The organism is Micromonospora salmantinae (assembly GCF_022230905.1).
GTDB classification, from domain to species: domain Bacteria; phylum Actinomycetota; class Actinomycetes; order Mycobacteriales; family Micromonosporaceae; genus Micromonospora; species Micromonospora salmantinae.
This window is the reverse complement of the sequence record NZ_JAKKFG010000014.1, coordinates 57672-115342: the sequence shown is the minus strand read 5'-3', so window position 1 is coordinate 115342 and position 57671 is coordinate 57672. Positions and strand designations below refer to the sequence as shown.

At 69.7% G+C, this 57671-nt stretch carries 44 protein-coding genes; 17 read left to right on the top strand and 27 right to left on the bottom strand.

What is annotated here, in order from left to right; genetic code table 11:
- Positions 1 to 10 precede the first annotated feature (10 nt).
- The 4 genes from PSH03_RS13650 to PSH03_RS13635 are packed head-to-tail and all read right to left on the bottom strand — an operon-like array spanning position 11 to position 5539.
- Positions 11 to 2335, bottom strand: coding sequence for a beta-xylosidase/alpha-l-arabinosidase (locus tag PSH03_RS13650; RefSeq protein WP_238689334.1), 2325 nt, complete (start codon positions 2333 to 2335; stop codon positions 11 to 13).
- 38 nt (positions 2336 to 2373) lie between these two features.
- Positions 2374 to 3234 carry a carbohydrate ABC transporter permease gene (locus PSH03_RS13645; protein WP_181518555.1) on the bottom strand — a complete coding sequence of 287 codons (861 nt, stop codon included), beginning with the start codon at positions 3232 to 3234 and terminating at the stop codon, positions 2374 to 2376.
- A gap of 2 nt (positions 3235 to 3236) precedes the next feature.
- A complete protein-coding gene (locus PSH03_RS13640; protein WP_238689333.1) occupies positions 3237 to 4235 on the bottom strand; it encodes a carbohydrate ABC transporter permease in 999 nt (332 codons plus the stop codon).
- Entirely contained in the window at positions 4232 to 5539 is a 1308-nt protein-coding gene (locus PSH03_RS13635; protein ID WP_210781225.1) for an ABC transporter substrate-binding protein, read from the bottom strand. The genes PSH03_RS13640 and PSH03_RS13635 overlap by 4 nt, the downstream gene beginning before the upstream one ends.
- Positions 5540 to 5678: 139 nt before the next feature.
- Between PSH03_RS13635 and PSH03_RS13630 the strand changes: the two genes are divergently transcribed.
- The 4 genes from PSH03_RS13630 to PSH03_RS13615 all read left to right on the top strand — a co-directional run bounded on the left by PSH03_RS13630 (position 5679) and on the right by PSH03_RS13615 (position 11865).
- The gene (locus tag PSH03_RS13630) at positions 5679 to 6683 is read left to right on the top strand and encodes a LacI family DNA-binding transcriptional regulator (protein ID WP_112584529.1); all 1005 of its coding nucleotides are present in this window, start codon (positions 5679 to 5681) and stop codon (positions 6681 to 6683) included.
- A gap of 143 nt (positions 6684 to 6826) precedes the next feature.
- Complete coding sequence (locus PSH03_RS13625) at positions 6827 to 8674, top strand: glycoside hydrolase family 15 protein (RefSeq protein WP_238689332.1); 1848 nt, start codon at positions 6827 to 6829, stop codon at positions 8672 to 8674.
- 128 nt (positions 8675 to 8802) lie between these two features.
- Entirely contained in the window at positions 8803 to 9357 is a 555-nt protein-coding gene (locus PSH03_RS13620) for a hypothetical protein (protein ID WP_238689331.1), read from the top strand.
- A gap of 318 nt (positions 9358 to 9675) precedes the next feature.
- A complete protein-coding gene (locus PSH03_RS13615) occupies positions 9676 to 11865 on the top strand; it encodes a HelD family protein (protein WP_238689330.1) in 2190 nt (729 codons plus the stop codon).
- Between the two features lie 734 nt (positions 11866 to 12599).
- Here PSH03_RS13615 and PSH03_RS13610 read toward each other — a convergent pair.
- On the bottom strand, positions 12600 to 13373 hold the full coding sequence (locus tag PSH03_RS13610) for an alpha/beta hydrolase (protein WP_238689329.1): 774 nt from the start codon (positions 13371 to 13373) through the stop codon (positions 12600 to 12602).
- Between the two features lie 323 nt (positions 13374 to 13696).
- Between PSH03_RS13610 and PSH03_RS13605 the strand changes: the two genes are divergently transcribed.
- Positions 13697 to 14305 (top strand): TetR/AcrR family transcriptional regulator, encoded by a 609-nt coding sequence (locus PSH03_RS13605; protein WP_238689328.1) that lies wholly within the window; start codon positions 13697 to 13699, stop codon positions 14303 to 14305.
- A 97-nt stretch (positions 14306 to 14402) separates the two neighbouring features.
- Here the strand turns inward: PSH03_RS13605 and PSH03_RS13600 are convergent, their stop codons facing one another.
- The 4 genes from PSH03_RS13600 to PSH03_RS13585 form a co-directional block, all read right to left on the bottom strand.
- Positions 14403 to 15842: a dihydrolipoyl dehydrogenase family protein gene (locus PSH03_RS13600; RefSeq protein ID WP_238689327.1), complete on the bottom strand. Its 1440-nt coding sequence runs from the start codon at positions 15840 to 15842 to the stop codon at positions 14403 to 14405.
- Position 15843: 1 nt separating this feature from the next.
- Complete coding sequence (locus tag PSH03_RS13595; RefSeq protein WP_210781241.1) at positions 15844 to 16401, bottom strand: hypothetical protein; 558 nt, start codon at positions 16399 to 16401, stop codon at positions 15844 to 15846.
- Between the two features lie 77 nt (positions 16402 to 16478).
- A complete protein-coding gene (locus PSH03_RS13590; RefSeq protein ID WP_238689326.1) occupies positions 16479 to 16778 on the bottom strand; it encodes an EthD domain-containing protein in 300 nt (99 codons plus the stop codon).
- A 245-nt stretch (positions 16779 to 17023) separates the two neighbouring features.
- On the bottom strand, positions 17024 to 18259 hold the full coding sequence (locus PSH03_RS13585) for a low temperature requirement protein A (RefSeq protein WP_238689325.1): 1236 nt from the start codon (positions 18257 to 18259) through the stop codon (positions 17024 to 17026).
- Between the two features lie 232 nt (positions 18260 to 18491).
- Between PSH03_RS13585 and PSH03_RS13580 the strand changes: the two genes are divergently transcribed.
- Positions 18492 to 18917, top strand: coding sequence for a hypothetical protein (locus PSH03_RS13580; RefSeq protein WP_238689324.1), 426 nt, complete (start codon positions 18492 to 18494; stop codon positions 18915 to 18917).
- A 44-nt stretch (positions 18918 to 18961) separates the two neighbouring features.
- Here PSH03_RS13580 and PSH03_RS13575 read toward each other — a convergent pair whose 3' ends face one another.
- Positions 18962 to 19489, bottom strand: a complete 528-nt coding sequence (locus PSH03_RS13575) for a hypothetical protein (protein ID WP_238689323.1) — start codon at positions 19487 to 19489, stop codon at positions 18962 to 18964.
- A gap of 211 nt (positions 19490 to 19700) precedes the next feature.
- Here PSH03_RS13575 and PSH03_RS13570 point away from each other — a divergent pair, with 211 nt between their 5' ends.
- Positions 19701 to 20945, top strand: a complete 1245-nt coding sequence (locus PSH03_RS13570) for a PQQ-dependent sugar dehydrogenase (protein ID WP_238689322.1) — start codon at positions 19701 to 19703, stop codon at positions 20943 to 20945.
- Between the two features lie 193 nt (positions 20946 to 21138).
- Here PSH03_RS13570 and PSH03_RS13565 read toward each other — a convergent pair whose 3' ends face one another.
- Positions 21139 to 21687 (bottom strand): GNAT family N-acetyltransferase, encoded by a 549-nt coding sequence (locus PSH03_RS13565; RefSeq protein WP_238689321.1) that lies wholly within the window; start codon positions 21685 to 21687, stop codon positions 21139 to 21141.
- 203 nt (positions 21688 to 21890) lie between these two features.
- Between PSH03_RS13565 and PSH03_RS13560 the strand changes: the two genes are divergently transcribed.
- On the top strand, positions 21891 to 22454 hold the full coding sequence (locus PSH03_RS13560; protein ID WP_210781250.1) for a DinB family protein: 564 nt from the start codon (positions 21891 to 21893) through the stop codon (positions 22452 to 22454).
- Positions 22455 to 22550: 96 nt separating this feature from the next.
- Here the strand turns inward: PSH03_RS13560 and PSH03_RS13555 are convergent, their stop codons facing one another.
- The gene (locus PSH03_RS13555; RefSeq protein ID WP_238689320.1) at positions 22551 to 22892 is read right to left on the bottom strand and encodes a VOC family protein; all 342 of its coding nucleotides are present in this window, start codon (positions 22890 to 22892) and stop codon (positions 22551 to 22553) included.
- Between the two features lie 194 nt (positions 22893 to 23086).
- Here PSH03_RS13555 and PSH03_RS13550 point away from each other — a divergent pair, with 194 nt between their 5' ends.
- Positions 23087 to 24658 carry an LPXTG cell wall anchor domain-containing protein gene (locus PSH03_RS13550; protein ID WP_238689319.1) on the top strand — a complete coding sequence of 524 codons (1572 nt, stop codon included), beginning with the start codon at positions 23087 to 23089 and terminating at the stop codon, positions 24656 to 24658.
- A gap of 145 nt (positions 24659 to 24803) precedes the next feature.
- On the opposite strand, the gene PSH03_RS13545 is transcribed toward PSH03_RS13550, so the two are convergent.
- The 3 genes from PSH03_RS13545 to PSH03_RS13535 form a co-directional block, all read right to left on the bottom strand.
- Entirely contained in the window at positions 24804 to 25547 is a 744-nt protein-coding gene (locus PSH03_RS13545; RefSeq protein ID WP_238689409.1) for an alpha/beta fold hydrolase, read from the bottom strand.
- A 97-nt stretch (positions 25548 to 25644) separates the two neighbouring features.
- Positions 25645 to 26214: a DJ-1/PfpI family protein gene (locus tag PSH03_RS13540; RefSeq protein WP_210781253.1), complete on the bottom strand. Its 570-nt coding sequence runs from the start codon at positions 26212 to 26214 to the stop codon at positions 25645 to 25647.
- Positions 26215 to 26303: 89 nt separating this feature from the next.
- The gene (locus PSH03_RS13535) at positions 26304 to 27047 is read right to left on the bottom strand and encodes a GntR family transcriptional regulator (protein WP_238689318.1); all 744 of its coding nucleotides are present in this window, start codon (positions 27045 to 27047) and stop codon (positions 26304 to 26306) included.
- A gap of 370 nt (positions 27048 to 27417) precedes the next feature.
- Between PSH03_RS13535 and PSH03_RS13530 the strand changes: the two genes are divergently transcribed.
- From PSH03_RS13530 to PSH03_RS13500, 7 genes are all read left to right on the top strand, one after another.
- Positions 27418 to 28782, top strand: coding sequence for an extracellular solute-binding protein (locus PSH03_RS13530; RefSeq protein WP_238689317.1), 1365 nt, complete (start codon positions 27418 to 27420; stop codon positions 28780 to 28782).
- Positions 28779 to 29729 carry a carbohydrate ABC transporter permease gene (locus tag PSH03_RS13525; RefSeq protein WP_238689316.1) on the top strand — a complete coding sequence of 317 codons (951 nt, stop codon included), beginning with the start codon at positions 28779 to 28781 and terminating at the stop codon, positions 29727 to 29729. The genes PSH03_RS13530 and PSH03_RS13525 overlap by 4 nt, the downstream gene beginning before the upstream one ends.
- On the top strand, positions 29729 to 30640 hold the full coding sequence (locus PSH03_RS13520; protein WP_210781256.1) for a carbohydrate ABC transporter permease: 912 nt from the start codon (positions 29729 to 29731) through the stop codon (positions 30638 to 30640). Before PSH03_RS13525 ends, PSH03_RS13520 begins: the two co-directional genes overlap by 1 nt.
- Entirely contained in the window at positions 30640 to 31707 is a 1068-nt protein-coding gene (locus PSH03_RS13515; RefSeq protein WP_238689315.1) for an ABC transporter ATP-binding protein, read from the top strand. Before PSH03_RS13520 ends, PSH03_RS13515 begins: the two co-directional genes overlap by 1 nt.
- Positions 31707 to 32783, top strand: a complete 1077-nt coding sequence (locus PSH03_RS13510; protein ID WP_238689314.1) for an ABC transporter ATP-binding protein — start codon at positions 31707 to 31709, stop codon at positions 32781 to 32783. The genes PSH03_RS13515 and PSH03_RS13510 overlap by 1 nt, the downstream gene beginning before the upstream one ends.
- Positions 32784 to 33059: 276 nt before the next feature.
- Complete coding sequence (locus PSH03_RS13505) at positions 33060 to 34520, top strand: NAD-dependent succinate-semialdehyde dehydrogenase (RefSeq protein ID WP_238689313.1); 1461 nt, start codon at positions 33060 to 33062, stop codon at positions 34518 to 34520.
- 135 nt (positions 34521 to 34655) lie between these two features.
- Positions 34656 to 35909 (top strand): iron-containing alcohol dehydrogenase, encoded by a 1254-nt coding sequence (locus PSH03_RS13500; RefSeq protein WP_238689312.1) that lies wholly within the window; start codon positions 34656 to 34658, stop codon positions 35907 to 35909.
- A 57-nt stretch (positions 35910 to 35966) separates the two neighbouring features.
- On the opposite strand, the gene PSH03_RS13495 is transcribed toward PSH03_RS13500, so the two are convergent.
- The 5 genes from PSH03_RS13495 to PSH03_RS13475 all read right to left on the bottom strand — a co-directional run bounded on the left by PSH03_RS13495 (position 35967) and on the right by PSH03_RS13475 (position 41568).
- On the bottom strand, positions 35967 to 38093 hold the full coding sequence (locus PSH03_RS13495; RefSeq protein ID WP_238689311.1) for a B12-binding domain-containing radical SAM protein: 2127 nt from the start codon (positions 38091 to 38093) through the stop codon (positions 35967 to 35969).
- Between the two features lie 10 nt (positions 38094 to 38103).
- Positions 38104 to 39498, bottom strand: coding sequence for a TfuA-like protein (locus tag PSH03_RS13490; protein ID WP_238689310.1), 1395 nt, complete (start codon positions 39496 to 39498; stop codon positions 38104 to 38106).
- Complete coding sequence (locus PSH03_RS13485) at positions 39491 to 40657, bottom strand: YcaO-like family protein (protein WP_210781263.1); 1167 nt, start codon at positions 40655 to 40657, stop codon at positions 39491 to 39493. Before PSH03_RS13485 ends, PSH03_RS13490 begins: the two co-directional genes overlap by 8 nt.
- A gap of 27 nt (positions 40658 to 40684) precedes the next feature.
- A complete protein-coding gene (locus PSH03_RS13480; protein WP_210781264.1) occupies positions 40685 to 41059 on the bottom strand; it encodes a class IIb bacteriocin, lactobin A/cerein 7B family in 375 nt (124 codons plus the stop codon).
- Between the two features lie 146 nt (positions 41060 to 41205).
- Entirely contained in the window at positions 41206 to 41568 is a 363-nt protein-coding gene (locus tag PSH03_RS13475; RefSeq protein ID WP_210781265.1) for a hypothetical protein, read from the bottom strand.
- 357 nt (positions 41569 to 41925) lie between these two features.
- Here PSH03_RS13475 and PSH03_RS13470 point away from each other — a divergent pair, with 357 nt between their 5' ends.
- Positions 41926 to 42672, top strand: coding sequence for a MerR family transcriptional regulator (locus tag PSH03_RS13470; RefSeq protein WP_238689309.1), 747 nt, complete (start codon positions 41926 to 41928; stop codon positions 42670 to 42672).
- 8 nt (positions 42673 to 42680) lie between these two features.
- On the opposite strand, the gene PSH03_RS13465 is transcribed toward PSH03_RS13470, so the two are convergent.
- The 7 genes from PSH03_RS13465 to PSH03_RS13435 all read right to left on the bottom strand — a co-directional run bounded on the left by PSH03_RS13465 (position 42681) and on the right by PSH03_RS13435 (position 56749).
- Positions 42681 to 45713: an ATP-binding cassette domain-containing protein gene (locus PSH03_RS13465; protein ID WP_238689308.1), complete on the bottom strand. Its 3033-nt coding sequence runs from the start codon at positions 45711 to 45713 to the stop codon at positions 42681 to 42683.
- A gap of 24 nt (positions 45714 to 45737) precedes the next feature.
- Complete coding sequence (locus tag PSH03_RS13460) at positions 45738 to 47918, bottom strand: NHLP family bacteriocin export ABC transporter peptidase/permease/ATPase subunit (RefSeq protein WP_238689307.1); 2181 nt, start codon at positions 47916 to 47918, stop codon at positions 45738 to 45740.
- The gene (locus PSH03_RS13455; protein WP_210781269.1) at positions 47915 to 48724 is read right to left on the bottom strand and encodes an HlyD family efflux transporter periplasmic adaptor subunit; all 810 of its coding nucleotides are present in this window, start codon (positions 48722 to 48724) and stop codon (positions 47915 to 47917) included. Before PSH03_RS13455 ends, PSH03_RS13460 begins: the two co-directional genes overlap by 4 nt.
- On the bottom strand, positions 48721 to 50184 hold the full coding sequence (locus tag PSH03_RS32850; protein ID WP_238689306.1) for a SagB/ThcOx family dehydrogenase: 1464 nt from the start codon (positions 50182 to 50184) through the stop codon (positions 48721 to 48723). Before PSH03_RS32850 ends, PSH03_RS13455 begins: the two co-directional genes overlap by 4 nt.
- A gap of 80 nt (positions 50185 to 50264) precedes the next feature.
- The gene (locus tag PSH03_RS13445; RefSeq protein ID WP_210781271.1) at positions 50265 to 52541 is read right to left on the bottom strand and encodes a TOMM precursor leader peptide-binding protein; all 2277 of its coding nucleotides are present in this window, start codon (positions 52539 to 52541) and stop codon (positions 50265 to 50267) included.
- A gap of 151 nt (positions 52542 to 52692) precedes the next feature.
- Positions 52693 to 53718 (bottom strand): hypothetical protein, encoded by a 1026-nt coding sequence (locus PSH03_RS13440; RefSeq protein ID WP_238689305.1) that lies wholly within the window; start codon positions 53716 to 53718, stop codon positions 52693 to 52695.
- 151 nt (positions 53719 to 53869) lie between these two features.
- Positions 53870 to 56749 (bottom strand): ATP-binding protein, encoded by a 2880-nt coding sequence (locus PSH03_RS13435; RefSeq protein ID WP_238689304.1) that lies wholly within the window; start codon positions 56747 to 56749, stop codon positions 53870 to 53872.
- Positions 56750 to 57671 lie beyond the last annotated feature (922 nt).

Sequence of the window (57671 nt, the reverse complement as noted above, 5' to 3'; positions counted from 1 at the left end):
GGACCGGCTCTCAGCGCACGTCGGTGGTGGTCCAGCGTGGGGAGGTGTTGGTCACCCGGACGGTGTCACCGACCAGCGTGGTCACCGCCTGGGCATCCCGCCGCGCGCTGGTGCCGACCCACAGCTCGACGTCGCCGGGCTCCACCACGCGGGTGAACGTACGGTCGGAGAAGGCCAGACGGGTGGTGGGCACCGTCAGCTCGACCGTGACGGACTGGCCCGGTTCCAGACGGACTCGCCGGTAGCCGAGCAGCTGCGCCACCGGTCGGGTCACCGAGGCGACCACGTCACGACCGTAGAGCTGGACCACGTCGTCGCCGACGACCGCGCCGGTGTTCGTCACCCGCACGGTCACCCCTACCGCCCCATCGGTGGGCGTCGTGCCGGGCACGGTGAGCTCGCTGTACGCGAACGTCGTGTAGGACAGGCCGTGGCCGAACGACGCCACGGGCGTCGCCGGCAGGTTGGTCCCCGCGTTGCCCGCACCGAGAGTGGGGTGCAGGTAGGAGTACGGCTGCGCGCCGGCCGACCCGGGCAGGGTGACCGGCAGCCGGCCCGACGGGTTGACCCGCCCGGAGAGCACCCCCGCGATCGCCCCGGCGCCCTCCTCGCCCGGGAAGAACGCCTGCACCACCGCCGCGCAGCGCGGGAGCGCCCAGCCGACCGCGTACGGCCGACCGGTGACCAGCACGAGGACGACCGGTGTGCCGGTTGCCAACACCGACTCGACCAGTTCGCGCTGGACGCCGGGCAACTCCAGGTCGTCCCGGTCGCAGCCTTCGCCGACCGTGCCGCGTCCGAAGAGGCCGGCGTGGTCGCCGACGACCAGGACGGCCACGTCCGCGGCGGAGGCCGTGGCGACGGCCTCGTCGAAGCCGGAACGGTCGTCGGTGTCCACGTCGCAGCCGCGTGCCCAGGTGACGAGATCGCCGCCGAACTCGGCCCGCACGGCGTCGAGCACGGTGGGGACCTCGATGCCGGTCTCCGCGCCGGGGTGCTGGACGAGGACGTGGTTGAGGAATGAGTAGCACCCGAAGAGCGCGCTCTGCCGGTCGGCGTTCGGGCCGATGAGGGCCACCCGTTGCCCGGCGGGCAGCGGCAGCACGTCCCGGTTGGCGACCAGTACGACCGATTCTTCGGCAAGCCGGCGGGCGATCGACCGGTGCTCGGGCGAGTCGAGGTCGATCGCCTGGGGCGGCTCGTCGTCGAAGGTCGCGTCGAGCAGACCCAGGTCCAGCTTCTGGCGCAGTACCCGCAGCACCGCGCGGTCGATGAGCGCCTCGTCGAGCTTGCCCTCCAGCACCGACTCCCGCAGGGTCAGATAGGCGTCGCCGGTCGGCAGTTCGACGTCGAGGCCGGCGCTCAACGCCTGCCCGGCGGCGTCCGCGTGATCGCTCGCCACGTGGTGCAGCAGGTTCAGGAACGCGACCCCGTAGTAGTCGGCCACCACCGTGCCGTCGAAGCCCCACTGGTCCCGCAGGATACCGGTCAGCATGGTCGGGTCGGCGGCGACCGGCACCCCGTCGATCTCGGTGTACGAGTGCATGACGCTGCGCGCGTCGCCGTCGATGATCGCCATCTCGAACGGGGGAAGCAGTACGTCGGCCAGTTCCCGGCGGCCGATGTGCACCGGCCCGAAGTTGCGCCCGGCGCGCGAGGCGGAGTAGCCGGCGAAGTGCTTGAGGGTGGCGTGCACCCCCTGCGACTGCAGACCACGCACGTACGACGTGCCGATGGTGCCGACCAGGTACGGGTCTTCGGCGATGCATTCGTCGACCCGACCCCAGCGGGGGTCGCGGATCACGTCGAGCACCGGAGAGAGCCCCTGGTGCACGCCCAGGGTCCGCATCGAGGCGCCGATCGCCGCGGCCATCTCGGTGACCAGTTCGGGGTCGAATGCGGCACCCCAGGCCAGCGGGGTGGGGAAGGTGGCCGCCTTCCACGCGGACAGCCCGGTGAGGCACTCCTCGTGAACGATCGCCGGGATGCCGAGCCGGGTCCCGGTGACCAGGTCGCGCTGGAACTTCCACAACCAGGCCGCGTGTTCGGCCGCGTCCACGGGGCGGGTGCCGTAGGTGCGGGTGAGGTGACCGAGCCCGTGCCGGGAGAAGTCGTCGAGCGTGACGGCCACGCCGAACTCTCCCTGCATCGGTGCGACCGCCTCGCCGTCCTCCTTTTCCCAGAAGCCGACGAGCTGGGCGATCTTCTCCTCGATCGTCATCCGGCCGAGGAGATCGCGTACGCGGGCCTCGCCGTCTTGCCCGTCCGGTCGTCCGTGCTCCGGCCCTGCCTGAGCCGGCGCCGGGCTGCCCACCACCGCGTGGACCTCAGTCATGCTGTGCCTTCCTGTGGTTGTGCTCGTACCGCTGCCGCTCAGCCCTTGACCGCACCCTGCAGACCACCGACGATCTGCTTCTCCGCGAGCGTGAAGAAGAGCAGTGCCGGCAGCATCGCCAGCGAGGTGAAGGCGAGGACGCCTGCCGTGTCGGTGGTGTACTGGCTGGAGAAGTTCTGCACGCCCAGCGGCAGGGTGTGCAGGTTGACGTCGCTGAGCACGAGCAGCGGCAGCAGGAACGAGTTCCAGCTCGCCACGAACGCCAGGACGCCAACTGTGACGAGCGCGGGCCGCGACAGCGGCATCGCGACGCGCCAGAGGAAGCCGAGCCGACTCGCACCATCGATGGCGGCGGCGTCCTCCAACTCTCTCGGGATGGCCGAGAGGAAGGGACGCAGGATCACGATCGTCAGTGGCAGTGAGAAGGCGACCTGCGGCAGAATCACCGCGTAGTAGGAGTTGATCAGGTTCAGGTCACGCAGCATGAGGTAGAGCGGCAGGATCGCCGCCCCGGCCGGAAACAGCAGGCCGAGGGTGAAGAAGGTGTAGAGCCCTTCCCGCCCGCGGAACCTGTAGCGGGCGAGCACGAACGCGGCGGCCAGTCCGAGCACCACCACGGCCAGCGTGGTGCCCAGGGCGATGACCGCGCTGTTGAACGCCTGTTGCCAGAAGTTGCTCTGGGTCAGCACCCTGGCGTAGTTGTCCCACACGAACGGGTCGGGCAGGCCGGCCGGGTCCGCGACGATCTGCGGGGTGGTGCGGAACCCGCCGATGACCACGTAGATGACCGGGGCGATCGACACCGCCGCGATCGCGAGGGCGAGCGCGTAGGTGAGCGGCGTGCCCCAGGAAACCTGACGGCGTCCGGTGGACGGGGGGAGAACCGAGTTCACGGCCATCGTCACTTCGCCCTTCCGGTGATGGCGCCCTCGATGTCGCGGCGGAGCAGGAACCGCTGGAACAGCAGCGCCGCCACGAAGGAGATGACGAACAGGATTACCGCCACGGCGTTGCCATAGCCCCACAGCCGGGCGAAGAACCCGTTGTCCACCATGTACGTCGCCATGGTGGCCGATGCGCCGAGGGACCGCACCGCGGGCACCGAGGTCACCCAGATCATGTCGAAGATCTGCAGCGAGCCGATCATGGACAGGAACATCCAGATCCGGATCGTCGGGCCGAGCAGCGGGATCGTGACGTGCCGTTGGATCTGCCACCAGCTCGCGCCGTCGATGGCCGCCGCCTCGGTCAGCTCGTCCGGCACATTGGACAGTCCGGCGAGGAGCAAAATGATGGCGAAGCCGACGTATTTCCAGGTGAGGATGGCCAGCAGGGTCCAGATGACCACATCCAGGTCCGCCAGCCAGGCTTGCACCAGGCCGCCCATTCCGAGGGACCGCAGCAGCGCGTCGACGGTGCCTTCGTCGGTCAGCAACAGCTTCCACATGATGCCGACGGTGACCTCGGCCAGCACGTACGGCACGAACACCAGCAGGCGGAACACGGCCCGCCCACGGAAGCGACGGTTGAGCAGCAGGGCGACGCCCAGGGCGATCGGGCCCTGGATCAGCAGCGACCCGAACACGATGATCGCGTTGTTGCGCAACGCGTCGAGGAAGATCGGGTCCTGGAAGGCGAGGGTGTAGTTCCGCAGACCGACGAACTCGGTGGGAGGGCCGACCCCGCGCCACCGGAACAGGCTGTAGTAGACCGCGAAGCCCATCGGCACCAGCACGAACATCACGTAGATCAGAACGGCCGGCGTGGTGAGCCCGATGATCTCGTACCACTTACGGCGGTTGTCGGCGCGGCGGGCGGACTCGCGCCCGGCCTTGTGGGGGCCCGCCGGCGACGCGGAAGCGTCGCCGGCGGGCATACGGATCTGGTTGGCGGAGGTCACTTGCTTGCGGCCGCCTTCATTGCCGAGACGACCTTCTCAGGCGTCCCGTTGCCGGCGAAGATGGCGACGATCGCGTCGTTCATCGCGTTGCCGACCGTGCTGCCGTACGCCGTGTCCAGCCAGAGCTGGACGTAGCTCGCCCCGGAGGTGGCCTCCAGGATGGACTTCAGCGCGGGGTCCTTCACGGCGTCCGCCGCGCCCTTGGCGACAGGCAGGCCGGTGCCGGTCTCGGCGTAGCCCTTCTGCACCTCGGGGCTCACGATGTACTTGAGGAACTCGACGCACTCCGCCGGGGCGTTCTTGGCGCAGGAGAACCCGTCGCCACCGCCGAGAGCCGCCTTCGGGTCGCCCGGGGAACCGGAGATCGCCGGCACCGGGAACCAGCCGAGGAACGACGCGAGCTTCGCCTTGTCCGTGGTGACGGTGTCCAGCGTGCCGCGGTTCCAGTCACCCATGAGCTCCATCGCGGCCTTGCCGTTGGCGAGCATGCCGTTGGCGCTGGTCGGGTCGTTCTGGCCCGGCGTGGCGATGAAGTTGGGCTGGAACGGCTTGGTGTCGATGAACGCCTTCAGATCCTGGCCGGCCTTCACGAAGCACGGATCGTCGAAGTTCTTCTCCGCGGAGGCCTTCTTGAGGGCGTCGACCGAGCAGGCGCGCAGCGCCATGTTGTACCACCAGTGCGCGGCCGGCCACTTGTCACCGGCACCCACGGCGATCGGAATGACGTTGATCGCCTTGAGCTTGGTGACCGCGGTGTTGAGCTCCTCGAAGGTGGTCGGCGGAGCCGCGATGCCCGCCCTGGCGAACATTTCCTTGTTGTACCAGATGCCCTCGATGCCCATCCGGAACGGCAGGCCGTACTGCTTGCCCTTGACCTGCCAGATCTCCGCGGCGCTGCCGATGTCGCCGACCTCGGTCTTGGTCTGGTCGGTGATCTCCTTGAGGTAGTCGGCCTCCACCTGCTCGCTCATCTCGCCGCCGCCCCAGGCCTGGAAGATGTCCGGCGGGTCGCTGCTCAGCAGCGCGGCAGGGAGCCGGGTGCGCTGGAGCTGGTTCGTCTCGATCGCCTCGATCTCGATCTTGACGGTGGGGTGAAGTGCGGAGAAGTCCTTGGCGACCTTCTCCCAGTAGGTCTTGCCGGGCCCATCCTGTGAGGCGTTGTGCCACCAGCTCAGGGTCACCGGGTCCTTGTACAGCTCGCTCTGAGGGGCCGCCTCTTCGCCGCCGCCGGAACACCCGGCGAGGACGACAACACTTGTCATTAACAGTGCCAGGACGGCACTCGCACGCCGCTTCGTTGCCATCGATGTCTCCTCGACTAGTCAGTCGCGGTACTCGGCCTGCGGCGAAGTTTTACAGTCATGTAACTTGATGTCAATCGGTATCGATAACGTTTTCGAGTCGCTGACGACGGGCCCCCGGCGGGGCCCTATCATCATCGACGTGGTGTTTCAGCAGCGCGTCAAGATGTCGGATGTGGCACGTACTGCCGGCGTCTCGGTCGCGACCGTGTCGAAGGTCGTCAACGGCCGCTACGGCGTGGCCCAGGCAACCGTGGAACGCGTCCAGCAGGTCATCCACGAGCTCGGCTACGAGGCGAGCCTGGGGGCGCAGAGCCTGCGCAGCCACCGCACCAACGTGCTCGGCATCCTGGTCGCCGAGTTCGAGCCGTTCTCGACCGAACTGCTCAAGGGGGCGTCGCAGGAGGTCGCCGGGAGCGGATACCAACTGCTTGCCTACTCCAGCGGGGACGGCGAGGGCGCCGCCGTGGGGTGGGAGCGGCGCTCGCTCGCCCGGCTCTCCGGCACACTCATCGACGGCGCCGTGATCGTCACGCCGACAGTGGTCGAGACCGAACACAGCTTCCACGTCGTGGCCGTCGACCCACACACCGGGCCGTCCGACCTGCCCACCGTCGATTCGGACAACTTCGCCGGCGCGGTGCTGGCGACCAACTACCTGCTGTCCCTCGGCCACACGCGGATCGGGCACATCAGTGGACGCACCGACCTGAAGTCCGCGCAGCTGCGCGAGGCCGGCTTCCGCAGCGCGATGGCCGAGGCCGGCGTGCCGGTGGACGAGCGGCTCGTGCGCGTCGGCGGGTTCCGGATCGAGAGCGCCGCCGGCACGGCCGCGGAGCTGCTCGCCCTCACCGACCGGCCGAGCGCGATCTTCGCGGGTAACGACCTCTCCGCAATCTCCACGATGACCGTGGCCCGCGACATGGGCCTGTCGGTGCCCGACGACCTGTCGGTGATCGGCTTTGACAACGTGCCGGAGTCGGCGCTGGTCAACCCGCCGCTGACGACCATCATGCAGCCGCTGCAACGGATGGGCGCCGAGGCGTTGCGCCTGCTCGTCGACCTGATCGCCGGCGTGGAACGCGACACCCACATCCGGCTCCCCACCGAGCTGGTCATCCGTTCCTCCTGCCGCCCGCTGCACTGACGCCCGGGCCAGCCACCGCAGGACCCGGCCGTCGCCGTGGCACGTGGGCGCACGCGACAGGGTGGCAGAACGTGAATCTCACCTAAGTCGACAATTCCTCCCCTATGTTCGGTGCGCAGGACGCAGCCGAACCGGGGAGAGACGTGGACAGCTATCCGGCGATCGAGGATCACGGGCTCATCGGCGACCTGCAGACCGCCGCGCTGGTGACGTGCGACGGGACGGTCGACTGGTTCTGCGCGCCGCGGTTCGACTCGCCGAGCATCTTCGCCGCCCTGCTCGACAAGGAGAAGGGGGGCTACTTCCAGATCGCGCCGCACGACGTGCGGTACGTGACCAAGCAGCTCTACCTGCCCGGCACACCCATCCTGATCACCCGGTTCATCAGCGCCGACGGGGTGGCCGAGGTGACGGACTTCATGCCGGTCACCGGCGAGCGGGCCACCGACGCGCACCGGCTGGTCCGCACCGTCACCATGGTCCGCGGCAGCATGCGCTTCCGGGTGGAGTGCCGGCCGCGGTTCGACTACGCCCGCGAAGAGCATCAGCTTGAGCGCCACCGCAACGGTTACGTCTTCCGCAGCCGGTCGGCGACGCTGACGTTCAACCCGGTCGACCCGGTGCGGCGGTTGATCTCCGAACAGGGTGACGTCCACCTTGAGGGCGGCGACCTGGTCGCGTACGGCACGCTGAACGAGGGCGACACCGGCGGAGTGGTCCTGGAGACGGGCGGCGCCGAACCGCGCATCTTCGCGCCGGAAGAGATCCAGGGCATGTTCGAGTGGACCCGGGACTACTGGCGGCGCTGGCTCGAACGTTCCCGCTACACCGGCCGCTGGCGGGAGATGGTCGAGCGCTCGGCCATCACGCTCAAACTCATGACGTACGCGCCGACCGGCGCGATGATCGCCGCACCCACCACCGCGCTGCCCGAACTGGTCGGCGGAACCCGCAACTGGGACTACCGCTACACCTGGGTACGCGACACGTCGTTCTCGGTGCACGCGCTGCTCGGCCTCGGCTTCACCGAGGAGGTCAGCCAGTACATGAACTGGCTGGACGAGCGGATCCGCGAGGCCGGCGACCACCAGGACCCGCTGAAGATCATGTACCGGGTGGACGGCTCCTCCGACCTGCACGAGGAGGTGCTGGACCACCTGGAGGGCTACCGGGGCTCCCGGCCGGTGCGGATCGGCAACGGCGCCGCCGACCAGCTCCAGCTCGACATCCACGGCGAGGCCCTCTACGCCATGCACCTCGCCGACGAGCAGGGCATCCGCGTCTCGCACCAGGTGTGGAAGAGCACCGTCCGGCTGGTCGACTGGCTCTGCCACAACTGGGACCAACCCGACGCCGGCATCTGGGAGAGCCGCCACCACCCCCGCAACTACACCTTCGGTCGGGTGATGTCCTGGGTCGCGCTGGACCGGGCCATCCGGCTGGCCACCCGCACCGGCCGCCCCGGGGACATGACCTGCTGGACCGAGCAGCGCAACCGCATCTACAACCAGGTCATGGAGCGCGGATACGACCGGGCCCGCGGCACCTTCGTGCAGGCGTACGACGAGAACGTGCTGGACGCGGCGCTGCTCGCCATGCCGGCGGTCGGTTTCGTCACGCCGAGCGACCCTCTGTGGCAGTCCACCCTGCAGGCGATCGAGCGCGAGCTGGTCTCCGACAGCCTGGTCCACCGGTACGACCCGGTCCACTCCCCCGACGGACTCCCGGGCCACGAGGGAACCTTCAACATGTGCACCTTCTGGTACGTCGAGGCGCTGGCCCGTGCCGGCCGCCTCGACGACGCCCGACTCACGTTCGAGAAGATGTTCACCTTCAGCAACCACCTCGGCCTATATGCCGAGGAGATCGCCGTGACCGGGGAGCAGATCGGCAACTATCCCCAGGCGTTCAGCCACCTCTCATTGATCAACTCAGCGCTGACGCTCAACGACCTGCTCGACACCGAGGCCGAGGCCCGCCGCCGCCGGTAGCACCAGCATGTTCCGGTCAGCCGACGTCGGCGCCGAGCCGACGACGGGAAGGACTTGACGCGCCTCCGCCCATCGCGCATGGTCGATATGCATCGACCATCTCGAATGTATTGACGCTGGAGGAACCGATGAAGGCATTCGTCACCACCATCTCGGTTGCGACAGCGCTGCTCCTGGCCACGGGCGGCGCATCCCACGGCCAGCCAGCGGCCGACCCGCCCTGCACCGGGCAGATCCACCCGAACCCGGGGTTCGAGGGCGGCACCACCGGCTGGACGGCCGGCCCCCGCATCGTCGTGCTCGGCGACGCGACCCGGCCCGCACACACCGGCCGCGCGTACGCCACCTTCGCCGGGCTGGACGTGACGCGTGCCGACCTGCTGCGCACCACCGTCACAGTGCCGGCCAACTGCGACCTGACGGTCCGCTTCTGGGTGCGGACCACCACCACGGAGACCAGCCGCGGCGACTACCTGAACGTCGGACTGGCCGTCACCGGGATACCCCCGAAGACGAGGTTCTCGCTGGCCTTCGACGGCGGGGCGCAGTGGCGGCAGTACGTCATGTCGAGCGGAACCGCCGCGACCGAACGCACCGCGACGGTCAGCTTCCTCTCCAGCGAGACGGCCGGCAACGGCGCCACCACCTTCGACGTCGACGACGCGTCCTTCACGTTGAGCTGACCTGCGCGGGACAGCCCTCACCGCCCTTGATGCGACAGTCGACTCCGCCCGGGGTCCGGCTGATAACACCCAACCCCCGGCCGGAGGCCGAAGAGCAACTCCCTGCTCGGAAAGCATCCGCAGAACAGAAGAAGACTCGACTGTCAATAAGACAATGGCACTGGTGAGGCCACAAGCAACCCCGGAACTGCAAGGCATTGAGATGCCGATCTCTGCCGGCGGATTTCCTGGTCGTTGAGGGGAACCAACTCTATGCTTGCCGCCGAATGCGCTGCGGCTCATCCGGGCCGAGGGTTACCCCGATACAAGGATTCGCGAATGCACCAGAAGTCTGCCCTGAGCAACGGCACCGCTGGCGTCGGCGAAGTAGCACCTGACGGCCAACTGCCGGCCTCTACCGCAGAGGGTGCGGCGCGCCGATCCGCGGTCGCCGAGGAACAGGCATTTCTGGACCTGGCCACCGCCCGGCGCGACAGGCTGGCCGATCACCTACAGGTCGAGCTTTCGTCAGAGCCCCTGGACGCGTTGGAGCGGGCCCGGCAGCGCATGCTCCGCCAGCAGTACGACGAGCTACGGCGCGCAGAGGAAGGGCTGGTCTTCGGCCGCCTCGACGGCCTCGACGGCACAGTGCGCCACGTGGGCCGTATCGGTCTCCGTGACGACGGAGAGGACAGTGAGCCACTGCTGGTGGACTGGCGCGCTCCGGCAGCTCGGCCGTTCTACACCGCGACGGCTGTCGACCCCCAGGGTCAGGCACGGCGCCGGCACATCCGTACGACGGGATCGGCCGTCGTCGGGGTGGACGACGAGCCACTGGACGGGAGCGCAACGTCGGAACTCGTCGGCGAGGGCGCTCTCCTGGCCGCCCTCGACCAGCGCCGCACCGGTCACATGTCGACGGCGATCTCCACCCTGCAACGCGAACAGGACGACATCATCCGGGCCCAGGCGACCGGCCCGCTGATCGTCCAGGGCGGTCCCGGCACGGGCAAGACGGTGGTTGCCCTGCACCGCGTCGCGTACCTGCTGTTCACCCACCGAAAGATGGCCGACCAGGCGGTCCTGGTCCTGGGCCCCTCACCGCGGTTCCTCCAGTACATCGCCCAGGTGCTGCCGGCGCTCGGTGAGACCGCCGTCGTCTCGGCGACCTGCGACACCCTGCTGGCCGACATCCACGTGGGCCGCGACGAGAGCCGACTTCTCGCCGAGATCAAGGGCCGCGCCCTCTGGCAGCCCACGCTCGAAGGCTACGTCGCGTCGCTGCTCCCCCGACCGCGCGAGCTGAAGCTGCGCTGGGAGGGCGATTTCTACGTCATTCCAGCCCCGACTGTGGCGCAGGCGTTCGCCTCGGCGGTGCAGGGACGCCCGTACCACCGTGCCCGCGCGGCGTTCGTCGAGCAGTTGCACCACCTCCTGGCCGATGTCGTCGCCGAGCAGCGCGAGGCGCTGATGGAGGAGATGGAGGAGGGCTTCGAGGACATCCTCGCCCGCGTCGACAAGAGCATGGCGAACGACCACTCCTCCACCCGGACGTCCACCGGCAGCGACATCGACGGGTTGCTGTCCGAGGAGGAAGTGGAGCAGCTTCGTTGTCGTATCGCCGAGAACGCCACCATCGCCCGGTTCATCGAGGCATGGTGGCCCACCCTCGACCCCGAAACCCTGCTGGGTGACCTCCTGACCGACCGCACCCTGCTGGCCAGGTTCGCCCCGCAGCTGTCCCCCGAGGAGATGACTGCCGTCGCCGCCGAGCCCACCCCATGGGCATCAAGCGACATCGCCCTGCTCGACGCCGTCGCCGACCTGCTCGGCGAGGTCGACACCCCGCAACCACAGGGCGAGTTCCTCGCCGAACGTGCTCGCCGCCAGCGCGGCTGGGTGTACGGCCACGTCGTCATCGACGAGGCGCAGGAACTGTCCGAGATGCAGTGGCAGATGGTCCTCCGGCGCTGTCCCAGTCGCTCCATCACCGCCGTCGGCGACATCGACCAGGCCGAGGCAGCCCACCGGCACACCAGTTGGGCGCAAGCGGTGCGGGCTGCCTTCGGAGACCGCTGGACCGCCGCGGAACTCACCATCTGCTACCGGACCCCGCGCGAGGTCATGGACCTCACCGAACCGGTCTTGAAGAAGGCTGGCAGCCGGAACACTCCGCCACGAGCGGTACGCTCCTCCGGCATCGCCCCCTGGGAGCGCACGACCACACACGCTGAGCTTGCCGGCACCGCCGTGGAGGCAGTGCGACAGTTACGGCAACGGTGGCGGGGCGGCACGGTCGGCGTCATCGCCCCCGCGGAGCGCATCGCCACACTCCAAGCCTTGCTGAGTGGTGTGCCAGTGCTCACCGCGACCCAGTCCAAGGGACTGGAATGGGACGCGACGCTCCTCATCGACCCTCAGGGCGTCGCCGCCGAACCGCGCGGTTGGAACGGCCTCTACGTCGCGCTCACCCGATGCACCCAGGAACTCGGACAGCTCACACTCACGCAGCAATCGGCACACCCATGACGGCTGTCGGATGCTGTTCGAGATGCGGGCTTTTCTGCTGAACCAGGAATGGTCGCTCACCTCCTGGCGAGCGTTCGAACAAGTCCGAACAGGCCGGTGAGCAGCCTGGACAAGCGCGCTTGTGTTCGGGACAGCCATCGGCGGTAGCGACCGCCTGTTCAGCGCCCATACGGTGAAATCCCATCACCCGTGACGTTGGTCAATCGAAGCTGGGAAACCAGTTTCACCCACACGGGTGCGAACCTCGGACATGTTCGGCAATCCGTCATCGCTGCCGGCTCACTCAAACGGCAGCCGCGCAGAGAGTGAGGCAAGATCTTGAGGAGATCACTGCTAGCGCTGGCAGCAGCCATCGTACTTCCGCTGAGCACGCTGGCCGTGCCGACTCCCGCGTTCGCTGCGGGTTGCACGACTACGAAGTACATAGAAATGCGGTTCGCCGAGGCCCCATGGCGCTACGGCTACAGCAGTTCGTCCGGGGTGGCAGGATACGCGTACCCCGAATACACCTACATCATGGACGGACGCTGCGTCAGCCCAGCCGGCCTCTTGTGGTACCGAAGGGCTGCGGATCCAAGTGTCCTGTACATCTACAGCGCGCACCGGATCAACTAGCCTCGCACCTTGAGAGGGCATTCGGGGTGGTCACTGCGTTGAAGCGCTCTCCGTGCCGGGATGATCGGGCCCTTCGCCCGGGCGGGCTACCCCGCAGCGGCCGATTCGGCGAGCCCTCGTCAACCTTGACGGCTCTTTGACATCTGCATCGAGCGGGCGGTGGCGCGGGCGGCGGTGTCGATGAGGTCTGCGACCGGGCCGGGTTGCGAGACTGCCACCGCGTGGGAAGCGGCGATCTCAACCGCCGTGGACCCCGCCCGGTCGGCCAGGAAGCGCTGCAGGTCCGGCGGAATGCCCTGGTCCTGGGTAGTGATGAGGGTCCAGGAGGGGATCGTCTTCCAGGCGGCCTTGGTCACGCTCTCCTCCTGGGCGCTCGCAGAGGCGGGCCGTTGCGTTGCCGCCATGACTTCGGCGGTGCCGCTGTCGACGTCGGCGGCGAACACCTCGGGGAACTTGTCCTGGAAGATGTACTGATCCATTGTCGTGCCGCCGTCATCGGAGGGGATCGACACCATGTTGATGCTGGTGGCGAGCTGACTCCCGGGGTACTTGGTGAGCAACCCGATCACACTTTCGCCTACGTCCGGGCTCACGCTGGCGACGTACACCAGGGCCTTGACGTTGGCGGCACCGGCGGCGGCCTCGGTCATGACCAGCCCGCCGTAGGAATGGGCGGCCATCACCACCGGTCCGGGCAAGCTGTCCAGAAGGGCCCGAACGTAAGCGGCGTCCTTCTGCACACCGCGCAGCGGGTTGGCGACGGCAATGACCGGGTAACCCCGGCCCTTGAGGTTGGCAATCACCCCATTCCAACTCGACGAGCCGGCGAATGCCCCGTGGATCAGCACAACTGTCGGCATCTCCTGGGCAGACATGTCAGAAGCAGTGCTCATCTGGAGTTCCTTTCGAGAGGCCTCGCCACCCGCTGCCCGCGGTTGCAGGCCGGGACGGACGAGGTCGGTCGGCGGAGCATTTCCCCGTGAATCAGCCCGCGATCCCGACTCAGATGGGGTTGCAGCATCCAGAATTCAGCATTGATGAGGCCACTGTCAGCGAGATCGAAGAACGAAGCGCCTCGCCAAACGCCTGGCCGGTATCGGACTCGGACACGACCTGAGCTGGCGATCGCTGTCCGCACGCTGGGCGGCCACCGGAGTGCCACGCCAAAACCCTCCGACAAGGATAAGACCGAACGTTCTGTCGCTAAGATGGTGGGATGGCGAGCGACGAACCCACTGCCCGGCCCTCCGAGGCACGCCTGAAGCTTCTCCGCACGGCGACCAGGATCTTCTACGCGGAGGGCATTCACGCCGTCGGCGTCGACCGGATCATCGCCGAGGCGAAGGTGACCAGGGCTACTTTCTACCGACACTTCCCCAGCAAGGACGACCTCATCCTGGCCTACCTGCGTGAGGTGCATCAACTGGAGCGCGGCATGGTCGACGAGGCCCTCGCCGCCAACCGATCGCCGGTCGATCCGCTCCTGGCCATCGCCAATTCCATCGCCCAGAACATCCAGTCCCCCGGGTTCCGTGGGTGCGCGTTCCTGAACGCCGCGGCGGAATATCCCGATACGAACCATCCGGTGCACCAAGAACTCGTGGCCCACCGGCAATGGTTCCTGGACACCATCACCACGCTCATGACACAGGTCCACGAAGGAACGGCGGATCCCGCAGCGCGCCACTTCGTCATGCTCCGCGACGGCGCCATGGCAGCCGGATGCCTCTCCGACCCCCCAATGGTGTCCGAGACCTTCCTGCGCGGTATCGAAGGACTGCTCAGGATCAACTCGGAGCGTCAGTCGGCGGAGTCAGCCGGTTAGCCCCTGCGCGACCAGCCCGCACGACTAGAGCTGGGCCACCCCGGGTGAGGGATGACCCAGCTCGTCGGCGATGGCGCGGACGGCCGCACGGCTCAGGTCAGCGGCCGTACGCCTCCAGCAGGCGCAGCCAGACCTCGCTGACGGTCGGGTACGCGGGCACGGCGTGCCACAGCCGCTCCAGTGGGACCTCACCGACGATGGCGATCGTCGCGGCGTGGATCAGTTCCGCGACGTCCGGGCCGACGAGGGTGAGGCCGACGATCACCCGCCGGTCCTCGTCCACGACCATCCGGGCCTGCCCCTGGTAGCCGTCGGCGTGCAGCGCGGCCCCGGCGACGGCGGCCAGGTCGTAGTCGACGACCCGGATCCGCAGCCCGGCGGCCTCGGCGGCGGCTGCCGTCAGCCCCACCGACGCGATCTCCGGGTCGGTGAAGACGATCTGCGGCACGGCGCGCTCGTCGGCGGTGGCGACGTGCCGACCCCACGGGCGGTCGTCTGCCGCTTCGCCCCTGGCCCGCGCCGCGATCACGTCGCCCACCGCGCGAGCCTGGTACTTGCCCTGGTGGGTCAGGAGCACACGCCGGTTGACGTCCCCGGCCGCGTACAGCCATCCGTCGCCGACCAACGCGCCGGCACCGTCGACCACCCGCAGGGTGTCGTCGACAGTGAGCCAGGCGCCCGGCTTCAGGCCGATCCGGTCGAGGCCGACGTCGTGCGTGTTCGGCGTGCGGCCGATCGCGACGAGGATTTCGTCGGCCTCGACCTGTGCGCCGTCGGCGAGCGTGAGGTGCACCGTGCCGTCGCCGTCGCGTTTCACCGACGTGACCTCGGCACCGAGACGCACCGAGACGCCAGCTTCGCGCAGAGACTGCGTGACCCGCTCGCCGACGAACGGCTCCGCCAGCGTGAGCACTCCGTCGCGCACCAGCACCGTCACCGCCGATCCGAGGCCGGCGTACGCGGTCGCCATCTCCGTGGCCACCACGCCACCACCGATGATGGCGAGCCGGCCGGGAACCGCGCTCGCGGCGGCTGCCTCACGGCTGGTCCACGGTGCCGCCTCGCGCAGACCGGCGATGTCCGGCACCAGTGCGCCACTTCCGGTCGCGATGACCACCGCGTGTCGGGCGGTGAGCGAGGTGGTGGCGCTGTCCGCGCCGGTCACCTCGACGATCCGGTCGGCGCCGATCCGCCCCTGACCCCGATACAGGGCGATGCCCGCGGAGTTCAGCCACGACACCTGCCCGTCGTCCTTCCAGTGCGAGGCGAAGGCGTCCCGGCGGCGCAGCACGGCCGCCGCGTCCAGCTCGCCGGTCACCGCCTCCCGCGCGCCGGGCAGCTGACGAGCCGCCCGCAGCGCGGTCTGGCTGCGCAGCAGCGCCTTGGTCGGCATGCAGGCCCAGTACGAGCACTCGCCACCCACCAGTTCCCGCTCGACGATCGCGGCGGTCAGGCCGCCCTGCACGACGCGGTCGGCGACGTTCTCCCCCACCGGCCCCGCACCGATGACAACGACGTCGTACGTGGCGTTCTGCACGTCAGTTTCCCTTCGCGGCGCGGCCGAGGCGGATGGCCGCGATGAGGAAGAAGATCGCGCCGGGGATGGCGTAGCCGATCGCGTTGGTCAGCGCCGGGTTGTCCGCGGAGGCGGCCGCGACGAACGATCCGCCGGCGATGACGGAGATGCCACCGCTGATGATCATCGGCCATTGGCCACCCATCTTGCGGCGGGTGACGGCCACGATCAGCTGAACCAGTCCGGCCACGACCGCCCAGGCGCCCCAGACGCGCAGAACCGCAGGGATGCCGGACGCGCTGGCAACGCCCAGGCCCACCGCGGCGAGCAGGCTGATCGCGACGTTCACGTACAGCAGGGTGGGCGATCCGGTGGCCCGCGACGCTCGGACGTCGACGATGGCGGCGGCCACGTCGAACAGCGGGTAGAGCACCAGCAGCGCGGCGGTGAGGGGGTTGAGGTGCTTGGCGAGTGGGAACGTCACGGCAGCCCAGACGATTGCGAAGGCGAAGCGACCGAAGTACAACCGCCGCAGGGCAGCGGCCGTCGTCGAGATGCCGGGAACGGCAACGGTGGTCATGGTCATCCTCTCGGTGATTCCGGAGCGAAGGGACTCCCAGCGGGGGGCGAGCCACCGCTGGAAGGGGAAGGGCGGTGCTACTCGATGTTCGAGAACAGCCCCGTGATCTCGACCTGGGCGCCCTGGAGCCCACCGAAGACGGCACCGGCGGCGGGCGTCACTACTGCGGCAGCGGCGTCCTCGTAGCTGGCGAAGTACAGGTCGAGCGTCCGGTACGCGGGAGTGGGCGTGCCGTCCTCCTTCGGCCACACCTTGGCCGACTCGACCCGCTGAAGCTTCGGGAACGTCTGTGCGGCCCGGCGTACGTCGGCGTAGACCTTCTCGAACTCGTCCGGGTCGGCGGGGTTACCGATGACAATGGTGATCTTGGTGGGCACGGCGCTCTCCTTCAGGCACAGTCGTCCACCCCGAACTGCAGCAGGTGGAACGAACGTTCTGTCTGCAAAACCGTACCTGCTCAGCTTTCCGCCGTCAAGACCGACCGTTCTATCTAGTGGCCGCGATGGCGTTTGAACTCGCCGCCAGCCGGGGCAAAGAGGCACCGGTTCGACGCGAGCGCGCAGTCGTGCCTGGTCGGGCGGTTACGCGACGAAACGGGTTAGCGCGGCGACCGACCTCCGCGTCACGCCTCGGAGTCGCGATCTCCGGACGTCTCCCGTCCGATTGGCGAGGCGGAAACCTCCAGCGGCTGGCCCCACCTTCGCAGCGCGTCCAGGAGCGCGACCAGGGCCAGCACTCCGGCCACCACGCTCAGCCCGGCCATCGGCGTCCAACGGGCCAACAACGGTGTCAACAGCAGGAGGGCGGCCAAGCCGATGATCTGGGTTCGGGAGGCCTGGCCGAAGATCTCGTACTCCAGCCGCATCCGGGCGACGAGGAAGAGCATTGGACCGCCCACCACGAACAGCAGCCAACTGGGTCGAGGCTGCCCGAACGGATGATCGATCACCAGCTCGTATCCGACCGCCGTGACGAGCACGCTCAGCACAATCAACAGATGCGTCCGTTCCGACACCGCGCCCAGCCGGCCGGGCATACCCGCCCGATCGAACGCCTCGGTCAGCAGCAGACCGGCGCGGTGGAAGTAGATCCGCCAGAGCAGCGCGCTGGTGGCGAACGCGACCGCGAAGGCGGCTGCGCGCTCCGCCGAGTAGTCCGCGCCGCTGAAGACCACGCCGATAACCAGAATCGACTCACCGAGCGCGATGAGGACCATCTGCTGATAACGGTCCGCGAGATGGGTCCCCGCGATCCGCCACCGACCCACCTTCGAGACCCCGAGCCACGGCAGCGGCCAGCCCAATATCCAGGCGAGGTAGTCGACAGCGAGGGCGACAACCCACAGCGGCAGGCGGAGGTGATCCGGGCCCAACGCGCCGGCCAGCCACAGCGGGGCGCTCGCCAGAGCCCACACGACAAGCCGGAAGGGCACCAGCCGTCGCGGATGGCCACGCAGCGCGACGGCGACCACGAGCGGCCGCACCACCATCACCAAGAGGTACGCGACCGCGAACGGCAGTGCTCGCTCCTCCATGGCGCGGGGCAGCGTCACCGCCATGACCAGGCCGGCGAACATGGTGCCGACCACGACAGCCTGAATGATCGGCTGCTCCGGTTCGTACCGGCTGGTGATCCAGGCGGTGTGCGACCAGATCAACCAGAGCGCCAGAAAGAGCAGCAGGGTACGCCCGAACCCCGTGACGAGCGTCAAACCGGTGTCATCGCTCAAGCCGGCGAATCGTTGCGAGACCCGGGTGAGGGCCACAACGAAGGCCAGATCGAAGAACAGCTCCAGGAACGTCGCCCGACCCGAACTCCTTGGAGGGCGCAGCAGCTCGGCACCCCGCCCCGCCGCCATCGTCCGCCTCCGTCCGCCCCTCGCTACCAACGAGCCGGCCACCAGCGGAGTTGCGCCAACGCTCACGTGGTGTCTGGCGTGGCGCCCCACACGCTGCTGTCCGTGAGGCGCAGGTCGTGCGGCTGAGCGCGGATGACGAGCGCCGCCGGGAGGTTGCCTGCTCGATACCCTGCGTCTGTGCGCCGACCTCCACCTCATGACACAAACCGCTCGCATGGGACCCAGGTGCGCGGTGGATGAGGTGGATGAGGTGGAGGAGGTGTGGACGCACGCCGAGCTGGATGACCTGAACATCATCTGGAACCACGCCGCTGACTACGGCGCTGACGGCGAGGCTCCCGACGGCACTCCACCCGGGATCGTGCAGCTGTCGTATCTGCTACGTGTCTACAACTCAGTGATGGGTGGTGGCCTGGGCTTCGCTGTTGAGGTGAACGAGCCCTTCCGGCTGAGACGGGCCATGGACGCGATGCGGTACTTCGGTTTGGCGGAACTCGCCGAGCTGCTAACAGACGTCATCGAGCACGACCTGGACGGTGACCGCGCCGATTCCCCGGACGACGACCTGGAGACCCTCCTCGGCCCTCGAGGCGAGCCCCTAGCGACTGCGTTCAGAGCCAGAGCTGCTGACAGCCCCGCCGACTTCGGCCTGGAATGACGGCGGCGCGTCTGGCGTGACCGTGACGGGCGGGCGTTGACCGGTCATGGCACGAACGCGGAGGGCAGCCCGAGTTCGGCCCGGGCCACCTCGATGAAGCGGCGCTCCGTCTCCCACAGGGCGTCGAACCGATCCGCGGGCAACGCCTGGGCCTCGCTACCCGCTCGTGTGGCCGCCAGGAGCCGGGCCTGGCGCACCAGCTCCGACGAGCCGCTCACCACCTCGACATTGCCGGCCACCAGCCGAAGCGCGGTCTTGGTGCTCTCCAGCCGCTCCCGGTAGCGGCTTCCCTCGTCGTCGAAGAACGGCATGAGATCACCCGGATCACGCGGGCGCGGTACCGCTGTGATGCGCGCCGCCGGGTTGAGGACGTGGGCCACGTACTCCCGGACGGCGCTGATGAAGTCGGTGTACGCGTTCAGCCGGATGTCTCGCCACTGTCGATCCTGGTCGCGCCGCCACAGCCGATCCTGGGCCCGGACGGTGAGCCACCCACCGATCAGGACGGCCAGCATTGTCGTCGTCGCGGTGACACCCGCCTGGATCAGACTCACCGGCACCACCGTTCGCATCGGTCGGTGACTCACCCTACCGCCCGTTGTCACCCGTCCCGCCGAAGGAATCCGTGCCGTCCTCCGCTCGCCGCTTCCCAGGCCGTGGTGCAGGAATCAGTCACAAGATCGAACGGAACACGCAGACGTCGGTTTGATATAGATCTCAACCAATGTATTGTGGGAACGCTCCCAGACCGTGTCCACCACCCACCTGCTCGAGGAGCTGAACATGTCACGACGACGTCGTCGCCCGGCCGCCATGCTGGCCGGGTTGCTCGTTCTGGCCCTGGCTGCGTCTCTGTCGCCACCATCGCCGGTGGCCGGCACCGCCGCGGCCGGCCCATCCAAACCCCGTGCTGTGGCACTCGCTGAGCTGACCGTGGTCTCCGAACGGGTGGCTTTCGGTCTGCAGCGTCCGATCGCGATCACTGGCCTGCCGGACGGCCGGATGCTGATCGCGGAGAAGAACGGCACTGTCCGCGCCTACCACCCCGACACCGGCCTGGCCCCCGACCCGGTGATCGACCTGACCGCCCGGATCGACGCGTCGGACAACGAGCGCGGCCTTCTCGGCATCACTCCGGCGCCGAACTTCGCGCGGACCGGGATGCTCTACGTGGCCTACACGAGCCTGCCGGCCGGCGCGCTGACCCTGGCGCGAGTGCCCATCAACGCTCCTGATCGGGTGCAGGTGCTGCTCACCCAGGAGCACGCCGAGTACGGCAACCACAACGGCGGACAGGTGGCCTTCGGCCGCGACGGCTACCTCTACTGGTCCCTCGGCGACGGTGGCTTCGCGAACGACCCGTTCAAGAGCGGCCAGAACCTCGGCACCCTGCTCGGCAAGATTCTGCGAATCGACGTCAACCGCAGCTGCGGGGGAAAGCCCTACTGCGTGCCCTACGACAACCCGTTCGTCCGCACGGCGGGCGCGCGGCCGGAAATCTGGGTCTACGGGCTGCGCAACCCGTGGAAGTTCTCCATCGACCCGGCCGACAACTCGCTGTGGATCGGTGACGTCGGCCAGGGTCTGATCGAGGAGATCAACCACGTCCGCCCGTCGCAGCGTGGCGCGAACCTCGGCTGGTCCTGTCGAGAGGGCACGCCGGTCTTCGACGAGACGCAGTGCCGGCCGGGCGTGCGGCTCACCGACCCGATCGTCGAGTACGACCACTACATGACGGAGAACTGCTCCATCATCGGCGGCCTGGTGTACCGGGGGTCCGTCACCCCGGAGGCGCGGGGTACCTACATCGCTAGCGACTACTGCTCGACCCGCGCTTTCGCCGTGCGTCCCAAGTCCACGGGTGGCTACGAGTCCGCTGAGATCGGCACCTTCCCCACTCAGCCGACGGCGTTCGGCGCCGACGTGAACGGCGAGCTGTACGTGCTCAGTGACCTCCCGGGGTGGCTGAGCAAGGTGCGGTTCGAGCGGGTCCAGCCGACCCCCACCGGCGGGGCGACGATCCGCTGAACCTCGGGTGACACCCGCGCTACCTCTGGGGACGGCCGCGTTAGGCGGCCGTCCCCAGGCTCACTCCGATGCAGGCTCGGGCGCCTCTGTTGCGGGATCCACATCCCGGCTTTAGCCACCCGTCGAGGCAATCCACGATGAGCCTGATGGAACATCACTGGGCTCCGCCCCAGCAGTACTGTCCGGCACCAGCTCAAGCAGACGGCGCGACCGGGGACCGCAGGCCGAGCCACTGCTCGGCGTCCCAGGCGTGGAACCGCTCCACCTCCACGAACCCGAGCTTTGCCGCAAGGCGCATCGAGCCGACGTTGGCGGTTTGGGTGGCGAGCACCACCGGATCGCCGGGGAGGACCCCGTCGAGCCAGTCGAGTGCCGCCGCGCACGCCTCGGCGGCGTACCCGAATCCCCACGCCTGTGGCAGGAACAGGTAGCCGAGGTCGACCTTCCCCATGGCAGCCGGGCGATGGTGGCCCGTTGCTCTCCTGAGCAGGATCTGGCCGATCATCGCCCCGTCGAGATCAACGACGAAGCTCCCGGGCCACCGCTCGGGCACTCCGGGCATCTCGCGCTCAAGCTCTCCAGGCAGGCGCGGACCACCGAGGTAGGTGTTCACCTTTGGCGACGCCAGCAGCTCGATGAACGCAGCACGGTCCCGGGCCTCGGGCGCACGGAGCACGAGCCTCTCGGTCCTGATCGGAGCAGGCGGCCAATCGACCGCTCCCAGGTCTGCCATGCGCGTCATCGGTCGAGACTGGCACACCTGGGTCATGGAAACCCGACCCAGCCAGCCGGGTTGTCAATGTCAACAGTCACTCACGCGGCGCGGCCCGAAGGGCACAGCAGCCCCAGCGTCATCCCCTGGTGCGGTATGCGCTCGAGGCCCATGGCCGGCGACGGCGTCCGCGAGGGACGCAGTCAGGCTTCTGCTCCCGGTAACGTGCGGAAATGACAAGAAGCGAGCGAATCGCGGACCAGCTGGACCGGCACTGGCACAAGAACCTGCGGCCGCGGCTGCACGGTCTCGCCGATGAGGAGTACTTCTGGGAGCCGGTGCGTGGCTGCTGGAGCATCCGCCCACGTGGCACGTCGGCCGCACCGATGGCGGCGGGTTCGGGGGAATGGACGATGGACTTCGCGTCCCCAGATCCGGTGCCGTCGCCGGTGACCACGATTGCCTGGCGGCTGGCGCACATCATCGTCTCCTGCCTGGGCTACCGGGTCGGATGGCACTTCGGCGGCCAGGACGTCAACTCCCAGACGTTCGCCTACGCGGGGACCGCCGACGAGGCGCTGAAACAGCTCGACGAGATGTATGGGAGATGGAACGCGGGGGTCCGCGAACTCTCGGACGCCGACCTGGAGAATCCGCCCGCTGTGGGTCCCGAGCGGTTTCCCATGGAGGGCATCGTCCTGCACGTCAACAGGGAGCTGATCCATCACGGCGCCGAGGTCTCCCTGCTGCGCGACCTCTACCGCTGGCAGGACGGAGCCGCGCCGCGCCGTGTATGACTCTCGGTATCCGGCGACCACTTCGGAACCTGAGGGTGGTCCGCTGGTGGTCCGCCGGCACGGCCTGGTCGTGGTGGTGAACCACACGGGCCTCCGTCAGGCCGGCTCGCCGCCGATGCCGATCTCGTTGCCGTCCGGGTCGCGGAAGGTGGCCTTGCGGACGCCGTTGTCGTAGGTCTCGCGCCCGGCCGGCTCCAGGCCGCGCTCGGCGATCTGCGCGATGCGGGCGTCGAAGTCGCTGACGAAGACGGTGTGCATGGCGTGCCCGGCATGGTCGGGCCGCACCTCGATGAACACGTACCGGTGCTCGGCGAGTTCCCACACCGCCTCGGTGTCGTTCGGCAGGAACGACGGCGGGGCGCCGAGGAGTCGCTCGTACCAGGCCGCCGCGGCGGCGTAGTCGCTAACGGGGATGCCCGCGAACAGATCTACGGTCATGACTCCATGCTAAAGGCTCGTTCCCGGAGGATCAGAAAAATGACATCGCCCTGGTGCGGCACCCGACCTTAGGGCGATGCCGGCCCTCCGTTCGGCCCGTATCCGCCGCTGGCGCCCGAGCGGGGCGGCACCAGCCCTAACGGCCTCATAAGCTCCACGGGCTTCACTGATCAATCCCACGGAGGAACCCGGTAATGCCCAAGCAACTCGCCCGGCGCTGGCTTGCCGGGTTCGGGGTCGTAGGCGCGCTCATCGCCGTCTCCGCGATCCCCGCCTTCGCCGCCCCTGCCGCCGACGACCTCGATTTCTACGCCAGGGATGTGGTTGTCGCCCCCGGTGGTCCTGCTAAAGGATCGAACCTCTTTGCCCGTACCCGCACCAGCACCATGGAGTGGGGCGAATACACGGTCAAGGTGGACCGGAGCAAGGTCGCTGGCTTCGCCGACGTGAGGAACGACGGCAGTACTGACTCCTGTACCGAGTCTGGTGCGATCCTCACCTGCAAGGTGGTGGCTGAGGAAAACGACTACTACACGTACATGACCATGGTCAACCTGGTCGTGCGGGCGAAGAAGAGCGCCACGCCCGACCAGCAGGGCGATATCAAGTTCACCGTCACCGATGGCGACGGCGGTTCGGCCACCTACCACTCGAGCGTCAGCATCGGTGAGGGCGTGGATCTCGCCGGCATCGAGCAGGGGCTCCAGCTGACAGGCGTCCTCGGCGGCACGCTCGACGTCCCGCTCACAGTGGCGAACCGCGGCGAGAAAGCCGTCCACAGCGTGGTGCTGTTCTTCGAAGGCGGCTACGGTCTCGGCCCGTCGAAGCGGTACAAGAACTGCGAGTACAGCCCTGCCGACTCCTTCCGCCACGCCTTCGCCTGCCGGTTCCCCAACACCATCGCGCCGGGCGGCGCCGCACGGCTGGACTCCAGCTTCGGTTTCACAGTGCCGACCGACGATCCGGCCCCGAACGGACACACCGGCGTGGCGCACTGGTACACGCCGGCAGACTGGGAGGAGTCCCAGTCCTTCAACCCAGCGCGACTTGGGCAGCAGGGCACCGAGGGGGAGCTGAGGCTTGAGCCGGTTGGTCTACAAAGCAGGTCGCGGCAGACAGACGTCAACGACCAGAACGGCACTACGGTGATGAGACTCCAGGTCAGCGGTGACCAGGGGGCTGAGGTGGCGGCGCTCGGGACGCCGGCGACCGCGACCGGAAAGGTCGGCGCCACTGTGCCGTTGAAGGTCGGCTACGTCAACAACGGCCCGGCGGCTGTCAACGTTGACGGAGCCAAGGATCTGCGGGCCCGTACCGTACTCTCGCTGCCGACTGGCGTCACGGCCGTACGCGTTCCGATGACCTGCTCGAGCTACGGCGACTGGGTGCCTGGAAAGCTCGGCGCCAAGGAGTACCGCTGCGGCGAGAACAGACGCCTGGCGCAGGGCGAGAAAATCGAGTACGAGTTCGAGCTGCGCCTCGACGAGGCCGGCGCCCGGGCCGCCCAGGTGCGGCTGACCTTCGACACGGGCGTGGACCTCAACCCAGCCAACGACAGTGCGACGATCACCATCATCGCGAGCGCTGACGGTGGGAGCGAGAATCCCGGCGGGGATGACGGCCAGGGAGGCGGGGACACCGATGGCTCGCTGCCGATCACCGGTGCCAAGGCCGGCCTGACCGCCGGCATCGGTGGCGTACTGCTCGCCGCCGGCGCCGCGGGCTTCGTGGTGGCCCGCCGCCGCAAGACCCGCTTCGTCGCCTGACCTACCCGCTGCACCAACCGTGCCCCGTCGACCTCAGGTCGGCGGGGCACGGGTTCGCTCTCATGACCTGACGTGACTCCGCACGGTCGTCGTCCTGGCGCTCAGGAGCACCTGGGCCCTGAGGTCGTGCGGCCTGCCGCAGCAGTTAGTGACCTCGGTCCGGGCGGAGGAAGCACGACAGCAGTTGCCTGAACTCCTGCGGGTGCTCGATCGACGGCACGTGCCCGCATCGGCCGAACACGTGCAGACGGACGTCGGCCAAGTGGTCGAGCAAGGGCTGGGCTGCCGTCTCAGGCGGGGTGACCCGGTCCTCGGCGCCGTGAACGAGCAGCACGGGCGCGCGCACCGCTGCCAGCGTTTGCGCCGAGAGCGTGAGCTCGTCGACCCATCGTGCCCTGGGCGGCGGGAACAACGACGCGAATGCGGCCTCCCCCGCTCGCATCGCGGCTGCACGGGCCTCGACGGCCGAATCGGTCACGAGAGCCTGGTCGAGAACGAGGCGACTCAGCATGTCCCGTGCCCCGATCGGGCCGGCGGGGGCGGCCCAGACCGCGTCGAGTTCGGCGGACAGCGGCGCCCCCGGGGCGCCCATCGTCGAGACCGCCACGACACGGGTGACCTGCTGGGGGCGCGCGGCCGCCAACGCCAGCGCCACAGCACCGCCCATCGAGTGACCCACCACGGCGTAGTGCTCAATACCGAGAGCATCCATCAGGCCCGCGGCCTGCTCCGTCCACAGCCGGAGCCCACCCCTGGCGCCCGCCGGGATGGGTGTACGGCCGAACCCCGCCTGGTCAGGAGCCACCAGGTGCCAGGACGCGCCCAGCGCCTGCGCCGTCGTCGCCCAGGCGCCGGACCCGGTCGTGCCGGGTCCGGAGCCGTGCAGCATCAGCACCGCGGGCCCCGTGCCGCTCTCCAGGACGTGGACGGGGGAACCGTCGACTGTGACGGTCCGAAGTGCCGTCACCGGGGCAGGCCAGGTGTGCTCATGCCGATGCGGGGTCGACAGACTTCGAAAAGAGCTCCATCATCGCCCTGCCGAATTGCGGCATGTCGGGCCACCCCCGGCAGGAGACGAGATTGCCGTCCACGACGTCGGGAGCGTCGATGACCGTCGCGCCCGCGTTCTCCATGTCACCGGTGATCGGGGGGAAGCACGCCGTCTTTCGACCCTTCAGCAGCCCGTACACCGCTGGCACCTGCGCGCCGTGGCACACCAGCGCGATGGGAAGGTTGCGCGCGAAGAAGTGCTCGGTGATGCGCCTGACGTCGGCGTCGACGCGGATCCACTCGGGGGCGCGTCCCCCAGGAATGATGAGGGCGTCATAGCGCTCGACGTCGACCTGCGCCCATGGCACGTCGACCGGCAGCTTGCGGCCGTTCTTCTCGACGTAGGCGTCGGAGTTGGGGTCGAACTCGTGGATGACCAGTTGCACGTCGCGCATCGTCCGTGACGAGACGTCGACGTCCCAGCCGCCCTCCTGCACGCGGTAGTAGGGATACATGGTGTCGAGCTCCTCGGCGGCGTCGCCGGTCAGGAGCAGCGCTCTGGGCACCTGCTTCTCCTCGCATCTGGGGGCGGGTGAGGTGGATCCAATCCGATCCGATCAGGATTGAGTCAGCATTCCTGGGCACAGCGCGCCCGTCAAGCCTCTACCGCCATTGCGCCCGCGCCTTCGATCTCGTCGAACAACCGTCGAAAACGCTCGCCGGACCGCAGGATGTGCCGACGCATCGCGTAGGCGGCGGCGTCGGGGTCACGCGCGGCGATCGCGGCGACAACTTCCTCGTGCTCGGCCATGGCGAGGTGGGTGACCTGGGTGTCGTGGTGCAGCCGGAAGAGGTGCACGTGGCTGTGCAGGCGAGCGAGCGCTTCACGGATGACCTGGTTCTCCGCGCTCAGGGCGACGAGATCGTGAAAGGCGGCGTCGCGTAGCCCGAAGGCGCCATAGGCCATGGGCCCGTTGCCCCCCTCCAGCTCCGCCATCTCCTCCAGCATCCGTCGCAGACCGGCCACCTGCTCCGAGGATGCGCGTTCAGCGGATTTGCGCGCCGCCGCCGGCTCGAGGAGCAGGCGGACCTCGAGCATGTCCTCGAATCGGTGGCGGGTTATTTGAGGGGGAATGCGGTAGCCAGCATGGGGTACGCGCACGACCAGGCCCTCGGCCTCCATGCGGTTCAGAGCGTCTCGGATCGGCGTCTGCGAGACCCCCAACTCCCGAGCCAGGACGTCGATCGTGACGCGGGAGCCAGGCTCGATCCGTAACGACATCAGCTGTTCGAGCAGCGTGTCGTACACCTCGTCGGCAAGCCGGCCGCCAGATTTTCCCGGCAGCGTTGCGCCCGTCACGGCCCTGCGGCCCCGCGCGATCATCGCTTCGTCGTCCATCGTGACGTGAGGTCCCTTCTTGCACCTTCGGGAATCTGTTGACATCAGTCACAAGGCTGCGACATGCTGACGCCCCAACTCGATCGTATAGGAAAAGTGCCGGATGCTCGCCGTCCGGCACGATCGCGGAACCGCCCGCGATCGCTCCACTTCGATCACCTGGAGCTCCCATGAGCGTGCTCGAGCCGGTCCGCGGGTCGGCCCCCGCGCCAGCCCGGCGACACGCCTGAACAACCCAGCAACTGCTCGGCGAAGCACATAGCGAGGTTCTAGAAGTCCCCACCGAGAAAGCAGGCTTGAAATGCGCCATCCGAAGCGAATAGGAAGAATGTCCGCTCCCGGCCGAAAGGTACGGCTGGCGTCGGCGGCCATGCTGCTGGTGGCCACGACCATGACGGCTTGCGGCGAGGGCAAGGACGACGGCGAGAAGGCGAGCGCCCCCAAGGCGCCGGCGACCATCCCGGAGCTCACCAAGGATCCGCTGACCCTCAGCTTCATCTGGTTCGACTGGCCGCCCGCCAAGGCACTGGAAGCCTTCGCGAACGCGGAGTACAAGAAGGAACGGCCGAACGCGACCATCAAGGTCAACACCGTGCCGAACGCGAACTGGCACGACGCGATGTTCACCCAGTTCGCGGCGCGCAAGACCGACTTCGACATCGCGATCCTGGACTCGCAACACATCGGCGAGGCCGTGACGAACGGCAACATCCTCGACCTCACCGACTTCGTCAAGGAGAACATCGACGTCGCGGCCTACAACCCGTACCTCCTGGCGGCCTACGGCCAGTTCCCCCAGGCGGAGACCGGCAAGCGCGACGAGAACGCCAGTCTGTACGGACTGCCGCTGCTCGGCGACACCTGGACGATGATCTACCGCAAGGACCTGATCGGCGACAAGCCGCCGCAGACCTGGGACCAAATGATCGCAGCCGCCGAGAAGTGCCAGGCGGACAACCCTGGCGTCAGCGGGCTGGCTTTCCACCAGGCCAACGGCTCCGACGCCGCGGCCGTCACCTACAACACTGTCAACGGCGTCTACGGCGGCAACCTCTGGGACTCCAAGACGCGCAAGATCGATGGCGTCATCAACGACGCAGCGGGCCAGGAGGCGATGGACGTCCTGGTCAACAAGATGAAGCCGCTGACCGCCAAGGGCTCCGGCAACTGGTTCATCGACGAGGTGAACGCGGCTGTCGCCCAGGGCAAGGCCTGCATCGCGTTCAACTGGATCGCCGCGAGCGGCGGCCTGCTCGATCCGAAGCAGTCGACGCTCGGCACCAGCCGGGAGCAGATCCTCGACAAGCTGGGTTTTGCCACCCTGCCGAGCCAGAAGACGAACCTGGTCCCTCTCGGCGGTATGGGGATGCACGTGTCGGCCTACTCCGCCACGGCGAACCAGACCGAGGCCCTGAACTTCATGAAGTGGTTCGAGCGGGCTGACATCCAGAAGAAGTGGGCCGCGGCCGGTGGCGTGCCATCGCGTACGGACGCCCTGGAGTCGCCCGAGTTCCTCAATGCCGGGCCGTTCAACCAGGTGTACACTGACTCGGTTCCGCGGATGCGGGACATGTGGAACGTGCCCGAGTACGCGCGCCTCGTCGACATCGAGAACACCAACGTGAACGCGGCTCTCAACGGCGCGAAGAAGCCGAAGGATGCGCTCGACGACATCGCCAAGGAGCAGCAGGGCGTTCTCGACTCGAGCAGCCGCAAGGGTGGCGGCGGACTGTGAGTGACCCCGTCCCTCTGACGACCGACGATCCCGGGCAGGTGGCGTCCGCGACGCCACCTGCCCGGGGCAGGTCCCCTCGGCTGGGCGACCGGGGGCTCGCCGTGGCCTTCATCTCCCCCGCGATGCTGCTGTTGCTCGCCATGTCGGTGTTTCCGTTGCTGTGGGCGTTGTACCTGTCTTTCACGGACTACTCGGCCACCCGCGGGGGGCCCGCCAATTTCATCGGATTCGGGAACTACACCGCCATCCTGACGTCGGCGCAGGTCCACACGAGGGCTCTGACGACGTTGATCTACGTGGTCGGCGCGGTCGGCCTGCAGACAGTGCTCGGATTCGGTATCGCCTACCTGATCTCACGGCGCACACATGGGCGAGGAGTGCTGACCACTCTGTTCCTGGTTCCGATGATGCTGTCGCCGGTCGTGGTCGGGCTGTTCTGGCGATTCATGCTCGACGCGCAGTTCGGCGTGGTCAACAGCATGCTCGGCTCGGTCGGCCTGGGGCAGGTGGAGTGGCTCACCCGGCAGCGAACGGCACTGCTCTCCCTGATCGTGGTCGACACCTGGCAGTGGACGCCGTTCATCATGCTCATCGCGCTCGCGGGCCTCACCGCGGTTCCCAAGTACCTCTACGAGGCCGCCTCGATCGACCGAGCGTCCGAATGGTTCCGGTTCCGCACCATCACGCTTCCGCTGGTATGGCCGCTGCTTCTCATTGCCGTGATGTTCAGGGCCATCGAGGCGTTCCGGCTGTTCGACCTCGTCTACATCCTCACCAACGGAGGCCCGGGTGTCTCCACCGAGACGTTGTCGTTCCACATCTACAAGGTCGCGTTCCTGGGCTTCAACACCGGAACCGCTTCGGCGTACGGGATTCTCATGGTCCTCGTCGTCATCGTCCTCACGCAGTTCTACCTGCGCTACCTGAACAAGCTCAAGGAGGGCTGATGGCCGTCTCCGTCGACGAGGCCGTGTCCACAGGTCCTACCCGGGACCACACGCCCCCCGCGCGCCGCCTGGGCGGTCGAGGCCGCTCGGTGCTGGAGGTCGCGCTGCTGACCGTGCTGGCCGTCGTGATGCTCTTTCCGGTGCTGTGGATGATCGAGACGTCCATCAAGGAGAACCGGGACGTCTACGCCATCCCGGCCAAGTTCTTCGACTTCAAGATAACTCTGGAGCATTACAAGGACGTGTTCGTCGACCCCGACGGCGGTCGCTCGGCCTTGTCCGTCGCGTTCCTCAACTCCGTCGTGGTAGCCGGGGTCTCCACGGTGCTGGCCACCGTGCTGGGGGTCCCGGCGGCCTGGGCCTACTCACGCTTCGCCGTGAAGGCCAAGAAGGACCAACTGTTCTTCATCCTGTCCACGCGCTTCATGCCGCCCGTGGTGGTCGTGGTCCCGATCTTCCTCATGTACCGCCAGGTCGGGCTCATCGACAACAAGCTCGGCCTGATCCTCATCTACACCGCGTTCAACGTCCCGTTCACGATCTGGATGATGAAGGGGTTCGTCGACGAGGTGCCCGCCGAGTACGAGGATGCCGCCATGCTCGACGGCTACACCCGTTTGCAGGCGTTCCGGCTCTTCACCCTTCCCCTGCTCGTGCCCGGCATCGCCGCGACGGCGGTCTTCGCACTCATCTTCTCGTGGAACGAGTTCGTGTTCGCCACCTTCCTCACCTCCAGCGACGACGTCCGGACGGCCCCGCCCGCCATCGCCGGTCTCATCGGCGGCACCACTACGGACTGGGGCCTCGTGGCCGCGGCCTCCGTGGTGTTCGCCCTACCGGTGCTGGTCTTCGCGTACCTGGTGCGCAAGCACCTCATCGCCGGCGTGACGCTCGGGGCGGTGCGACGCTGATGGCGGGCATCGAGGTGACCGCCCTGCACAAGCGCTACCCGGACGGGACGGTCGCGGTTGAGCACGTGGACCTGTCCATCGGCCACGGCGAGTTGTTCGTGATGCTCGGCCCCTCGGGTTGCGGCAAGACGACCACGCTGCGGGCCATAGCCGGCCTGGAGAGGCAGACGACGGGCGACATCCGCATCGGCGACACGCTGGTCAACGACCTGCCGCCCGCCGAGCGCGACATCGCCATGGTGTTCCAGTTCTACGCCCTCTACCCGCATCTGAAGACCCGCGACAACCTGGCGTTCCCGCTGCGGGCAGAGGGACTGCCCAAGCCCGAGGTGCACGAGCGGGTCACCGAGGCCGCCCGGCTGATGCGGCTTGGTCCGCTCCTGGACCGGCGACCGCGTCAGCTGTCCGGCGGGGAACAGCAGCGCGTCGCGCTCGCTCGCGCCCTGGTGCGACGACCGCGCGCCTTCCTCATGGACGAGCCTCTCACCAATCTGGACGCGGAGCTGAGGGCGGACATGCGCACGGAGATCAAGCACCTGCAGGGGGAACTGGGGGCGACGATGGTCTACGTCACCCACGACCAGGTCGAGGCGATGTCGCTCGGTCACCGAATCGCCATCCTCAACAAGGGCCGCGTCGAGCAGATCGGCACGCCGCTGGAGGTCTACGACCGCCCGGCGAGTCTCTTCTGCGCCGCTTTCATCGGCTCCCCGCCGATGAACCTCATCGAGGTGGAAGTGGCTGACGGGAAGCTGCGCGGTCAGGGCGGGCTGGCCCTCGCGCCACCGCCGGGCCTGCCGCGCGACCGTCGCCTGATCGCAGGCGTCCGGCCGGAAGCGCTGGAAGTCACCGAAGCAGGGGCGGAACGTTCGGTCCCGGCCCGCGTGGTCTCGGCGGAGTGGCTGGGCGACGAGATCATCTACGTGGTCGACCACGGCGGCCAGCGCGACGTACGGGTTCGGATGCCACCGACTGTCCGTTTCGCCGCTGACGCAACGGTCGGGCTACGGCACACCGGCGGGACGCCGGCGGTCTACGACGTGCGCACGGAAGAGCTGGTGGCCTGATGGGAACCGTTGCCGCGCACGGGCTGCGCAAGTCCTTCGGAAAAGTCCAGGCCCTCGACGGGGTGACGCTGGACGTGCCGGACGGCTCGTTCTTCGTCGTGCTCGGGCCCTCCGGGGCGGGCAAGACGACGACCCTGCGAGCGATAGCCGGCCTTGACAAGCTTGACGCCGGGTCGGTGCATCTGGACGGCAGGGACGCGACCGGTGACACCCCGGCCGCACGCGACCTGGCCATGGTCTTCCAGAGCTACGCGCTCTACCCGCGACACACGGTGTACGAGAACATCGCGTCGCCGCTGCGGGCACGCCGCTGCTCTTCGGGCGAGATCGCCACTGCCGTGGAGCAGATGTCGAGCCTGTTGCACATCGAACGTCTGCTGCAGCGTCGTCCCGCGCAGTTGTCGGGCGGTGAGATGCAGCGCGTCGCCCTCGCCCGGGCGCTGGTCCGTCGCCCGCGCGCGTTTCTCATGGACGAGCCGCTGACGAACCTTGACCTCAAGCTCCGCGTCGAGATGCGCACCGAACTCACCCGCATCCACCGCAGCCTCGGAGCGACCTTCGTCTACGTGACAAACGACCAGGTCGAGGCCCTGTCCATGGCCGACCAGGTCGCAGTCCTCAAGGAGGGGAAGGTGCAACAGGTCGGGACGCCGACCGAGGTGTACGAGCGTCCCGCCAACCAGTGGGTCGCAGGATTCGTCGGGAGCCCCCCGATCAGCCTGCTCGCCTGCCACACCGAGGGAGATCGTCTGGTCGGTGCGGCAGGCTGGACGCTGCCGCGGCCCCGCTGGACCACGGCTGAGGACGGTCGTGAGCTGCTGCTGGGCCTGCGGGCGGAGGACCTCTCCGTCGAGCAGCGTGGGAACGCGTCGTTGTCGGGTGAGCTCTACGGGCTTGAGCCGCTCGGTGACCGAACGGTGGTCGACGTCCGAGTGGGGACGGAGATCCTCAAGGTCAAGGCACGACCCACCGTCACCGGTACGCCGGGCGAGCGGCTGCTCGTCACTGTCGATCTGGATCGTGCGCACCTGTTCGATGCGGGCACCGGGCTGTCGCTGTCCGAGGCGGGGCGGTAACGGCGCCCGGCGGCGACGGCGACATGCGCCAGCACATGGCAATCGAGCCTCGGCGGACCGTCACCAGTGCCAACGGCCTGACGACGCGGGGACGGCCGTGGCCCGCGAAGGCGATCGGCGGCGCGGGGCGTCGCCCCGCAGACCGGGCCGAGGCCACATTCGACCCGCCCGGCAACCTCGCCCCCCGACGAGGGCGTGTGACCCGTCCGTCTCCGCGCGCAGCGCGACCGCTGAGGCACGCCGGACATCACGAAGAAGATCACAGGAGGCGACGCGATGAGTGACCCGATGAACGTGCTGGCCCCCGAGCATCGGCGGCTGCGGATCGGCGACGCCTGGCGCGACGCCGCAAGCGGAGCCACCTTTGCCGTCGAGGACCCGGCCACCGGCAAGACCATCGCCGGGGTGGCGGACGCCGATGTCGTTGACGGGCTCGCCGCCCTGGACGCGGCGAGCACGGCGATGGCGCAGTGGGCGGCGACCCCGCCGCGGAAACGGTCAGAGTTGTTGACCGCGACGTACCGGGCACTGACCGAGCGATCCGAGGAGGTCGCCCGGCTGATCACGCTCGAGATGGGCAAGCCGCTCGCCGAGGCTCGTGGAGAGGTGGCCTACGGCGCCGAGTTCTTCCGTTGGTTCGCCGAGGAGGCGGTGCGCGTCGAGGGGCGCTACAGCACCGCTCCCTCAGGTGGATACCGCATCCTCACCGTGCCGAAGCCGGTCGGACCGTGCGTCTTCGTGACGCCCTGGAACTTTCCGTTGGCCATGGGTGCCCGCAAGATCGCTCCTGCGCTGGCCGCGGGCTGTACGACGATCACCAAGCCAGCAGGCCAGACGCCACTCACCATGCTGTTCCTGGCCCGCATCATGGAGGAGGTCGGCGTTCCCCCGGGCGTCGTCAACGTGGTGACCACCAAGCGTTCCGGCGAGGTCATCTCCGCACTGCTGGCCGACGGTCGGACCCGCAAGCTCTCGTTCACCGGGTCGACCGAGGTCGGGCGCGTACTGCTACGACAGGCTGCGGACAACGTGCTGCGCACGTCCATGGAACTGGGCGGCAACGCGGCCCTGATCGTGTGTGCCGACGCTGACCTGGACGTCGCGCTCGACGGTGCCATGGTGGCCAAGATGCGCAACATCGGGGAGTCCTGCATCGCGGCCAACCGGATCTACGTCGAGGAGCCCGTACGCGAGGAGTTCGCGGCGCGCTTCGCCGAGCGGATGGGCGCGCTGTCGATGGGCCATGGTCTCGACGACGGCGTGAACGTCGGGGCGTTGATCGACGACGCCTCGGTCACCAAGATCGACGAACTGGTCGCCGACGCGGTCGATCGCGGCGCCCGGGTCCTGGTGGGCGGCGAGCGTCCGGACGGGCCGGGCCACTTCTACCCGCCCACCGTTCTCGTCGACGTGCCCGAAGACGCGCGGATGCTGAAGGCGGAGATCTTCGGCCCGGTGGCGCCGATCATCTCGTTCACGTCCGACGACGAGGTGATGGCGAAGGCCAACGACACCGAGCACGGCCTGGCCGGATACGTCTTCACCCGTGACCTCCAGCGGGCGCTCCGGTTCGCCGAGGGGCTGGACACGGGGATGCTCGGCATCAACCGTGGTCTGATATCGGATCCGTCAGCTCCGTTCGGAGGCGTGAAGCAGTCCGGGATCGGCAAGGAGGGGTCGCACGAGGGCATCCTCGAATACCTCGACCTCACCTACGTGGCGATCGACCTACCGTGACGGGCCTGCTGCTCCGGGCGCCCGCCGAGCATCACCGCGCCACCAGGGCGGCCAACCTTGCCGACGCCGTCCCGGTCTCGCAGGTGACCTGGACGTCCGCCCAGCACATCGCCGACGTTCCGGAGAGGCACCGACATGCTTGAGACCGTCCGTGGACCACGCCAGTTGATAGTGGGCGAAGGGGTCGCGCAGAACATCCCACGAGTGGTGGCCGAGAGCGGCTCGCGAGTCCTCATCGTGACCGACCAGGTTCTTCTGGGGCAGCCGGGCGTGGCCGAGATCGTGGCCGCCGTCCGGGAGAAAGTCAAGGTCGTCGAGGTGTTCTCCGACGCGACTCCGGACGTGCCACTCTCCGATGTCGCAGTGGCCGTCTCGGCCGCCGCCGAGGTGGACGCCGACGTGATCCTCGCCATCGGGGGCGGCACGGTGATCGACCTCGCCAAAATCGTCGGCGTCATCCGGCGCCACGGTGGGAGCCCGCGCGACTTCTACGGCGAGTCGAGGGTGCCGGGGCCGACGCTTCCCCTCGTCGCGGTCCCGACGACGTCAGGCACCGGCTCCGAGCTCACACCCGTCTCGGTGTTGACCGACCCGGACCGCGAGCTGAAGGTGGGGGTTTCCAGCGTCCACATCGTGCCCGACTTCGCCATCGTCGACCCCGAACTCACCTACACCTGCCCCGCGACCGTCACCGCCCACTCCGGCATCGACGCGTTCTGTCACGCGGTGGAGAGCTACACCGCGCGACCCCGGGCCCACGGACCGCGCGACCCGGTGGAGCAGGTGTTCCTCGGCCGCAACCCGATCACCGACCACTACGCGCTCCGGGCCGCGGAGCGAATCGCCCGTAGTTTGCGTCGTGCTGTCACTGACGGAGGCGACACGGACGCGCGCGCGGACATGTCCTACGGGTCCATGCTCGCCGGGCTCGCCTTTTCCCACGCGGGCAACGCGGCCCCGCACGCTCTCCAGTACCCGATCGGCGCAGCCACGCACACGCCGCACGGCCTGGGCGTCGGGCTGCTACTGCCCTACGCGCTGGACGCGGCCAGGGATGCCATCGGCGACCGGTTGGCCATCCTCGCCCGGGTGTGCGGGCTCGACGTGACCGACGCCTCGGATGCCGAGGCCGCCGACACGTTCCTCACCTGGCTCGACGGGCTCCTTGCCGACATCGGCATCCCTCGCACCTTGGCGGACATCGGCGTGGCACGCGCCGACCTCCCGCGCTTCGCGGAAATGGCCAGTGGGGTCACCCGCCTGATCCAGAACCATCCAGGCCCGACCGACACCGCCAGCCTGACCGCGATCCTCGAAGCGGCCTGGACCGGGGACCGGACCCGACACGCCCTGACTCCGAGCAGCGACAGTGACCGGCCTTTCACATGACGACGGCTGAGCCGAGCATTCCGACGCCCAGGGTGCGTGCCCTGCCTGGCAGTCGGTTCACCGCTCCGGATCGGCCGGGAGCCGATGCCGGCGGATCAGCCGCTGCCCGATGAAGGTTCGCCAGACCCGGTCCGCGACAGTCGGTTCGACGATCCAGAGCCGACGCTGGGCCTCGGCGAGGGTGAGCGGCGCGCGGAAGAGATCCAGGAACAGCCGGCTGCTGCGGTTGAGTGCGAACACCTGGCCGTCGACCCGGCGGAACAGGTGCCGGTCCGCCGGCAGGTCGCCGGGGACGCCTTCCTGCTCGTCGGATCGGATTCGCCGGTATGCGTCCCAGACCTGCTCGTCGTCGCGATCCACGAAGGCGCCGTTGGCGAGGAACTCGGTCTGGTCGTCGGTGTCGTGGCGTACCCGGTCGTGGGCGAGGAGGCCGCGTACCGCGGTGCCGTACCGGTCGTGGTAGAAGAACGTGTGCGGGGTGTCGGTGGCGCCCAGCCACGGACGGTGGTAGTGCCCGGGGTTCAGTCCAGCCTTTGCCTGGGCGACCTCGGCCTGCGCCGCCGCGGTGACCGGCTCGTCGTACTTGAGCATCCGGACGATGTCCGATCCCTCCACCGGCCGCACGTTGGTGATGCCGAACCGGTCCGGCTCCTTGGCGACGATGGCGCCCGGCGTCAGCATGAAGTCGCCGAGCCCGCCGAGGGTCCACAGGTCCGGGTTGTCACGCAGGAAATTGACGCTGTCCAGTGCCTCTTCGCGGGTCTCGGTGGGGAAACCAGTGAAGCCCATCATCTGCACACCAATGTTCGCCTTGGTCATCGCCATCATGGTGCGTCGTGCCTGCTCCGGCTTCGTGCCCTTGTCGATCAGATCGAGGACGCGCTGGTTACCGGACTCGAAGCCGACTGAGATGGCCACGCAGCCGCTGCGCCTCAGTAAGTCGCAGCGCTCGTCCGACCAGTACTTCTCCAGCCGGATCTCGGCACCCCAGCGGAAGTCCAGCCCTCGCTCGACGACCTGCTCGGCGAAGCGCAGGATGGTCGCGGGAGCGAGCACATCGACCGAGAAGTAGATGAACTTGGCGAACTTCGACAGTTCGGTGACATCCGCGATCATGGTGCTCACCGTGTCCTGCCGCCATGGGCTGGTGGGACCGTCGGTGTTCAGTCCGTAGTCGCAGAACGTGCACTTGTTCCAGTAGCAGCCTCGGGTCGGCGAATAGTAGACGAACCGCTCCGGGCTGAGGTAGAGGTCCCAGGGCAGGCCGGAGAAGTCCGGGACCGGCACCTGCGCCAGGCGTTCATAGCGCAGGGGCAGTTGACGCTGGCGGCCGTACTTGGGGTGCAGCCGGACGTTGGGGTGCCCGGCTGGCAGCGTGCCCGCCGCCACCGCGTCCAGGATCTCGGTGTAGGCGCTTTCCCCCTCCCCGACCACGATCGCGTCGAAGTCGGCCAGCACCTGGAAGACGTACTCGGGTTTGCTGGCGCACTTCCAGACGTCGGAGATCTCCGTGCCACCCGCGATGAGGAAGACGTCCGGGCAGGCCTGCCGGACGAGTCGGGCGATCCAGAGCGCGAACGGCAGCTGCCACTGGTAGGTGGCGCTGATGCCGATCACCTGGTGCCCGCCAGCGGCCAGCCGTGGGATCAGCACGTCCTCGTAGTACGGCAGGAAGGGTCGGTTGAGCCGAGCGAGCAGCGCTTCGTCCGTCAGCGCGGCCACCGAGCCGATCGAGATCATCGGCGGTGGGTGGAGCCGGAAGCCGGCGTGGAACTGCCCGGGGAACCCGACCGTGCCGAGCGCGTCCATCCAGGAGATGACGCCCTCGACGGCGTCCTGGTAGTGCCGGTAGTCGTAGAACAGGGTCGGATCCTGCAGCACCCCGATCGACCGGCGCAGCCGCTCCGGATCGGGGTCGGGCAGGCCGAGCTGGTTCGCCCGGGCCATCAGCGCGTCCGGGCCGCTGAGGTTGTCGATCGAGAGCCGGGACAGCTCCCGCCGAAGCCAGTCGTACGCCGACGGGGTGTACGAGTGGTGGAACGCCTCGATGTTGGCGTCGATGATCTCCGCCGGCTGGTGTCCCTGTGCCCGGGCGTACGAATCGAGGTAGTTCAGGGAGTGGTATCCCGAGGTGGGATCGGTCAGCGGGGGGTAGATCAGTGCTGCCTTCACCGTGCCGCTCATCGACTCCTCCTCAGCCGACCCGGGCCGCGGAACCGGCCAGGGTGTCCTGCGTGCGCGTGCCCACCGCGGGCAGTCGCGGGCCACCGAACGCCTTGATGTACGCGACCAACGGTTCGGCGGCGTACCGGAACGCCGCAAGGTCGACGAAGCCCCGGTCCCACGCCGCCGCTTCCAGCCCGTCGGCGGCGCAGCCCCACAGCCTCGCGAAGCACGCGTCGACGATCTCGGTGCGGAAGTGCAGCCGAGCACCCGGTCGGCGATGCCCCTTCGTACGCGGGACGAGCGTCTCGTTCAGCGACGCCGCGGTCGCCGCGACCTGCCGTGCCGCGGTGAGTAACGCGGGGGTACGCAACGGCGGCGCGACCATCCACAGAGCCAGGCTGCGGTGTGGCGTGGTGCCGAACGCCCGCACCAACACCCGCAGCACCGCCTCGCGGTCGTCGAGACCCCGTTCCCGGTCGGTCAGCCAGTCCCACCCGCTCGGCGGCGCACCGGTCAGCCCTCGCCGGTGGGCCACCTCACCGGCGCGCTCCTCGACCATCGGGTCGTCGATGTCGACCTCTGCCAGCCCGGCCAGCACCCCTCGCCGGTGCCAGGTCGCCGACTCGGGATGCAGCAGCATCAGCACCGCGGCGGCCTCCCGGTCGCTGACCCAGTGCCCGCCGACCGACTCGCCGGCGAACCGGGCGCGCCAGCTGTCGAGAAAGCGGGTGTGCAGGTTGTCGAGCGGCTGGTCGCCGGCGTGCGCCGGGCACAGCTCGGGCGCGTTGTCCGCCGCCATCGACAGCAGCATCCGCGCGTCGGCGCCCTTGGCGTCGCAGGGGTCGCGCCGGTGCCAGGTCAGGAACCGGCCCACCACGGCCGCCGCCTCGGGTGGCGCGCTGCGCTCCAGCGCCTGGTACGACCGCCGCCGGAAGGGCAGGTCCCGGCCGATGTCCAGCAGCAGCACCGCCTCGGCGTCGCTGAGTACGCCGGCTGCGACGGCGCGGCGCAGCGCGACCCGGATGTTCACCAGCGGGACGCTCAGGGCGCGGTGGCCTTCCTCGGCGGGCCCGTGCACGACGGCCACCTCGTCGTCGCCCGTGACGACCCCGTCGCGGTAGAGCCGGAACACCTCGCCCACACCCCGCATCCCGAACGGCCACAGCTCGGCGGCGCGCAGTGCGCCCATGCTGGCGGCGCCGGCCACGGTCACGCCACGGTCGAGCAGGTCGAGGATCTCCCGGTGGCGGACCGGCGGGTGTTGCAGGAAGAACCCGTCGATGACGAGGACCCGGTCGCCGGGGGCAACGTCCAGGCGGAGCAGGTCGCCGTGCGCGACGGGCGGCAGCACCACCGCGTCGGGCAGCAGCCGACCGACCTCGTCGGCGGGGAGGCTCGGACCGATGAAGACGACGTCAGTCACGGGGCACTCCTGGTCGGGTACTCAGGGCCCGCTCGTCGAACATCCGCAGGCCGGGGGCGAACACCTTGCTCACCGCAATGCCGATGTCGTCGTGCGTCAGGTCGACGCTGAACGGCTCGACGCCGGTGACCCGTTGCACCCGCGCCGCCAGCTCGCGCAGCACCTGGGTCACGTCCCCCACGGGTGGCGCATCCCGGCGGACCGGCCGGACGGGCCGGTCGACTGTGGGCGGCGGCACCGGCGGTGCGCCGACATCGTGGTAGGCGGTGGCGTCGATGTCGTCACGGGCTCCGGAGACCATGACCAGCCGCGATTGCGCTGCCTCCGCCATGGCCCGACCGACGGCGATCTCCGGGTCCACGTGGCAGCCGAAGCCGCCGAAGGTGACCGGCAGGTCCTCCGACCAGATCGAGGCGGCGTAGCAGGGCACGCCGACCGCGTTGGTGATGTCGCAGACCTCCACCCAGCAACCGGCCGCCACCAGCGCCTCGTGCACCGCGCGGGTCATCACGTTGGTGACGGTGCCCGGGTCGGCGTAGGTGCGCTCGGCCAACGGTGAGGTGCAGTACGGGGCGATGCAGTCGCGCTCGACGACCTCCAGCAAAGCGTGCAGGCTGGCCTCGGCGAAGGTGTTCCCGGTGGCCAGCCCGTTGCTGCTGGGGGTGAACAGGGCGCGGTCCCAGCCCCGCCGGATGGTGAAGTCGAGTTCGATGGTGGCGCGGGGCACCAGGCAGTCCGCACCGGTCACCAGCCCTCGGCCAGCCACCCAGTCGAGCTCGACGGCGGGGGTCAGGGGTGACCGTTCCGCCAGGTGCAGCCACCGGACGTCGTAGGGCAGGTCGAGCGCCTCGGCCGGGGACCGGACGACGGTCCCCGGCCGGAGGTTCTCGGCATGCCAGGACTCGATGCTCTCCATGACCGCGCTGACCCGGGCCTGCGTCGCCGTGGCGCCGGTGCCGACGCTCACCGCCATGGTGGCTCCCACCGGCCGGTAGGCGACGTGCACCGGTAGGCCGATCTCGTCGAGCCGGGTTATGTCGGCGACCCGGGTGATCCGGAACCGGTCGAGCAGGCCCCCGATCCGCTCCCAGGTCTGCTCCACGGTGGCCGTCCGGTAGGTGCCGGATCGGAACGCGATGGTCTCGGTCGTGTCAGTCATCGAGGCTCCCGGCGAGGGGTGGGGAACTCAGAGGATGAGGACGGCGATGATGTTGACGTTGTTGTCGGCGATCGGGGCCACGCCGCCGGCGACCGTCTCCAACTCGGCCTCGGTCAGCTCGTTGAGGTCGACCAGCGGCACCTCGGGCACGTGCAGCACGTGCAGGCCGGGCGTGCCAGCCCAGTCGGCGACGACCTGGTCCTTGGTGTAGAGCGTGGCGGGCTGGGCGCGGTCGACCTCGACCCGGGAGCCGGCGGCGACCGGCAGGCCGGCCGCCGTCGCGTAGCCGGTCGGGTCGGCGAGCAGGCGCTGCAGTTCCTCGTCGCTGCGCCACACTGCGGTGACCAGTTCCGAGTACTTCGTCACGAACCTCGCGCCATATTCCTGTTCGTCGTTGCTCATCGTTCGGTCCTTTCCTCGGGTCGCTGCAAGACGGGGGGTGATCGCCGTGGCGAGAACGCTACGAAAATCGAGCTTCGACAATCAATGATTCGCTGTGACTGCCATCAGAATCTGCCGCGCCAGCTCATGCGCGGCAGACTTCGGTGTCAGGTGCAGCAGCACGGGCAGCAGCAGGCACAGCTGGGGTCTAGGCCGGCGACGACGCTGTCCAGTTCGTCCTCGGCCAACTCCGCCTGAGCCACCGGCAGCAGCGACGGCACGAAGAGCACGAAGGTGCCGCTGGTGCCCGCCTGCTGCCAGGACTCGACCTGCACCTCCAGATCCGGATCGGCGTCGGCGACGTCCCGGACCACCCGGACCTGCACATCCTCGGACAGTTGGAGCCCGTAGCCGGCGAGGAACCCCCGCGGGTCCCGGTCGAGCGCCTGCTCCTTGACCGGGTCGGCCCAGACGTCGGCGACCAGCCGGCTGTACGCGGCCACGAAGACCGCTCGATCGACAGGTGTCACACCCTGCTCCCTTCGATGGTCGGCCGCCGGAGGCGGCGACAGGCAGCGCGGGAGGTTCCGGGCCGCCGGTTTCACTTCATCGTGGGTCACCGGTGGATCCGGTCCGCCCGGAGAGCGGGAATTTCATCGAATGTGGCCGCGAAAAGGTCGCGCTGCGGCGAAAGCCGGGTAATTGGGAATCAGCGACTTGCGGCGGATGGCGATCCTAATCAATGTCACCACTGTGGACAAGTAGTAATTCCTCGCCTTTTACCCGCCCGGTGCCCACACCTACGCTGCGATCGGCGGACCGCACAGCGTGACAGCGGTTCGACGGGGTTGCCGTGTTCCGCTCACCGAGTGCTGCCGGAGGCCACCGTGACCATCGACGAGGTGACGACGACGCCCGGCGGCCCGATCGGGTACAGCGTGGACGAGCTCGCCCGCAAGGTGGGGATGTCGCCTCGCAACATCCGAGCCCACCAGGCCCGGCGGCTGCTGCCCCCGCCGGTGCGCCACGGTCGGGCCGCGCTCTACGACGACTCCCACGTCCGCCGACTGGACGCGATCCTCGCCCTGCAACGGCAGGGCTTCAACCTGGTGTCCATCGAGGCGATGCTCGGGGTCCGGGCCAGTGACGAGGCGCCCGACGGGCTCACCGCGATGCTGCAACGCCTGACCGCCGACCGTCCCGCGCTGGCCCACGCGCTGACCCGGCACGGCGTGATCGGCCGGACCACCGACGGCACCGTCCGCACCGTCCGGCCACGCCCGCTGCGCGCGGCCCTGGATCTGCACCGGGTACGGGTGGGCACGGTGCCGGCACTGCAGACCCTCAGCGAGGTGCTGGACAGCCTCCGGCCGGTGGCCGACGAGCTGGTCGCCGCCGTCACCGCCCGGCTGCTGACCCTCGCCCCAGAGCTGGTACGCGGCGGCGCCCGGTCGTCCTGGGCCGACCTCGACCGGGAGACCCTGTTGCTGACCCAGGGCGTGGTCAACGTGCTCACCGAGGCGTTCCGGCTCGCCGTGGAGAACCAGTCGGAGGCGCACATCGCCGAGCTGCTGGAGAACCACCTCGACGCGGACGTGTGTCTGGAGGACAGCACGGTCATCGACAACGGCTGACCGGGTCGTCAGCTTGACGCGGGCTGCCCGTTCGCCTGTCGGCTCTGCGGCACGGTGTCGGAGGGTTCCGGATCGGTGAGCAGTTGCCGCCGCGCCAACCGGTGGAACAGCCCTTCCGGGTGCTCCATCAACTCGTCGAAGCTACCCCGCTGGACGATCTGCCCTGCTTCGAGGACCACGATGGTGTCCGCCGCCCGGACCGTGGACAACCGGTGGGCGATGACCACCCGGGTCGCGGCCAGGGCCGCGGTGCTCCGGCTGACCACCTCCTGGGTCCGGTTGTCCAGAGCGCTCGTCGCCTCGTCGAGGAAGATGATCCGGGGTAACGGGGCCAGCGCGCGGGCGATCAGCACTCGCTGACGCTGCCCGACGGAGAGCGTCCCGCCGCCGAACGGCACCATCGTGCTCATCCCCATCGGCAGCGCCTCCAGGTCATCGGCGAGGCCCGCCATCCGGGCCGCCTCCCAGACCTGGTCGAGTGGGAAGCTGCCGGCGCCGCAGATGTTGTCGCGTACCGAGCCGGCGAAGAGCTGACCATCCTGCAGCACCACTCCGCACTGCCGGCGGACCGCGTGGACGTCGAGTTCGGAGAGGTCCTGGCCGTCGTAGAGCACCGCGCCCTGCTGCTGGCGTTCAAAGCCGAGCAGCAACCGGAGCAGTGTGGACTTTCCGCAGCCACTCGGTCCGACGATGGCGACGAACTCACCCGGGCGGACGTGCAGGTCGATGTCGACGAGCACCGGTGGCTCGTCCGGCTGGTAGGCGAAGGTGAGCCGATGCAGCGCGATCTCGCCGCGCAACTCGCCCGGATCCACCCGGTCCGGCCGCGCCTCGGGCTCGGCGCGCAGGATCTCCCGCAGGCTGCCCAGCCGGGGCACTGCCGCGATCACTTCGACCCCGGCCGAGACCAGCACCAGCAGCGCGCCGAGCAGCATCGCGAAACCGACGTTGAGGATGAAGAAGTCGGCCGGCGTGACGCGGCCGGTCAGCGGCCCCATCAGCACGGCGAACAGGACCAGTTGGCCGGCGACCGGCAGCACGGTGCCGAAGGCGACCAGGCCCGCCTGACTCTGGCGGACCCGTTGCAGCGCCGCCCGGGCCGTCGCGGCCACCTCCGACCAGCGTGCGTGGGCGCGGGTTTCGGCCGCCGCCAGTTTGATCTTGACGATGCCGCCGAGCAGTTGATTGGTCATCGCCGCCGCCCGGTGCTCGGCCGGCAGCGCGGACCGTTGCTGACGGACGATGAGCACGGCGAACGCGCCGAAGGTCAGCATGGTGACGGCGACGATCCCCGCTCCCCACAGCCCGAGCACGGGCTCGACCACCAGGAGCATGCCGAGGGTCACCGCGACGGTCGCGGCCGCCGAGACGAGCTGCGGCAGCAGCGCGCTCAGCGCCTCACCGACGAACGAGATCCCCAACATCGAGTTGGCGATCTCACCGCTGCTGCGACCGGCGAAGAACCGGGCCGGTAGCCGCATCAGCCGGTCCCAGATCGCCAGCTGCGCGCCGGACTGCATCCGGCCGTCCAACCGCAGCAGACGCAGGTTCTGCACCACACCCACCAGCCCCGCGACCACCGCAGCGCTGAGCATCAGCGCGAGGAAGCCGCCAAGGCCGTTCACCTCGCCCTGCCGGGCCAGTTGGCCGAGCACCTCGCCGGTGGCCAGCGGCACGCCCAGGCCCAGCAGTGCCACGCAGGTGGCGGCGAACAGCAGACCCCGTACGTCGCGGGACGCACCGACCAGCCCGGCCCGCAGCAGGTGGCGCATCCGAGCGGTCGGCGGCAGCGGCGCCTGCACCTCGGTCGCCTCGGCGGCGAACGTCGCAGCCACGGTCGCGTCGATCGGCGCGTACGCTCGGGTGTCCGGGTCGACGTGGTGGTAACGGCCCCGGCGGAACACCAGCGGCACCGCGACGGCGCGCTCCGGATCATCGCCGGCCCGCCACCCCACCAGTGGCCCCAGGTCCCGCCGCCACCATCGGTCCGGCAGCCGCACCTCACGTAAGAACAGGCTGGAAGCTCGGGTCACCGCGTGCACCGCCGCCCGGTCGTCCAGCGGCGCGCGGCTGCGGTCAGCCGGCTCGTTGATCGGGCTGCCCATCCCCTCGGTGACCACCCGGAGCACCGAGGCCGCCCGCCCATACCGGTCGAAGCCGGCCTCGCCGTCGGGAACCGGAACCGCTCCGCCGGCGCCGATCACCCCGATCGACCGGCGGGCCGCCGCGGCGAGCACCGCCGCGTCGGTCTCCCGGCGCCGCTGCACGGCGCTCAGCAACGCCGCGTCGGCCTCCTCGATCCGGGTCTCCACCATCCGCAGTAGCCGGGCCACATGCTGGTCGACGGCCGACCGGAGCTGACCGTTGACCAGCAGGTCCCAGCTGCCGTGACTCTCCACCGCGCATGGCGACTCGGCCACCACCCAGTCCCGCTCGGCGACCAGCAGCAGCTCCCGCTCCCCCGACATCTCCGCCGGGCCACCGTCGTTGCGTCGCAGTTGTCCACCGGCGCTGCGCAGCCACCAGGCGCCGCCGGTGGAGGTGAGGGCACTCCCCTGCGCCAGCGAAATGATCTCGCGTCCGCGAAGGGTTGACGCCTCCCGGGGCGCCTGCCCGCGGCGCAGCGCGTCGGCGACGGTGACCAGCACCAGGTCAACCGCCGCGACCAGCTCAGTCGCGGCGGTCCGCGCCCGCAGCGACGCCCCGTGGTCCGCCACCCGGCCGAGCCGAACATGCCGCTCCAGCAGGGAGAGGTGACGCCGGGACAGCCCACGCAGCTCCGTGCCGGGCAGCGGCACCAGGATCAACTGCCACGCGCCGATCGCGGTGGACGTCGGCACCAGGCCACCCGCGGGCAGCCGGGCCACATGGTGACGACGCGAAGGGCTCATCCCGGCCCGGCGCACCGCGAACAGGTCGGCCTCGCCGCCGGTCACCAGCCAGCCGGCCGCCGGGCCGTCGAGGCGGCAGACCTGGCGTACGCCGTCCGCGCAGAAGCCGATCAGGCCGCCGGCCGGGGGATCCTCCACCGCGCCACTCATCAGCGTCTCCTCGGATCGTCGTGGTCAGTGGTCCCGGACCAGGCGCGCGTACGCCCCGTCCCGGGCGACCAACTGCTCGTGGGTGCCGCGCTCCACCTCCCGGCCGCCGTCCAGCACGACGATCAGGTCGCAGTCGCGGACGGTGGACAGGCGGTGGGCCACGATCAGGCAGGTCGCCCCCCGCCGGCGCAGGTGCAGGTCGATCCGACGTTCGGTCTCGGCGTCCAACGCGCTGGTGGCCTCGTCCAGGACCAGCACCCGGGGATTGCGTACGAGCGCTCGGGCGATCTCCAGCCGCTGCCGCTGCCCACCGGAGAAGTTGCGGGCGTTCTCCCGCACCGGACTGCCGAGGCCACCCGGGCGGGCCGCGACCTCGTCGTAGAGGCACGCGTCGGTCAGCGCGGTGACGACGTCCTCATCGGCGACCGTAAGGTCCCACATGGTGACGTTGTCCCGGACCGTCCCCTCGAACAGCCGTTGGTCCTGGTCCACCATGGCGACGGTGGCCGCCCAGAGCCCGTCGTCGGCCGCGGCCCGCTCAAGTCCGTCCACGGTGACCCGTCCGGTCCAGGGGCGGTAGAGCCCGGCGACCAGCCGGCCGACCGTCGACTTGCCACTGCCCGAGCGCCCGACCAGCGCCACCCGGGCACCCGGCGGCAGGTCCAGGCTGAAATTCTCCAGCAGCGGACGGCCCAACGGGTTGTAGCCGAAGGTGACCTCCTCGATGCGCAGGTGCCCCTCCATCGGCGTCATCGGTCGGGCGGGTCGGTCCTGGGCCGACGGCAGTGGATACCGTTCCACGTCACGCAGCCGGTTGAGGTCGGCGCTCATGTCCTGCAACCGCGAGCCCAGCGCGGTCAGGTTGCCCAGCGGGCGGTTCATCGCCGCGGCCAGGCTCTGCATGCCGACCAGCACGCCGACGCTCATCGCCTCCGCCACGACCTGCCGGCTGCCCAGCCCCAGCAGCACCGCGGTGGTCCCGGAGGCGAGCAGCGCCGGCAGGACGGAGAGCACCGCGGTGGGCACGCCCAGCCGTTGCTGACGGGTGGCGACGGTGGCGTGGCGTGCCGCGAACCGGGCCACGGCGCGTTCCTCCTCGCCGCCGGCCTTCACCGTCTCGATCATCTGGACGGTGGTGTACACCGTCGTCACCAGCTTGCTGCGGTCCGCCTGAAGACCGGCGACAGCGGTGGACCGGGTCGAGGCGACATAGCGCAGCACGCTGACGTTCAGCCCGGCCAGGACCACCGCACACAGTCCGAGCAGCAGGTCGTAATGGCAGAGCAGAGCCCCGTACGCCAGCACCAGGCCGGTGTCCACCACCGTGGTGGCCGTCCTGCGGGTGAGCACCTCGGCGACCACCTCGTTGCCGCGGACCCGCTGGCTGAGGTCGGCGGCCTGCCGCTGGTCGAAGAAGGTCGGCGGCAGCCGCAGCAGATGTCGGAAGAACCGGGCGGCGCTGGCGAGGGCGAGCGCCGTCTCCGCACGTACGGTCAGGCGTTGCTGCAGCAGGCTGGCCAGGAAGGTCAACACGGTGGCCACCGCCACCGCCGCCACCAGACCGGCGAACGCGGCCCGATCCTCCTGCAACAGCACCCGGTCGACGAAGACCTTGGCCATCACCGGGATGGTCAGACCGACCACGGCGATCAGCAGGCCGAGCAGCAGCATCTGCGCGATCGCCGAGCCCGGCCCACGCCACCGCTCGGCCAGCGCTCGCAGCAGCCGGTAGCGGGTGCCGCCGGGCCGAAACTCGGGGCCGGGCTCCATGGTGAGCACGATGCCGGTGAAGGCGCCGTCGAACTCCTCCCAGCTCACCGCACGGGGACCGGTGGCCGGATCGTTGATGAAGACCTTGCGGCCGAGCCCTTCCAACACCACGAAGTGCTCGAAGCGCCAGAACAGCACCGCCGGTAACGCCACGGCGGCCAGGCCAGCCAGGTCCATCTGGAAACCCTTGGCCACCATGCCGTAGCGGCGGGCACCCTTGAGCACGGTGGCCGCGGTGGAGCCGTCCCGGCTGACGCCGCACACCCGGCGCAACTCTTCAAGGGGCACGTGCCGACCGTGGTGCGCGAGCAGGATCCCCAGCGCGGCGGCGCCGCACTCCACCGCCTCCATCTGGATCAGGGTGGGCGTACGGACCCGTCGACGCCGAATCCTGGGCAGCGCCGTGCCGCTGACGGCGGTCGTCGGCGCGCTCATCGGCGCAGCAACCAGTCGATCGGGTGTTCCTGGTCCACGGTGAACCAGGCGGTGACCTCGCTGGCCGAGTTGAGCTGGAACGGCGGCGGAGACTTGGTCCAGCGCAGGCCGCCCGGGGCGGCCGGGTCGGGCTCCAGGGCGACAGTCACCCGGACCACGCTGCCGCGGGCGAGCAGCCGCCGGACGTCCGACCCGGTGCCCAGGAAGGCGCGCAGCGAAGCCTCGGTCTCCGGGAAGGCGCCGACCGTGGTCACCTGGCCGGCCAGGGTGCCGAACACGTTGCGCGGCGCGGCTGCGGCGGCCACCTCGACGGTCACACCAGGTTGCAGCAGCGGGGCGGCGACCGCGGGGGCGTAGACGACTGCCTGCAACGCGTCCCCGGCGGTGTCGAGCCGTTCCAGGTCGGCCAGGTGCGTACCCGGGGTGACGATCTCGCCTTCCGAGACCAGCCAGGCGACGACGTAGGCGTCACCCGGCGCGGTCTCCACCCGCACCTTGCCGTCCGCCGTGCGCAGGCTGTAGAGGGGCGTGCCCTTCGGTACCCGCTGGTGCGGTGCCGCCCACACCTTGGTGACCTGGCCGCTGTCGAGCGCGTCAAGGGCCGAGATCCCGTTCGAGTGGATCAGCACCCCGGCCGCCTCGACGGTCCGGGGCACCACCGTGCGTACCGACCAGACACCTGCGGCGACGACGACGATGACCAGCGCGGTGGTGGCCAGCCAGTTCGGCACTGTGGTCAGCCGGACCGCCCGGTCCAGTTGCTCGGGCGCTTCCAACTGGCGTAGCGCCTGCCGCCGGAACTTCATGGCCGGCCCTGCGCCGCGGCCGGGCCGGGAGCGCGGCGGGAGCCGAGCAGGAAGTCGGCCACGCTCGGCTCGACCAGCGGGTCGAGCCCGGACAACTCGGCGAAGGCCTGGGAGTCCCCGGCGCCGAGGGCGCAGGGCGCCAGCCCCATGGCGGTGGCGACGAGGTACATCTGCTGGGTCAGCACACCCGCGTCCTTGAGAATCATGGCGTAGCTCATCCCTTCGTACTTCCACATGAGCCGCTGGACCCGGGCGGTGACCACCAGGACCGTCTGCGGCGGCCGAGGCAGGGCGCCGGACGCCCGGGCGTACGCCAGCAGCCGGTCCGCGGCCGGTCCCCAGCCGGCGACCGGCTCCAGCCGGTGCCCGACGGCGTCGTAGTGGTAGAGCCCGGGGTCGAGCCCGGCGCAGCGCGCGACCAGTGGGTAGATCTCCAGCTCGTAGACACCGCCGCCGCCCGGGTAGGGCCGGTGGCCGATCTCCTGCCCGCCGGCCTCGCCGACGGCGCTGGTGTGCTGCGACCGGTGCAGGAACTCCGCCAGCCGCTCCAGCGGCAGCGGCGCCGTGTCGTCGTGTTCGCGCACGCTGCGCCGGTCCGTGACGACCTGACTGAACGCGGGGTCCGCTTTGGCGATCGTCGCCAGGTCCGGCAGTGGCAGGTCCACCGCCCGACCCCCGTCGTACGGGCGTCGCAGCGGTTGCGGGGTGAAGCTCCCCCGCATCCGGTAGGTTCCGCCCACCGGCAGCGCGTGTCGGCCGGCCCGGGATCGGTGGTGCAGCCGCAGCTCCTCCGGCGACCAGTAGGCCAGCGGCGCGTCGTCGCACTCCGCCTCGAACTCGGCGTCGGTGACCAGGATCCGGGCGGTGGCCAGCTCGTCGAGCACCCGTCCGGCGACGTCCGGCGGCACGCCGAGCGTGCGGGCCACCGTCTCGGGTCCGACGCCCGGCGCGGCGGCGGCCAGTACCGCGCCGAGGGCGGCGTCGGCGCAGCCGACAACGAGGGTGCTCAGCGGTGATGCGGCCACCAGCATGCCCCGTTCGTGCTGGAGGGCGGCGAAGCGGGAGAGCCGGTAGCGGGCCCCGGGGGTGTGTGGGCGACCCTCCGGCAGACTGCCCCGGCCCAGGCCGGTGGGGACCAGGTCGAGCAGCGGCCGATCGTCGACCTGTACGCGGCGCTCCAGCCAGGAGTGGGCGAGCAGCCGGCGCAACAACAACTGCGCGGGCAACACCCGGTTCTCTCCCTCCAGGCCGCTGATCAGCCGGCCGACCTCGACGTCGTTGACCCAGTCGGCGGCGAGCCGCAGCAGCAGCGCCCGCCGGCCCATGCCCGGTTGCTCCAGGGTGAGCTGGAAGCGGGTCTGCCGCAGCGTCAGCGAGCCGTCCTCGCCGAGCCGCAGCTCAGCGTCCCGGCGCAGCCGGTACGACTCCTGAATCGGCGGACCGCCGACGGAGCCGCTCACGATGACCGCCGAGCGACCGGGTCCACCACGGTGGCCATCCCCACATCCTTCCCACGGTCCCGGTGGCCCGGGAGCGCCGGCTAGAAGAAGACGTTCAGCGGATTGGCCGATGTCTCGTCGACGGCCAGTGGGCCCCGACCGAGGCGGGCCGGCACGTCCCACAGCCGGCCGGGACCGAGCCGGCGCCAGAAGTGCCGCAGGCCCGGCACGACGACTTTCACCACCGCCAGGTCGACATCCGGACGGGACTGGTCGACGACGATCACCTCCAGGCCGGCCCGTTCCACCCGGCGTACACAGCGACGCACGTCATCCCCGACGTCGCCGGTGGTCAGCGTCGGGTGGTCGGCCGCGGTGCGCGACGGCCGGGTGGGATCCGGGGTCAGCCAGGGCTGGTCGGCCACCCGCACGGTGCCGAACCAACGCGCGGTGTCCGGGTCGTCGACGCCGTACCGGTTGCGGGCGGAGGTGGGACCGGCGACAGCGGGCAGGAACTGGTTCACCTCGGTGAGCGCCCGGGTCAGCGCGACCCGCGCGTCCAGGTGCGCGCCGAAGCCGACCAGGACGTCCTCCGGCCCTCGGTCGACCCGCCGGGACACCGCGGCGAACGTGGGTACGCCGAGGTCGGCGGTCAGGTCGAGGGCCCACAGTTCGCGGCCCAGCGCGGTGGTGTGATGGTCGACGCAGGCGGCCGTCCACGGGTCACCGAACGAGGCGAGGTCCACCCCGGGCATCCGGGATCGGTGGTACCACCACAGGGCCACGCTGTCCCGCTCCACGAGTTCGCAGATGCCCTGCATGATTGCCTCGGACAGGTTGCCGCCGGCCGCGCAGCCGTTGGAGTCGGCCGAGCACACCCCCAGCCCGGTCAGCTCCGGATGCCCGTACCAGCAGTGCGCGGCGGGCAGCTCGCGCGGTGTCTGCCGGGTCAGCGACCAGCCCGTGGTCCAGTCCAGCTCCACCTCGTCGGGCAGCGGGCGGGGAATGCGGTGCAGGTGGCCGAGGTCGCGGTTGAGCCGGTGCCGGTCGGCGTACTGGCGTTCCGAGAAGAGCAGCAGCTCCCGCAGGTGTACCGCGCGGTCCGGACCGAGCTGCCGGTAGGTCGCCCGGTGCACCGGGCGGTCGCCGCGCCACACCCCGCAGTAGCGTTCCACCGCCTCCCCGACCGCGCTCATCCGGGCCTGCAGGTCGGTCCGGCCCTTGCCGCCGCTCTGCCCGCGCAGATTGCGGCGCAGCGCGGCGAGCTGGCGGGGCTGGGCGAAGTTGTGCCCGGCCGAGTAGGTGTGGGTGACGCCGTTGTCGGTCGTCTCCAGCGGGGTCAGCCGGCTCACCACGCCCAGATACCGGCTGACATGGTGGACGAGCGCGGCGTACGCCTCGGCGGGTTCCCGGACACGCGAGTCCCCGGCCCGACTGGGCTGGGCGCCACTCGGTGGCAGGTCGATCCGTGGCTCGGCCTTGCGGACGAGGTCCGGGTTACCGCAGGCGGGGCACTGCGGCTGGCGTACCAGTTGGTGGCTCTCCGTGCTCAGGTCCCGGGTGTCCAGGGCGACCATCCGGCCGGTGAGACGGGGTGACGCGCCCCGGACGGCGAGCACGGCGAACTCCGCAGCGAGCAGCCCGGCCGCCATGGTGGCCAGTCCGGGCAGGACCGCGCGGCCGGGCTGCGGCAGCGGAGCGGCCAGGTCCTGCCCGTCGAGGAAGGCGTTCACCTGTTCGTTCTCCTGCCAGCGTTGGCGCAGGCAGGCCCAGCAGCCGGTACGGCCCGGCACGAGGTGCGGGCCGAGGAAGACGACGTTGCCGTGTGGCCGGGCCAGCGTCCACGCGCGACCGGCGGCCAGGTGGCGGTCGTTGATCAGCGCCAGCCGGGAGTCGAGCATCGACGACGGCAGCACCAGCACCTGGGCGTTGCCCGGGCCCGGGTCCGGTGCGTCCGGCCCGACCACTGTCGGGGCGAGGCCTAGGGCACGCAGCGCGTCGGCGGTCTCGGCCACCCGCGGCGCCCCGAGGTCCACGATGGTGACCCGTCCCCCGGCCATCCACCGCCGCCCGACGTCGGGCGGCACACCCCGGGCGTCCCAGCCGGCGGCCTCGGCTGCCGAGGTGTGCGCCGGACCGGACACCAGAAGGCCGTGATCGCGCAGCCGGGCGAGGGCTGCGGCGACGGCGGTGACCGGGTGTCGGGTGGCCAGCCGGGCCACCACGTCGGCCAACGGGGCGGCACCGTCGAGCTGCTCGGCCAGGTCCGCGGCGACCGGGTCGTCGATGAGTAGGCTGCGGGTCTCCCCCAGCACCACGAGCGGACCGTCGGGCAGCCGCACCGGCACGTAGTCCGATCGGAAGCGCGGACGCCACATGGGTTCCTCCCGAGCTTCGTGGCCGGACCGCGGCACCGCCGGCCCCGCCGGCGATCACGGCTGCTGTCATCGTCGCGGTCCGGTGGCGTCCAATCCGAGTGATGCCACCGGTTTCTGCCGTCGCCGACGCCGTGGACGCTCGGCGGCAGGGTCAGTCGGCGGTGACGGTCAGCGCGGTGTCGTTGAGCCCCAGCACTGATGTGCCGACGGTCTGTGCCGGCACAAGCAGCACGAAGGTCTCCACCCGGGTGACCCGGATCGACTTTCCGCTGATCGCCTTGAGGTGACCGGTGGCGATCAGGTCCGGGCTCTGCGGTTCCAATCGGACGGTGGCCGGACCGCCGGGCGCCGGGCGCAGCGTGTCGGTGGCGTGGATCGTCAAGAAGGTGAGTGTGCCGGTCGGCACCGCGACCGCGCAGTCGGACCACTCCACCCGGTCCATCGTCCGCTGCACGGCCCCGCCGACACCGGCGAGCTGCTGCCCGTAGACCTCCCAACCGCCGGCGAACTGGCCGTCGAGCAGCGGGCTCGACACGACGAGGGACCGGTTGCCCGTCGTGGACCCGATGCTGCGGGCGAACACCTCGGCGGCGAGGGCCCGACGGCTGGTCTCGTCCAGGGCGGCGCCGCCCGCGGTAGCCGGCCGGCCGTCGATGCTCCGGGCGACCACCAGCGAAGGTTGGGTGACCTGAACGTTGTGGCTGAGCTTCCACTGGCCGTCAGCACTGAGCACGAACTGGCTGACGTCCGTGGGCGCAAGCTCCGAGCCGGTCAGCCGGAGAGTCGCCGTGGCGAGGAAACAAGCCGGGTCGGCGGGTGGCACCGCGAAGACCGGGTTTATGTGCTGGAAGGACGGTTGCGCACGCTGGTTGTACGCGGCCCGACGTACTGCGGCGATGCTGAGGTCCAGCGAGGGCGAAACCTCCTGCGCCCGCAGCGCCTCGACGTCACCGGCCACCGAGGCGGCCGAGTCGGCCTGGTCGAAGGCGGTGAGCACGAGCGCGGCCCGGTCCCGACCGAAAGTGGCCGAACCGTGGGGCGCCGGGGTGGCCGCGTCCACTGGCTCACCACCACAGCCGGTCAGCACGAGCAGCGCCACCGTGGCGGCGGCGAACGGCATCGCCGGCACCGGCGCGGCGAGGGTACGCGGGCTCCTGACGGATCTTCTGCCCAGCATCTCGTCCTCCATCCACCACCGGTCCACGGGAATCGCGCCCGATGCAGTCGAGTATGTGAGCGGCTGTCCGGCTACGACGGTGGCGGCGCGGCCTCGTGCTGCCCGGCCTGTCGACGTTGCACCGAACGACGTCATCCGGCCTGGATTGCAGTCATCGATCGGTGTCATCGAGACGAGCGACCCAGGCGGCCAGGCCCGACCGGGACGCGACGCCCGTTTTGCGGTAGAGGCGGGTCAGGTGCGCCTCAACCGTGCGGGGGCTGATGTTCAGCTGCCGCCCGATCAGTCGGCTGGTGGCCCCGGTCGCCGCCAGCCGCGCGATGTGCCACTCCCGGTCGGTCAGGGCGGCGACCTCGCGCGGGCCGACCGGACGGGCCAGTCGCAGGCCGACCCGTTCCGTTCCGCACCACCCGGCCAGTTCCAGCGCCCGGCGGCGGGCCCGCGCCGCCAGGCCGGCCTGGTCGGCGGCTTCGGCTGCCCGGGCCAGGGAGGCCAGGGCAAGGCTGCGCCGTAGCACCATCCCGCCGGCGCGGAACAGGTCGGCCGCGGTCTCCAGGTGCAGCAGCGCCGCCCGGACCTCGCCGCGGGCGAGCAGCACCTCGCCGTACGCCGACTCGGCGAAGCCCCGCTGCCCGGGCAGACCGACCTGATCCGCCTCGGCCAATGCCAGCCGCGCCTGCCGCTCGGCGTCGGCCACGTCGCCCGCGACGAGCGCGGCGGCGCAGAGCAGCTCGTACCACCTGGGCCGGAGGGACGTCTGGAGACGGCTCAGCCGGCTGTCGCCGCCGGCTGAGCGCACCAGTTCGGCACAGGTCGCCGGATCACCCGACAGCAGCGCCGCGGTCGCCAGCGCCGTCGCGGCGGTACGACCGCACCAGGTGGCGAGGTCGGTGGCGATTCCGGCGGCGCTGCGGGCCAGCGCCACCGCCCGATCGTCGTCCCGAAGGCCACCACGCCACGCCGTCGCCTCCGCCTCGAACGCCAGGGCGAAGCTCAGCAGGTCGCGACTGCCGATGCGCCGGGCAACGATGCCCGCCTCGGTAGCCAATCCGATGGCGGCGTTCAGCTGCCCGCCGTGGTAGGCCACTTGACTACGACCGAGCAGCAGCTGGCACAGTCCGTCGTCGCGGTGCGAGGCGCGGACGAGCGTCAGCCCTCGGTCGAGGTGCCGCACCGCGTCGGCCTGCCGTTCGAGGTACAACTCGCTCAGGCCGAGTGCGGTGAAGCAGTCGGGGTGGTCCCGCACGTCCCGATCCGGCAGCGAGTCGACGATCCGGGCGCTGGCATCGAGCAAGCCCTGGGCGGCGTCGAGTGCGCCGTCGAGGGCGGCGGCCAGACTACGCACCGCCAGCAGGCTGGCCCGGTCCGCGCCGGAGCCGCCGAGATCTCCGCTGAGCACGTCGGGCAGCCCGGTCACGGGGCGGCCGGCCAGGATGCCGGCGACGCCGATCTCGGTGGCGAGGCGGTAGCCGTCGCTAGGTCCAGCATCGGCTGGCAGGGCGGACAACTCCCGCCGGCTGATGGCCACCGCCTCCGCGTAGTTGCCGAGCAGACGTTCCACACGCGCCCAGAGAGCTACTGCCTGCGCCCGCCGTCCCTCCGGGTCGGCGGAGAACAGCGGCACGATCTCCTGGAGCAGGGCCCTGCTCTCGGCCAGATTCCCCGCCTCCCCGGTGATCTCGGCCAGCGCGAGCGAGACGTCCTGACGACGTTGCGTCAGACCGGCCGTCGGCCGCAGCGCACGCAGCGCCAGCCGCAGCCAGCGGATGGCCAGGTCCGGCGTCTCGCGCCGGACCTCCTGAGCGGCCCGGCAGAGCACGTTGACGCAGCGGTCGACCCAGCCGCCGTTTGGCAGGGCGAGCAGGCGCTCCGCGTAGCGGGCCCGTTCCGCGGGTGGCGCGCCCAGATCGACCAGCGCGGTGAGCGCCCGCACACTCGCCTCCACCTGCCACTGCGTGTCGGTGTCCTGAGCGACCGCCATCCGCAGCACCGGGTGTCGGGAGGCGAACCGTCCAGTGCCGGGGACGCGGCGGATCAGGTCAAGCCGGGCCAGCCGCCAGCAGGCCTCGACCGCCAGTGACGTCGGGACCTGCGCAACCTCGGCGAGCAGGTCCGCGGTGAAGGGCGCATCGACGATCGCCCCGGCCCGCAGACAGGCCAGCTCGACGGGGGGTAGGTCCGTCCACTCGCGGCGCAGCACGGCCACCGCCGCGTCGGACAGCCGGCCACCCTGTGCTTCACGGATCGGGTCTGCGCTGTTCGAGGTGGGGTCGCTCGGCAGCACCGCCAGGTAACCGGGGTTGCCCTCGGTCAGGTCGTACCGGGCGCGCAGCTCCACTTGGTCGGTGTGGGGGTGCAGGAGCGCGACCTCGGCGAGGCTGAGAGGGCGAAGTTCGATCCGGTCGTGTGACGTCGGTTCCGCATCGGCGTGCTTGTCGGGATCCGGTAGTCCGAACGGCATCGGAGTCGCCATCTGCCGCGGGCGGTAGACGAGCACGAGCAGCAGCGGGGCGGGCACCGGATACCGCAGCAGGTGGGCGATCAGACCGGTGGAGGAGGCATCTGCCCAGTGCAGGTCGTCGAGGACCAGCACCAGACCGTCCCGTGCCGCCAGGCCGATCAGCCGGCGGGCCAGCTGGTAAGTCCGGAACCGCCGGGCGTCCGATGCCCGCGCCGGCGCCGCTGGCACCGCGGCGACGGACTCCGCCCAGCTCTCCCCAGTGGGCCGTCCAGCACGCACCCCGCGTCGGAGTGACTGCCCCTCGGTGAAGGCATGTCGAAACACATGGAAGGGGACTCCTCGCTCATCCGGCGAACAGGTCCCGACGGCCCAGGGGACGGTGGAGTCGCACCGCTCCAGGGCCTCGCGGACGAACCGGGTCTTGCCGATGCCCGGCTCTCCGACCACCTCGCAAACCATCTGCCAGCCACGGTTCAGCACGGTGGCCTGGGCTCTCCCGATACGTGCCAACTGTGGTCGTCGCCCGACGAAGCGCGGGCTCGATGATGCGCTTTCCAGCCCAGGTGTCATCACGCAGACCAGACGCCTTCCGGCACACTCAATGGGAATTGGTCGCACTATACCGGAGCACCGCCAATTGTCGAAACAAACCGGCGCGGCCAACCCCTATTTGACAGGTGGCGTCGAGATGCAGTTCTTTCCGACATCGCACCACAACCGGCAGAAAAGGACCGACAGCCAGAAGCGCGGAATGATGTCCATGAAACCCAATAAATCACCTGTCATCTACTGCGCCAGGGCTATCGCCAACGAGCCTCGGGCCGCTGCCGAGCTCCGGGGGCTCCGCCCAGCCCACCTGGACAATCATCGGAGGGCCGCGCCAAATCTGATATCGCCAAGATAATGGCCGTCCATATCGAATCGCTCGAAGCGGTCATATTCCCACCTTTGCCCCTCAGTCGTGACGCTCATCCCACGCTATGAGCCGACGGCAAAGGATTCCCACAGCGCAATTGACTGGAATCCCACCGCCAGAACTGGCCCCCTGCCGCCAATTTTCAACATGCGAACAGCAACATGCAGACGCAACAAGGCGCATAAGAGACGAGCACAGAAGGCCGCAGGCATCCAGCCGACGGAATCGGGCCGAGCGCCTGCCCCCTGCGCTACGCCCCCGTGACGAACCAGACGGCCTGAGCCGCCGCTTGCTGTCAGGGTGACCGGAGTTGCCCCATCACGGCCCACCTACGCCGCCGGCTGGTCCTGCCGATGTGAATCGCTGCCACAGAGCCCTCTGGCGATGCGAGCTGTCGTCGGCGCGTCAAGACTTTTCGGCCGTCGTTGACAATGAGCCGCGGCAGTCGCCGGGTGGGATCGATCGAGAGCTATTGAGCGACGTACGGCGGTACTCCGTCGACCTCCGGGACCAGGTCGGACATTAGCAACCGAGGCCGGCTCGGAAGGCGGACCAGCCCGGCCCCGTGGAGGGTGA

Coding starts and splice junctions, on each gene's coding strand:
- PSH03_RS13650 (WP_238689334.1), bottom strand. CDS start 2,335: ATGACTGAGGTCCACGCGGTGGTGGGCAGCCCGGCGCCGGCTCAGGCA.
- PSH03_RS13645 (WP_181518555.1), bottom strand. CDS start 3,234: ATGGCCGTGAACTCGGTTCTCCCCCCGTCCACCGGACGCCGTCAGGTT.
- PSH03_RS13635 (WP_210781225.1), bottom strand. CDS start 5,539: ATGGCAACGAAGCGGCGTGCGAGTGCCGTCCTGGCACTGTTAATGACA.
- PSH03_RS13620 (WP_238689331.1), top strand. CDS start 8,803: ATGAAGGCATTCGTCACCACCATCTCGGTTGCGACAGCGCTGCTCCTG.
- PSH03_RS13615 (WP_238689330.1), top strand. CDS start 9,676: ATGCACCAGAAGTCTGCCCTGAGCAACGGCACCGCTGGCGTCGGCGAA.
- PSH03_RS13610 (WP_238689329.1), bottom strand. CDS start 13,373: ATGAGCACTGCTTCTGACATGTCTGCCCAGGAGATGCCGACAGTTGTG.
- PSH03_RS13605 (WP_238689328.1), top strand. CDS start 13,697: ATGGCGAGCGACGAACCCACTGCCCGGCCCTCCGAGGCACGCCTGAAG.
- PSH03_RS13595 (WP_210781241.1), bottom strand. CDS start 16,401: ATGACCACCGTTGCCGTTCCCGGCATCTCGACGACGGCCGCTGCCCTG.
- PSH03_RS13585 (WP_238689325.1), bottom strand. CDS start 18,259: ATGGCGGCGGGGCGGGGTGCCGAGCTGCTGCGCCCTCCAAGGAGTTCG.
- PSH03_RS13575 (WP_238689323.1), bottom strand. CDS start 19,489: ATGCGAACGGTGGTGCCGGTGAGTCTGATCCAGGCGGGTGTCACCGCG.
- PSH03_RS13570 (WP_238689322.1), top strand. CDS start 19,701: ATGTCACGACGACGTCGTCGCCCGGCCGCCATGCTGGCCGGGTTGCTC.
- PSH03_RS13565 (WP_238689321.1), bottom strand. CDS start 21,687: ATGACGCGCATGGCAGACCTGGGAGCGGTCGATTGGCCGCCTGCTCCG.
- PSH03_RS13560 (WP_210781250.1), top strand. CDS start 21,891: ATGACAAGAAGCGAGCGAATCGCGGACCAGCTGGACCGGCACTGGCAC.
- PSH03_RS13555 (WP_238689320.1), bottom strand. CDS start 22,892: ATGACCGTAGATCTGTTCGCGGGCATCCCCGTTAGCGACTACGCCGCC.
- PSH03_RS13550 (WP_238689319.1), top strand. CDS start 23,087: ATGCCCAAGCAACTCGCCCGGCGCTGGCTTGCCGGGTTCGGGGTCGTA.
- PSH03_RS13545 (WP_238689409.1), bottom strand. CDS start 25,547: ATGCTGCACGGCTCCGGACCCGGCACGACCGGGTCCGGCGCCTGGGCG.
- PSH03_RS13535 (WP_238689318.1), bottom strand. CDS start 27,047: ATGGACGACGAAGCGATGATCGCGCGGGGCCGCAGGGCCGTGACGGGC.
- PSH03_RS13530 (WP_238689317.1), top strand. CDS start 27,418: ATGCTGCTGGTGGCCACGACCATGACGGCTTGCGGCGAGGGCAAGGAC.
- PSH03_RS13520 (WP_210781256.1), top strand. CDS start 29,729: ATGGCCGTCTCCGTCGACGAGGCCGTGTCCACAGGTCCTACCCGGGAC.
- PSH03_RS13515 (WP_238689315.1), top strand. CDS start 30,640: ATGGCGGGCATCGAGGTGACCGCCCTGCACAAGCGCTACCCGGACGGG.
- PSH03_RS13510 (WP_238689314.1), top strand. CDS start 31,707: ATGGGAACCGTTGCCGCGCACGGGCTGCGCAAGTCCTTCGGAAAAGTC.
- PSH03_RS13505 (WP_238689313.1), top strand. CDS start 33,060: ATGAGTGACCCGATGAACGTGCTGGCCCCCGAGCATCGGCGGCTGCGG.
- PSH03_RS13500 (WP_238689312.1), top strand. CDS start 34,656: ATGCTTGAGACCGTCCGTGGACCACGCCAGTTGATAGTGGGCGAAGGG.
- PSH03_RS13495 (WP_238689311.1), bottom strand. CDS start 38,093: ATGAGCGGCACGGTGAAGGCAGCACTGATCTACCCCCCGCTGACCGAT.
- PSH03_RS13485 (WP_210781263.1), bottom strand. CDS start 40,657: ATGACTGACACGACCGAGACCATCGCGTTCCGATCCGGCACCTACCGG.
- PSH03_RS13480 (WP_210781264.1), bottom strand. CDS start 41,059: ATGAGCAACGACGAACAGGAATATGGCGCGAGGTTCGTGACGAAGTAC.
- PSH03_RS13465 (WP_238689308.1), bottom strand. CDS start 45,713: ATGAGTGGCGCGGTGGAGGATCCCCCGGCCGGCGGCCTGATCGGCTTC.
- PSH03_RS13460 (WP_238689307.1), bottom strand. CDS start 47,918: ATGAGCGCGCCGACGACCGCCGTCAGCGGCACGGCGCTGCCCAGGATT.
- PSH03_RS13455 (WP_210781269.1), bottom strand. CDS start 48,724: ATGAAGTTCCGGCGGCAGGCGCTACGCCAGTTGGAAGCGCCCGAGCAA.
- PSH03_RS13445 (WP_210781271.1), bottom strand. CDS start 52,541: ATGTGGCGTCCGCGCTTCCGATCGGACTACGTGCCGGTGCGGCTGCCC.
- PSH03_RS13440 (WP_238689305.1), bottom strand. CDS start 53,718: ATGCTGGGCAGAAGATCCGTCAGGAGCCCGCGTACCCTCGCCGCGCCG.
- PSH03_RS13435 (WP_238689304.1), bottom strand. CDS start 56,749: ATGACACCTGGGCTGGAAAGCGCATCATCGAGCCCGCGCTTCGTCGGG.